The organism is Candidatus Stoquefichus sp. SB1 (assembly GCF_001244545.1).
In the GTDB taxonomy this organism is placed as follows: domain Bacteria; phylum Bacillota_I; class Bacilli_A; order Erysipelotrichales; family Coprobacillaceae; genus Stoquefichus.
This window is the reverse complement of record NZ_LN852694.1, coordinates 766,764-824,434: the sequence shown is the minus strand read 5'-3', so window position 1 is coordinate 824,434 and position 57,671 is coordinate 766,764. Positions and strand designations below refer to the sequence as shown.

Here is a 57,671-nt window from a genome sequence, read left to right as displayed (position 1 = left end):
GACTTCTTTTCTTTGTTCTTCTTTTAAAAGTTCCTGATTAGCTCCTTTAACATAAGTTCCTTTTCCATGAACTGTTGTTGTAAAACCATCACTTTCAAGATTATCGTACGCTTTCTTGACAGTGAGAGCACTGATCTTTAAGTCTTTTGCCAAAGAACGAACAGATGGTAAGATATCATTTTCGTTGAGTTCGCCATTGATAATCATATTTTTGATTTGTTCTATAAGTTGTTCATATATTGGCTGCATAGATGAATTATTAATAATAATTTTCATAATTCTCCTCCTCTGTTCACAAACAGTATATAACAGTATATAACTGTTGTCAACTGTTTTATACTGTTTATCGCTACTTTATATAATCTTAACATAATGTTAAGATGATTTTGATAGTGAGAAATATCCATTTTGTTATAATACAAGTGAAGAAGGTGAACATATGGAATATCATAAACCACTCAATGAATTTACGATTGCAGCATTCTCAATCGCTATCCTATCTCTCATAGGTTCTCTTTTAAGCCTTTTCAATGCTATTCCACTCATGATTGGATATCAGCTTCTTCAAGAAGCAAAAAATCGTGGTATTTCTAAGAAACAAGAACAAATTGTTTCGACACTATTAGAGGCAGCTATGTTACTTACATTATGTATCACTGTTCTCTATATCACATTACAAATATAATAAAAACTCGGTTAATCCGAGTTTTTATATTGCATGAAATAATAAATATTTAACGTTGAAAACGATATTTCCACTTACCTTTTAAAAATCTTTGTGATAATAACACACATCTGGCTATATTATCACAGACCATCATTAACCAGACAAATTCAAGACTGAAATGGAAAATATTAATCATAATCCATGTCCCTAAAACACGAATTCCCCACATTGTTGTTAATGAGTATACAAAAGGTGCTTTTGTATCCCCCATCCCATTAAACGTCCCTTCAAGAATAACCAAAACACCATATATAGGTTCAGAAACAGAAACAATTCTTAAAACCAAAGCACCTATGGCAACCACTTGTCTATCAGGTGTAAACAAGCTCATTAATTCCTCAGCAAAAATAAATAAAACTATACCTGCCACTAACATCAACATAAAAGTGATAAAACAAATCAAATATGTGACTTGTTTCACTTTTTTTTCATTTTGCTCGCCAACAGCATTACCTACCATTGTCGCTGCTGCTGATTGAAAACCATACCCTGGAATATAAAAAGCTTGTTCTGCTTGAATAGCAATTGTATGAGCAGCAAATTGAATAACTCCTAATCGGGCAATGAGTGATGAAAAGGCAACTTGACCTAAACATATTACGCTACGTTCTAAAACAACCGGTATTCCAACACGTAAACAATCACGGAAAACAGCAGCATGATAATGAAAGCCAGTATGTATAAAATCAAAAATAGGATTATGATAATATCGTACAAACATCATGATGCCTCCAGCAGTAAATGAAATTGCTGTTGCTGTTGCCGCACCTACAACCCCTAATCCTGCACCTGGAATCGTAATTCCAAATACTTCTCGGCTTGGATAAATTAACAAAAAATTAAAAACAATATTAATACAGTTCATATATAGATTAATCAGCATAGGTGTTTTCATATCACTTACCCCTCTTAAAGCAGATGATAAAATCAAAACTGATGTTCTCAATAAAAGTGGTATAGATATAATCATAAAATAAGCAGAAGCATTTTGACGAATAGCAGGATCACCATTCAACCAGATTGGTAAATATGGCGAAATAACCAAACATATTATTGTCAGAGCAATCCCAACAATAAGTGTCATAAAAAAAGCTTGTTGTCCAGCTAATTTTAATCTTTTATGATCATTGGCACCATCTGCTTGTGCACACACTGACAAAACACCAATACCAAATGCAACTGCAATGCTAGATACTAACCACCCTACTGTACTTGTTAAACCAACAGCAGCAGAAGCACTTGCTCCTAAAGCACCAACCATCGCTGTATCAACATATGTAACAACCACATTAAGTGCTTCTTGTACAACTGCGGGCCATGCCAAATGACAAATTGATTTCATTTGATTTTTCACTCTTTCACCTCCAACGAATCATTATGTAATGTTCCAACAATAACAGCCAATAAAATAAAAACAGTTCCTATTATTTCCTGATAAGCCAATCTTTCATGTAAGAAAAGAATGGCTAAAAAAATACTATAAACAGGTTCTAAAACAGATATGATACTTGCTGTTTGTGCCTTGATATCTTTTAATCCATGAATATACAAAGAATGCGCAAGGGCTGTAAAAATCACACCATAAATCACCAAAGCAAAAAAATCACCAAAACTTCCTTCACCTAAAGGTGGATTGATAATTGAAATAAGTATTGTCATCACACCAGCAGCAACTGCCTGTTCATATAAAGTAATGACAACACTATCATAAGATGATGCTAAACGTCTATTAATAATAGAAAGCATTGCAAAATGGAAACTACTTATTAATCCATAAATAATTCCTAAAGTTATTGCATTTGTCATTTGAAAAGCAGGAATTAAAAAAGCAATTCCAATAGCGATCATCAAAACACTCATTAAATTTTTATATTGAAATTTTTCTTTAAACACATAAGGTTCTATAAAAACAACAAATAATGGATAAGTAGCAAAAGTGATTGTTCCAATTGCAACAGTAGAAACTTGGATGGACATGATAAAGAAAAACCAGTGAATAGCCAAAACCAGACCCGCTAATAAATTCCAGAAATAATCTTGTATACGATGCAAACGTAAAGAATAATGACGAAAATGAACAAATAAATAAAGTGCTAATGCTGAAAATAACGCTCTTCCTAATGTCATTAACAAGGCTGACATCGGAATCATTTTAACAAATAAGCCAGATGCTCCAAACAATAAGACAGCAATATGAACACTTAACAAACTACGCTTTTTCATCAGCCGATCCTTTTAAAATATAAACACTCACACTTCCATCATTCACAACGAACTCTCCATATCCATTTTCATCAATCATAATTTCTTGCTGGCAATTTTCTAGATAATCATAAAAAATTTGACCCTGATATTGCTTTCCTACAAACATTCTCTTATGACCACCAACGCTATCAGTCATAAGACAAGCTAAAGCATTTTGATTTTCTTCGCTCCTTGTCCAACCAATGAGACTTGCATCATCAAAATAGTCATACTGTTGACCAACTGCATAATTTTTTCTTAAAAACAATAAACGATCTAACATTACTTTTTGACCTTGAATATGACTATATTCAATTCCATAATAATCACCATAAAAAAGACATGGATAACCATCTTTTCTAAGTAAAATAAGTGCATACGCTAATGGTTTAAACCAATCAGCTACCCATGACTGGAGTCCTTGACAAGGTTGAGTATCATGATTATCCACAAAAGTCACTGCTTTATTGCCTGCTAGTTGTACTAATGTTCCCTCAAAAATCTTGGACATATCATATTGCCCATTCCCATGTGATGCTTCATAAAAATGATAATGCAATGGAACATCAAATAGCGATATTTGTCCTTCCACCTCATTTAAATAATTCAATAATCTTGAAACATCACCATGCCAATATTCACCAACTGCAAAAAGTTCCTTTTGATAATGGATTCTCAGTTCTCGAATCCAATCTTTATAAAAATAAGAATCAATATGTTTCACAGCATCTAAGCGAAAACCATCTAAATGTGTCATTTCTAAATACCATTGTGCCCAATTTTCTAATTCTGCCACAACATGAGAATTAGAAAAATCTAAATCAGCTCCCATCAGATAATCAAAATTTCCATTTTCATTATCAACATGTGAATCCCATTTTTTATCCTTAAATAAAAAAGTAGCATGTCGTTTTGATAGAACATCATAATCAACCCCATTAAAACATTTCCAGTTCCATGTAAAATCACTATACATTCCCTGTCGTCCTGGAAAAGTAAAAACAGTCGGAACTTCTATTGTTTCTTCATCACTGATAATTTGATTTTTATTATTTTGACTAACTTCATACGCTTTTATCATTTCAGTCGCATCAGCACCCATTTTGTGATTCAAAACAATATCTCCATAAACTTGTATACCTAATTCATGAAGATGATGAATCGCCTCTAAGTACTCATCTTTTGTTCCGTATTTTGTACGCACAGTTCCTTTTTGATCAAATTCACCTAAATCATATATATCATAAACACCATAACCAACATCATTAACTCCACCAATTCCTTTAAAAGCTGGAGGCATCCAAACTGCTGTTATTCCAATTTCTTTGAGATGTAAAGCATCATTTTTTAACAAAGTCCATAAATGTGGTTTGGGACTTAAATACCATTCAAAATATTGCATCAATACACCATTTTCCATTTTTACACCCCCATTGCTTTTTATTATACACTTATTCTTAGCAAATTCAAAGCACTTATATATTGCTTAAAGCAACTTATTGTGTTATGATATTTGCGAGGTGAAAATAATGCTGACAATTACATTAGAGGGTATTCAAGAAGAAAAAATAAAAGCAATCTGTAAAGAAAAAAAACAAGATGTCTCACGATTTATTCATGAATTGATTTGGGATACAATAGAAGATGAAGAACTCATTAAAAAAGCTGATCGTGCTTATGCTGAATTTCTAAAAGATCCTGTCACATACTCACTTGAAGAAGTTATGAGAGAGTTGGATATTGATGAAAATATATGAAGTTGAATTGTCAAAAGATTCTAGAAAAGAACTAAAAAAGATTGATAAATATCAACAAAAAGTTATTAATCAATGGATATGTAGATATCTTAGAGATTGTCAAAACCCACGTAGTTATGGTAAAGCTTTATCTGGTTCTCTTCAAAAGTATTGGGTATATCGCATAGGACATTATAGAGTGATTTGTGAAATAGATGATAAACACCAAATTATTCAAATCATCACAATTGGACATCGCAGTGATATTTATGTAAAAATGGTACGTGAAGAAGAGAATTTATATGAAATAGAGGTTGAGTATTAAGCTCAGCCTCTATTTCATTAATTGATCGATAACACCAATCATTTCTTCAATTTTTTTATCTGCATCATTTGAGTCTATTGCATCATGAACACAATGTTTCATATGAGCCCCAATGATTTCTTTATTGGCACGTTTTAAGATAGCCTGAGTTGCCATAATCTGATTGGAAACATCAACACAATAACGATCATCCTCAATCATTTTTAAAATGCCATCAATTTGTCCTCTTGCGGTTTTTAACAAACGTGTGACTTGAGATTTATCTGCTTTCATTATTCAAATCCTACCACTTTATATCCTGCATCTTCAACAGCTTTTGTTAAAACTGTTTCATCTACATCATGATCCAATTCAATATTTGCACAATTGTTTTTTAAATCAACAGTTGCTTTGACACCTTCAATACTATTTAATGCTTTTTCAACATGAGCCTGACAATGTGCACACATCATTCCTTCAATATTCATTTTTTTCATCATCACTTTTTCCTCTTCTTTCTTTATTTGTTTTGGTTTAAAAAATCTTAATCTTAAGGCATTGCTGACAACAAAGACTGAACTTAAACTCATAGCAGCTGCTCCAAACATTGGATCAAGTAACCAGCCATTGAATGGATAAAATAATCCAGCAGCAATTGGTATTCCAATCACATTATAGAAAAATGCCCAGAAAAGATTTTCTTTAATATTTTTAATCACTGCATGACTCAATTCAATTGAACTAACAACATCCTGCAAATCGTTTTTCATCAAAACAAGATCTGCTGAATCTATTGCAATATCAGTCCCAGATGTCATGGCAATTCCAACATCTGCACGCATCAAAGCGGGTGCATCATTAATACCATCACCAACCATAATAACGCGATGTCCTTCTGCCTGTAAATCTCTGATATGTTTTTCTTTATCTTGTGGTAAAACTTCAGCAATGACTTCTACTCCTAATGTATCACCTATGGCTTTGGCTGTCAAAGCATTATCACCTGTTAACATATAGACAGATAAATTCATATCTTTCAATGATTGAATGGCTTGCTGACTGGTTTCTTTTAAAACATCACTGACAACAATCATCCCAATCAATTGTCCATCTAATGCATAATAGAGTGGTGTTTTTCCAAGACTTGCTAATGATTGAGAAGTTTCATAAACTTCAGATAAATCAATCTGATGCTCATTCATCATACGTTTATTCCCAGACAAGAGCATTTTACCATGAAGTTTCCCAATTAATCCCTGTCCTTGAATCATTTCAAATGATTCAACTGTTTCAAATGTTAAATTCTTTTGTTGAGTGTAGTCAACAATAGCTTTTGCAAGTGGATGTTGCGACGCACTTTCAATAGCGGCTGCTATTTTTAACAATTCTGATTCACTGATATGTTGTGGATAGATATCTGTAACTTGTGGTTTTCCTTTTGTAATTGTCCCAGTTTTATCCAAGACGATACTATCAGCTTTAGAAAGAATTTCTAATTTTTCAGCCGATTTCATTAAGATTCCTAACTGTGCGCCTTTCCCAGTTCCAACCATAATAGCCGTTGGTGTCGCAAGCCCTAAAGCACAAGGACAAGAAATAACCAATACAGCAATTGCACATGTTAATGCAAAATGGAATGTTTGAGCACCTAGAGTCATCCACCCTATAAATGTGAATAATGAAATCACCATAACAATAGGCACAAATACTCCACTTATTTGGTCAGCTAATTTGGCAATAGGTGCCTTTGATGAACTCGCATCTTCAACTAACTGGATAATTTGTGAAAGCGTTGTATCACCACTTGTATGTGTAACTTTGACTTGAATATAACCTTCTACATTCATCGTTGCGCCAATTACTTTATCATCAACAGATTTATCAACAGGTAAACTTTCACCTGTAATCATTGATTCATCAATTGAAGACTGCCCTTTGATAATGACACCATCAACTGGAATACTTTGACCTGATTTGACAATTACAATATCACCAACATCAACATCTTCGATAGCGACAACGACTTCCTGTCCATCGACCAAAACAGTCGCAGTTGAAGGCATTAAATTCATTAATTTTTCAATAGCTTCTGATGTTTTCTTTTTAGAACGTGATTCTAAATATTTTCCTAATGATATTAATGTTAAAATCATCCCAGCTGATTCAAAATAGAGTTGCATCATATATGTATGAGCCTCACTCATATTTCCATGACCTAAATGATATCCCATCATAAAAATTGCATAAATACTATAAATCGCTGCTGCAGCTGAACCCATAGCTATTAACGTGTCCATATTAGGACTCTTGTGCCATAATGACTTAAAGCCTCTTTGGAAGTAACCACGATTGATATACATAATAGGTAATGTCAAAAATAATTGTGTCAAAGCAAAAACCATCATATTCTCATGTCCAAGCAATATATCTGGAAGTGGTGCTCCCATCATATGTCCCATTGAAATATAAAACAAGGGGATAAGAAATACAAATGATAAAATCAATGATTTCTTTTTTTCATCAAGACTATCATTTTGTGAAGTTGTTGATTGGACTGCAGTTTTTTCTAGCATAGCCTTATAACCAGCATCTTCTACAGTTTTCATAATCAGTGCATCATTAACTTTCTTTTCATCAAATTCAACAACCATAGAATTGCTTAAAAGATTGACATTGACACTTTCAACGCCATCAATATGTTTAACTGCTTTATCAATATGAGCACTACATGCACTACAACTCATACCAATAATATCATATTTTTGTTTCATTATAACACCTCCCACCCCTAAGGGGTATACTATCATTATATTCTTTCTTTATGATTTGTCAAATCATATGAAAAAAGAAGTTACCTTTATGATAACCTCTTCATCCTTATTTATACGTAATCACTTTACGATATCCTGTTACAAAATCAACTTCATTTTCTAATTCCTCATGATTTTTGAAATGATGAAGATTACGAATGACAAGTTCAGTAAAATAATCTCTTGCACTTTTCCATACATACCCTCCTGATGCATGAGGTGTTATCAAAAGATTATCAATATCCCAAAGTTCATTATCTTGAGTTAACGGTTCTTCTTCTACAACATCGATTGCTGCACCATAAAGATGTCCACTCTTTAAAACATCTTTTAAATCGCTACTCACGATAGCACTTCCTCTACCAATATTGACAAGCATAGCATCTTTTTTCATAATCAGCATTCTTCTTTTATCAAACATATGAATTGTTTCTTTAGTTTGAGGCAATGCTAAAATCACAAAATCAGCACGTGACAAAACTTCATCAATATGACTTGTTGTATATATTTCATCAATATAAGGTGGTAACGGTGATATTGTTCTTTTGACAGCAATAATATGACATTCAAAAGCTTTCAGGCGTTTTGCTAATTCATATCCTAAATCTCCTAATCCCACAATCACAACAGTGCTCTGATAGAGTTCTTTCCCAGTGGAAACACCCTGCCATAAGTGCTGATCCATATGATGAACATAAGTTTTTATATTTTTATTCAATGTTAAAATCATGCCAATCGTATGTTCAGCGATTGCTTTTCCATAAGTTCCACTGGCATTTGTCAATCTTGTTTTTGGATATAAAATTCCATCTTTGACATAGCTATCACTACCTGCACTATGCAACATCATCAGTTGAATATTTTCTCTATTTATATTCACTTGAGTTCCTGTATTGCCAATAATAATATCACAGTTATCAATCATCTCCTGAGTCACACTATGGCCATCACTGTAAATAAATTCATCATCTAAAAATTGACTTTCAATCTTTTTAAAATTATCTTCTTGTAAAGGTGCTAGATTTAATATTCTCATCAAATAATCCTCCTTAAAAACATTATAACATCTTTTTTATTATCAGATTATAAATTTTAGAATATGAAAACAATCACTTCATTTGTGATTGTTCATTGCTTTTTCTAAAAGCATAGTCATACTATATTCTCGATACAAATCAAAACCAATTGATAGTGATACATAAACACTCATTCCTAAATACATTCCCCATCCAAGCCAGTAATAAATTCCGGCACATATCAAAATCATTGTGAAAACCATATAAGGCGAGTATTTAATTTTATATCTTAGTAAACTATATAATGATTCAATAAGTAATGACAGCATGATAGCATAAAACAGCAACATCATAAATGTATAAAAATCAACATAAACTTTAACAAAACTCATTTGTACAATATACCATAAAACAATGAAAGTCGTTACTATACGGATACTTAGTTTTTCTAACATCTTCACTCACCTCATTTTCAAATAATTTTTAAATGAACGAACATATGAACGTGAGAGTTCTACATATTCTCCATTTTTTAGATAAATGCGATATTTCATATTCATAAGAGGTTCTAAAGAATCAATCATATAACAATTAATAATTAATGATTTGCTAATACGAACAAAACCATATTCTGATAAAATATTTTCTAATTCATAAAGTTTTTCTTTAATTTCATATTGTTCTTCTCGGGTATGAATATAGGCTTCTTTTGAAAATCCTTCTATATAAACAATTGTATGAACATCAATTTTATAAATACGTTCATTTTTCTTACCAAAAAGAACTTGTGAGGACATCTCTAAAGAATAAAGATAATCTTGTAATTCTTGTAAATGTTGTAAATCAAATACATATGCCAATCCTTGAAAATCAATTCCTTTTTCAACCAAAATAACATCTAAATACTGATAATCTTTTAATTTGTCTTCTAATAACTGTCGATGTTGATCAAGGCAAATGAGTTTCATAATATGTTAATGGGTACTCCTTCTTAATAATGTTATTTTGGTCATGATATTGAATGACAATGTAGTAAGGAGCTTGACTGATTTTTGTTTTTTCATGAATAGGCATTTCATGATATAAAGTCACACCATCTCGGTACTTTCTTTTGTAATATTCTTGTGTATTATAAACGAGGGCATGACCATCTTTATCTAATATTTGAATATTGTCAATAACAAGATTTTGATGAAAGACTTCAATTCTTGGTAGCATAAATATAATTCCATTTTCAATGAGACAATGACTTATTCGGATATCTTTATCTGCATATCTATATTCATCTAAATGCATTTCTTTCACATTGGCAGGATATGATATGCCATCAATAATGATTTCACATTTTGGGGATGTTTCAACTTTATTTGCCCAACCAGATGAATATTGCTGATAATACTGATGTGAACCGTCATTGCCATACTCCATGTAACCTTTACTAATTATTTCTTCATTCAATTTGATTCCAATTTCATTAGGTCTATTTTCATTCTTTAATTCAATGTCTGTCACAAATCCTCCACTTGACATGGCACCATGAGGATATTCAACACAGAAGTCTGTAACATACTTGATATTTAATTGACTATTAGAAATTTGATATATTTTATATTGAATAGCCGAGTCATAAGCGTGTTCAACCATTGTATATTGTGTAAGAACAATTGCAGCAATCGTCATTAATATAATGAAAACATGGATATAAAATGGTTTTTTAACTGCAATTGGTTGTGGTCGCATTTCGACATGAATTAATTTTTTTATTGATAATAAATGAATAAGTGTAACAATAACACATATACAAACAATAAGAGATGCTATTTGATTAATATAAATATTATAAATTGTAGAGGTAGGTCCACCTGGAATTGTCAAAGTTTTGACAATAGCAGATATCACATAAATCAATATCCAAATATGATATGATTTTTGTTTTGAATATTGAGGAAATTCTTTTTGAACAAACACTAAAAAAGTGGAATATAAGATTGTCTGTAAAAGTAAATATTCAAAACGAGTATATTGAATAAAAGAAATACCAACCATTAAACAAGCCAATCCAATAAAATAGAAATATTCTTTTCGATGTCTTCTTTGATATTCATAGAGAAAACCAAGTATAAGAATGATCAAACTAATACTTACAGAAAAGACTTGAACATTATAAACATGAACATCAAGAAATTGAAAATGTAAACACATAAATCCAAAGATAATAATTCCTAATCCCATGATATCCACCTCCTATCTTTAGTATATCTTTTTTAGTAAAAAAAGAAAGTTTTTCTACTTCACTTACACTCTTTTCGTTTAACTTACATATCAAAAATAGTACCAAAAAGAAAAATCACCCTAAGAGTGATTAATCAATAAATTCATTATAAATAGCTTTAATAGCTGGTTCAAAATAACAATTTCTTACACCTATGATAATATTTAACTCACTTGAGCCCTGGTCTATCATCTTGATATTAATATTTTCTTTAGCAAGTGCATTGAAGACTCTTGCAGCTGTTCCTCGACTTGCTTTCATCCCACGACCAACAACTGCAATCAATGCTAAATCAGATTCAAGTTCAATTGAGTCTGGTTGCACAGCACGATGAATTCCAGCCAAAACATCTTGCTCTTTATCAATAAATTCATTAGTATTCACAATAATTGTCATTGTATCAATACCAGAAGGCATATGTTCAAAAGACAGATCATGTTCTTCAAAAACTTCTAGTACTTTACGCCCAAACCCTATTTCAGAGTTCATCATATCTTTTTCAATCATAACTGTTGCAAAACCTTTTGTTCCAGCAATACCAGTAATAACATGTGCGGGCTTATGACAAGTACTTTCAACAATTAATGTCCCTGGATCTTCAGGATGATTCGTATTTTTTATATTAATCGGAATTCCTTCACTACGTACTGGAAAGACAGAATTTTCATGTAGTACAGAAGCTCCCATATAAGATAACTCTCTTAATTCTTTATATGTAATGGTTTCAATAACATCCGGATCTTTCACAATACGCGGATCAGCAATTAGGAAACCTGAAACATCTGTCCAGTTTTCATATAAATCAACTTTACCATTTTTAGCAACAATTGAGCCAGTTACATCAGATCCACCTCGTGAAAAAGCCTTAATTGTTCCAGAACCATCATTTAACGAACCATAAAACCCAGGTATAACAGCATTATCTACATTTGCTAAAGTGGCAGATAAAATAGGATCTGTTTTTTCAATATCATAGTTTCCATGTTCATCGATAAAAATCACATCTTTAGCATCAATAAATTGAAACCCAAGATAATTGGCTAATAATTTTCCATTTAAAAATTCCCCACGACTTGCAGCATAATCTTCACCAATATGATTTTCAAAATCTTTTTGTATTTGTTTAAAATCATCTTCTAATGAAATATCTAATTTCAATCCATCAATAATATCTTGATATCTTTCTTTAATTTCTTCAAATGTTGCTGTAAACTCTACCGTTGTTTGGGCATTATATGCCTTATATAATAAATCAGTCACCTTCGTATCATCTTTAAAACGTTTTCCTGGTGCACTTGGAACCACAAAACGTCTTTGTTCATCGGCTTTAATAATATCATATACTTTTTGAAACTGTTTGGCATCTGCTAAAGATGAACCACCAAATTTAACAACTTTACTCATAAACTCTCCCCTTTTCACTCATATATGTATACATAAGAATACAATAATCTTATGATTTTATCAATATTTTTTACAGATCATTAAAAAGAAGTTATCACTTCTATTTCAACAATTGATCATCCCCATCTCTATAAATTGTTCCACTGAGCAGTAAAATACCTTCTACAAATCCCCATAAAGAAGCAACTAAACTTGTCAATCCAAATGTTAAAAATCCACCTAAAAATAAACATACCTGAATAAATCCTTTTGAAGAATAGCCAAGATAGAAATTATGAACTCCTAACCCACCTAGAAAAATCCCCAAAATTCCTGCTATCATTCTTGATTTTTGAATAATTGGTTTCTTTATGTTAATAGGTAATTGATAACCACAATGTGAACATATTTGATTTGGATATTCAACAAAAGCGCCACAATTCGGACAAATTTGTCCAGATTGCATTACCTTTTCTCCACAATGTCCACAAAACTGATCATTCTCATTTAATTTTCTTCCACAATTTGAACAATACATTTTATTCCTCTTTACTTTCTAAATGTGATTTCACAAGTTTGATCATTCATACTTTCAATAATTGCTAATGATTCAAGATGATAGCCAAGTTTTCTAATCTTTGATCCACCTTCCTGATAACCTTTTTCAATCACAATTCCAATTCCTTCAACCGTTGCACCAGCTTGTTGCACTAAATCAATCAATCCAATAATGGCACATCCATTGGCTAAAAAATCATCAACGATTAAAACATGATCATCTTGATTTAAATATTGTTTAGATACAACAACATCATTTGTCTTTTGATGTGTATAAGAATCTATACGAGTATGATAAAGTTCATCTGCTATATTAGATGTTTTGGCTTTTTTTGCAAAAACAACTGGAACATCATTAAAATGTTTTGATGTCATGACTGCAACACCTATGCCACTCGCTTCAATTGTTAAAATCTTAGTAATTTTCTTTTCGCTAAATAATCTTTTAAACTCTGCACCCATTTTATCTAAGAATGCAACATCAATTTGATGATTTAAGAAATTATCAACTTTTAAGACATTTCCTTCCTTGACAATTCCTTCTTTTAATATTTTTTCTTCTAACGCTTTCATAATACTCCTTATATTCCTTGATGATAAACAACTCTAAAGATTTGTTTTTTAATTTGATCAAAAGTATAAACATCTATCGCTGTTGGATAACTCATCAACATTAATTCTACTTTTGATACATTTTCTCTTAGTGCAGGTTGTATAAAATGATATGGATTTAATATATAATGATTTCTTTCATAAAAAGCAACGCGTCTTTTGGTAATTGAATTCATTGGCTCTTCAACTTCTAAAACAATTAATTTGTTTGAATAAAGTTTTTGAGCTTCTTCTAAGAAATAACTTCCAATTCCTTGACCTCTTAATGATTCATCAACTGCAAAATTTTCTAAATAAACAAAATCACTTAATTCCCAAACAATCAATGCACCTACAATTTGATTCTCACGTTGATATGAATAAATGACAAATTCGTTATTTTCAAACAATTCTTTCATAGATTCATATGGTCTTAATTCAGCCAAAGGAAATGCTTTTTCAAATAATGCATAAACTTCATCAAAATCTTTGATTGTTATTTTTTCCATATTTTCTCACCTACCTGTGTCTATTTTAACATATTAAAAAGAACATACAAGTGAAAGTATGTTCTAAATAATCTCTTTCCATAACCCATGTAAGTTACAATAACCATAAACTTCTAATGGTTCATCATCTTCAGTTAATTCAAAGGAAACAATAGGCGTCTCTGTATATGATAATAATTTATATTGACCACCTTGTTTTGTTTTTAAGAAAATCATAGAAATATGATGTTCTTCTGTCATAGGGTGCATAATATTCCCTATTTTCACTTTAATCACTTTGCCCTCTTGGGTAATAATAGGTTGATGTTTTGTTTCATCACCCTCATGTTTTTCAATTAATACTCGCATTAATTCTTGACTATCTTGGGCTTCATCATCTAATTGAACAAAGAAATTATCCTTTTCATTTTTATAAAAATGCATTTTATCATCTCCCATATAAGTATGGTTGATTTGTACTGATTTTATTCATTACTTTTCTATATCATATGGCCAATCAAGGATTCCACCAAAATCATATATATGTTCATAACCCAAATTCACTAATTTTTTAGCAGCTTTTGCACTTCTATTCCCACTACGACAATAAACTAATATTGTTTGCTGTTTACTAGGAAGATGAGTATTTCCTTCTTTGATTGTAGATAAAGGAATAAGAAGAGAGTCTTTAATATGGCCTTGCTGATACTCACTTTCTTCTCTAACATCTAAAATAGTCACTTCTTGTGTGTCCATCATTTCTTTAGCTTTTTTTGCCGATATTGTCTCATAGCTTCCTGAATTGGTTGTACAACCAACTAAAAACAAACCTGTTAATAATGTCTTTAAACTTTTCATTCACTCACTCCATTCTTTTTTATTATAACCATTCTTTGCTTTTATATGAAAAAAGGACAAATCTGTCCTTCTTTTTATCAATTAAGCCTCAATCTCTGCTTTCCATAATCCGTGTAAGTTACAATATTCATAAACTTCAATAGTTCCTTTGTAACCACCTATTGCAAAAGTTGCAACTGGTTCATCAGCAGCAGTTAAATCAACTCGCATTACTTTATTTCCTAAAACTGCAAAGATAGCAGTAATGAAGTGTTCCTCAGTCATTGGATGAGCCACTTCTCCAACTTTAGCTGTTAATACATCTCCTTCAATTGATAATACAGGAACATGTTTTTCAGTTGCTGCATCAGTTGTATTGGCAACTAATTCTACCATTGGTTCACCACAACAAACAACAGGTACTCCTTTATCTAATACTTTTTCTACTACATTTCCACAATGCATACATTTGTATAATTTCATATCTTTCATTCCTCCTATTTATTTTACGTCCTTATTTTAACATCTCTATGTTAATGATGCTAATCATATGCACCTTATTTTTTTATTTTATATTTTTTTATGATAACTGCTTCATATATAGCCATCACAACAGCAATTCCTGGCATTATAGTAAGGATACCAATGATCATACATGCCATTGGCTCTGATCCTAAAAAGAAACCTTCAAGTATAAAAATACAACCATAGACAAACATCAGTTTAGCAGTTGCCTGATTATATTTTTTTACATGAGTGAGTTCTGTGGGGAGTGGTGGTTTCCCCTGATTATAAATCGTTATTGGCTTTGTTGATAAACCATAATATAAACCAACACCAAACATCATAATACCAATACTATAAACAACGCCTACTTCTACTGACATCCTAAGTCACCTTTTCCTTTGATAAGCTCTTCATAAACCTGATATGTATAGTCATCGAAACAAACAATTTCTACACATTTAATATATGTATTTTGTTTTTTATAATTTTGAATTGTTTGAATTGCAATCTGTGCTGCTTTGGATATTGGGTAACGATATGCTCCTGTACTTATAGATGGAAAAGCAATATGTTGACATTGATATTCATCAGCTAATGCTAAACATCTCTCATAACAAGATTTTAGTAATTTTGCTTCATCATGCTGTCCATCATAATAAACCGGCCCAACAGTATGAATAATATACTTTGCTGGTAATTGATAGCCTTTGGTTATCTTTGCATCGCCAGTTGCACATCCTCCTAGCAATCGACATTCTTTTAAAAGTTCTGATCCTGCCGCTCTATGAATAGCACCATCAACACCGCCACCTCCTAACAAACTATTATTGGCTGCATTCACAATAGCATCACATCTGATTTGAGTAATGTCTCCTTTTATGATTTTAATATTTATCATGCCATCACCTACTTTACATTAATATTATATTTTTGACTGTATCACCTAATTATTATCATATCTACTTTCTATTTGATTTCATTTTACATACTTTTTAATTTATCATCATCTTATTTCTACAAGCAAATTATACTATAATATTATGTCCAAAACAATGAATTATGGATATAAATAGAACATTAAGAAACAAATAAAAAATATTCCATTAATGCTTCAATAATGTTAAATATTCTAATTTAAAACGGATTATGAAATCAAAAAAGAATAGAATCATCATAAATAATATAAAACGCAAAAAGATACAAAATAGCGAACATCGTATCCGCTTTTTGTATCTAGAAAACTTATAATCAGTTTACTTGTTATGAAAATTTTTCTATATCATAAACACTATTTTAGCAACCTTATATTTTCTCGTGTTAATATAAGTATTGCATTCATTGAATATTCACTTAAAGAAACATACTGAAGGCTAGATTGATTTTGTGTTAAATGATAAAGATATGTATACCAGTCAAAAGCTTCATCATCCATGTAACCATCAATATGTTGATGAGGGGTTGCACATAGTGCAATCACAAATGGAATCTTCTTTTCCATGCATGCTCTTACAATATGTTCAGTTGCATCACACGGTTCTTGTGCAATCACACAATCAAATGAATTCAAATCAAATGTATGATAGTCAAAAACATCTTTTATGCCTTTCCATTTACAAATTTCTAAATTGAGTTTTGGATCAATAGATGTGACATTGTATCCCTCTTCATTCAACAAAGCAGAAAGTCGTGCCTGAGTTCCACAACCTACTTCCAGAATATGATCATTCTTTTGTAGAAATGATATATTCTTAAGATAGTTTAGAAATCCAGCTTGCCTCGAGAAGGCATATTCTCACACCAAAGTATAAAATCAAAATATTCATCTGACTTAGTAGCTTTTGTTGATTCCAAATCTCTTCTAATCAAGTCAAACTGTTGTGGTGAGAGTTGATTAGGATTTTTTTCTTCATACAATTTTAGTTTTTCGTCCATAGTTATCTCCTTTTTATGCCATCGTTATTATTTTATATTTATTATTCTCAATATTTCTTGGGATTGCTAAGTCAATTATAATGATATGAGTATCAATATAAAGAAAAACTAATAATTGCTTGGGAGATTCTTTATAGAGAATACACCTATTTCATTTCTGTAAGCAAATTATACTATATAAAATTGCTTAATGCAATATGGTACATGATTAAATTTTAATGATTTATCTCTATATTAGAATATGTTTCTATCTCATTATCATAAGAGAGGAAGGATTACACAATAAATAGGTAGATTACATAGATATATGATGATTAAAAATTGTTAAAGTTTATGATTGTGTTGATATGAATGTTAAAGTTTTTAAAAACATGTTTAATAAAAGATATAAAACAAAAAAATCAAAACACTGTCCAGATTGATCAATATAATTATATTGAATTTCTACACTTTTCAATGTATTTTGTACTAATTGCATTGTTATTTTCACTCAAGAATGTCTTGTAAATAGAGTAAAAAACTATTTTTATTTGTAACATCATTGTAATTATCTGGTATTCAAATTTATGTTTATCCTCATAATAAAAACACCTATAATCAAGATGTATATTACTACCTTGAAAAACTAGGTGCCCATATTAAACAATTGGATTTATCAGTAAATGTAATAATAATTAACAAAAAATTATGTGGATAAATTCTTCTAGTTACCTAGGTGTACAAAATAATGATTTATTCTATATAAAAACAGAAAATATAAATGTTATAGAATAACTTAAATTCATAGTCATTTAAATTCTCTAGAGCTCTCCTTTTCAAACAATTTTATATGTTATTTAAAAGTTCATGTTTTTTATCAATATTTTTATAAAAAATAATGTATTAAACACTTATTTATACATTTGATTTAATTCTTCTAAAGTAATATCAATTCCAACTGATTTCAGTAATTTTGCACGCATTTCATACAAATCTTTTATTAATCTAAATCTGTCTCGCCCATAATGTATTTCATTATGACAATGACTACATAGTGATATTATATTTTCTTCAATATCCAACGACACATCAAATTGATCAGAATATTCCATTGGAACTAAATGATGTGGTTCAGTATAAAAAATATTTGCATTTTTTCTAATAAATAGTTTATGATTTTTATCAACTTCGCACTTGTATTCTGCATGAGCTAATGCATTTAAAGCTACTTTTTTATCTCGATAATAGATAGTATAGGTATTTTGCTTTACTGCTTCCTTTTTTGCTTTTGGTGTTCCTTGATAACCAGAAAAAGGTTGAATATCAAACGAACCTTCATTTAACTCTTTGTCAATTAAAAGATTGTCTAATTCGATATTAATTTCATTTCTTTTACTATCATTTAATACACATACTCTCTTCTTTTCTAACTCTAAAGGAAAAATCCAAACACTTCTCATTTCTCCTTCAAAATTTTTTTGATTCTCCATAAATGGTTCTGCTGCTAAATGAGCAATACCTCTATAAGTATATTCTTTCTTTTTCAACACTTCAAATAAATGTATTTCAACCCCATTTTTATTTGATTCATAGAGAGTCAAATTCTGATTTCCCTTTAAAACTTGATCACCTTTTTTCCCCATTCCTGTGTAATATAAAATATTATCTTTCCAATTATCTTTATAGAACTTTTTCGTTTGATCAGAAATTAATACTAAAACACCATTTGCCTTAGACCTTCTCATACCACCCATATTTCCACATTTAAAAATTCTCATAATTTCATCATTAGATATAATTTTACCTATTTCAATATTTGGATTAAATATCATACATTCAGTTCTCCTTTAAATAATTTACATCAAAAAAATCAGATATAGAAACATTTAAAGCAATACATATCTTTCTAACATTCTCTATAGATATATTTCTTTTCCCATTTTCTACTTGAGTCATATAAGTCCTATCCACTCCAGCAATATTAGCAAGTTTCTCCTGACTTATTCCTTTTTGTAACCTTAATTCTTTGACTCTTTTTCCAAAAGCTATTTTTATATCTTCCATTTTTATCACCTATTATAAAGATACTTCTTTGTTGACTATAGAACAACGGACTATAAGTCACATACATATATTATTTGTCTTTTATAAATAATTATGTTATCCTAAAAAAGCGTGTTTAAAGGAGGAAATGTTATGTTAAAAGTATGGTTAAATGGATATAGTGGTCAAATCGGTAGTGCAATTGCTAAATTATTAGATCCACTACAATATGAAATATTTGAAACTGATAAAGATGAATTAGACATTACAGATATTGAAAATGTAATGAGCTTTGGTGAAATGAATAGACCAGATATTATTATTAATTGTGCTGGAATGACAGATGTAGAAAAATGTGAAAACAATAAAGAGGAAGCTTTTAGAGTTAATGCAATTGGTGCTAGAAATTTAAGTATTATTGCTGGAAAGATATCTGCAAAACTGGTTCATATTTCTACTGATGATGTTTTTAATGGAACAAAGGAAAAACCATTTGATGAATTTGATGAACCTAATCCAATAAGTGTTTATGGTAAATCAAAACTAGCAGGTGAAAGATATGTTAAAGAATTTACAAAAAAGCATTTTATTATTCGTAGTTCTTGGGTTTATGGTCATGGTGATAATTTTGTTAGCAAAATTATTCAAGCTGCTCAAAACGAAGACATTCTCAAAATAGCAAATGATCAATTTGGGACACCAACAAGTGCAGATGAACTCGCAAAATTTATCATTTATATTATGAATACAAATGAATATGGAACTTATCATATGACTTGTAATGGTGTATGCAGCCGTGAAGAATTTGCTAGAGAAATTCTTCAACAACTTAAAATCAATGCTCAAATTATTCCAGTTACAACAAATCAAGCTGATTTTACAAGTCGTCATCCATCATATACAGTCCTAGATCATTTAATTTTAAGCATATTAAATGATTATCAATTAATAACTTGGCAAGATGCCCTTTCTCATTATCTTAAAAAGGAGGGTCAGTAGTGAAAAAAAGTAAACTTGGTTTAACAACAAAAATATTTATTGGTCTTATTGCTGGTGCTATTTTTGGTATCCTATTAAATTACTTTGTGCCAAATGGATATATTAAAGATGATATTTTGATTAATGGTATTTTATATGTTATTGGACAAGGTTTTATTAGACTTATGCAAATGCTTGTTGTTCCTCTTGTTTTTTGTTCATTAGTATGTGGCAGTATGTCTATTGGTGATACAAAAAAGTTAGGGACAATTGGTGTCAAAACCTTGCTTTTCTATCTTGCAACAACAGCTATTGCAATTAGTGTAGCTTTAGTTATTGCCAATTTCATTAATCCTGGTATGGGATTAGATATGTCATCACTCACAACAACAGTTCAAAATGTAACAACTACAGAATCCACAAGTTTTGCAGATACATTATTAAACATTATTCCTACAAATATTTTTAATGGTTTAGCAAGTGGAACAATGTTACAAATAATATTCTTTGCTTTACTATTAGGTATTATTATTGCAAAATTAGGTGATCGTGTAGAGGTAGTGGGTAATTTCTTTAGTCAGTTTAATGATATTATGATGGAAATGACAATGATCGTTATGAAGGTTGCGCCTATTGGTGTTTTTTGTCTGATTGGAAAAACATTTGCAGGAATAGGTTTTGAAGCATTTATTCCAATGCTTAAATACATGATAGGTGTTTTCTTAGCTCTTGGTGTTCAATGCTTTATTGTTTATTTAGGACTTTTAAAATTATTTACAGGATTGAATCCAATTATCTTTATTAAAAATTTCTTTCCTGTTATGGCATTTGCTTTTTCTACAGCAACATCTAATGCAACTATCCCTCTTTCTATTGACACTCTTGCAAAAAAGATGGGCGTTTCAAAAAGAGTTTCTTCTTTTACAATCCCACTAGGTGCAACTATCAATATGGATGGTACTGCCATTATGCAAGGTGTTGCCGTTGTTTTCGCAGCACAAGCTTATGGTATTCTTTTAACACCAATGGACTATATTACAGTTATTGGAACAGCAACTTTAGCCTCTGTAGGAACAGCTGGTGTTCCAGGTGTTGGTTTGATTACTTTGACTATGGTTTTTAATTCAGTTGGCTTACCAGTTGAAGCAATTGCTCTCATTATGGGAATTGATCGTATCTTGGATATGACAAGAACAGCCGTTAATATCACTGGAGATGCAGTATGTACAACAATTGTTGCAAAACAAAATAATGCAATAAATAAAGATATTTATTATCAGATGACAGAATAGTTTCTCTCTATTATATTTCAAATAAAAAAGCAGCACAAATTAAGTGCTGTTTTCATATACAAATCATTAAATTTGAGGCCATTTTTTTATTTTTGTTTCTTTAGATTTTAGAAAATCAAAAAATTCTTCTGGTTTTATTTTTAAACAATCTTTTCTAATAACTGCAAACTGATTTTTCTTACCAAATAAAGTATATGTATTATTTGTTTCGATAATTCTTTTCATATGTTCATATGGCATTTTATTATCAGTTGCCATATCACAATTACGAATTGTTAAGGCATCATTTCCAAATACTAACGTGTAGACATTTTCATCTTTATTTGTCTCTTTTTGCATTGTTTCCAAAATATTTTTATATTTCTTTTTCGTTAACCAAAAGATTTCACCAAAACAAACAATACATAATGCTGCCAATATGATTCCCATTGGATAATCTTGATTAACAAGATTAAAAATTGATACAACAAGTGCAATGAAGCCTGTTATCATTAACATGTACTGTTGCCATGGAGCAACCATATATTTTTTAATTTCATTTAAAATATCCTGATCAACAATATTATGAGTAACTTGAATACGTTTCATTTCCCTTTTCCCCTTCCATTTCTAACAAAGAAACATTATCCTCTTTATTTATGACATTTATATTAACTTTTTTAAATAAAAGCTAAAACTTCGTTCATAATATAATAAAATGAGAGAATTAAAGGAGAAAAAATGAATATACAAATAAATAAAGTTGTTATTATTGGTGCTGGAAATGTTGGTGTAAGTACAGCATTTTGCTTAATTAATCAAGGAATTTGTGATGAAATCGCCTTAATTGATTTAAATCAAGATAAAGTTTTTGGAGAAGTTTTAGATTTATCTCAAAGTATGGAATATATGAATCGTAACACAACAGTTAAAGTTGGTACTTATGATGATTGTCACGATGCAAGTATTGTCATTATTACAGCAAGTGTTCCAGTGCATAACTCTGGAAATGATCGTTTAAAAATGCTAGAACCAACAAAAAAAGTCATGAAAACAATTGTTACTGAAATCATGAAAAATGGTTTTGATGGACATTTAATTATTGTTTCTAACCCTGTAGATGTAATGACATACTATGCATATAAAATTTCAGGTTTACCAGCCAGACAAGTGATTGGGTCTGGAACCACATTAGACACTGCTCGTTTAAAATATTTTATTGCTCAAAAAATTAATGTTGATCCTCGTAGTGTACATGCTCTTGTGATTGGTGAACATGGAGATAGTGAAATGATTCCTTGGTCAAGTGTTCGTATTGGTGGTAAAGATATTTACAGTGTTGTTAGAGATAATGAAGCACGTATTGGAAAAAATCCTTATGATGAAATGAAGACAGATACTATCAAAGCTGGTTGGGAAATATTCAATCGCAAGGGTAATACATGTTATGGCATAGCTTCAAGTACAGTTGGTATTGTTAAAACAATCTTGCATAATGAAAATAGAATTCTTCCTGTTTCAACTTTGTTACAAGGTGAATATGGTCATGAAGATCTTTATATCAGTGTTCCAACAATTATAGATAGAACTGGTGCTAGAGAAATTGTAGAATTAGATATGACTGATGAAGAACTCAATGAATTTCATCAATCTTGTGAGCATTTAAAATCATTTTATGAGTGTTTAGAGGTTTTTTAATAGCATTTACTTCAACATTTTTACAAACAACCTATACTGATATAAATATGACGGCAACTTGCCGTCTTTTATCATAATTGAAAATATCAAGTATTGATATTAACTTTCTATTCTTGATTTAAAAGTATTTTTAAATTATAAATCTCAAAACAACTCTGTTACTATTAAACTTTTTCACTAGAGTCTATGAAACTCATTGAAATTTAATTTCAAAACAACTCTATTACTATTAAACTCTTTTACTTTCTGTGGATTGTTAGTACATGGCAAAATTTCAAAACATTATATGTTGATATTAAACCATATATACGCCAGTGATTATTGGCTGTGTTGATAAATTTCAAAACATTATATGTTGATATTAAACAAATTAAACGATGGTAGAATTAGTATAATTAGTTGATTTCAAAACATTATATGTTGATATTAAACACAGCATTTTTTGTAATACCATTTTCATTAAAAATATTTCAAAACATTATATGTTGATATTAAACAATTACACGCTGCTTTAAGATCCTCTATCATATTTTATTTCAAAACATTATATGTTGATATTAAAAACCTTGAACAGATGCTACAGTTCCCGATGGGATCCCAATTTCAAAACATTATATGTTGATATTAAACTGGATACTTAGGATTTATTAGGGTTGTTCGTTACCGATTTCAAAACATTATATGTTGATATTAAACATGGGTATCAAGACTTATGGAAATCGAAGATACGGATTTCAAAACATTATATGTTGATATTAAACAAATGGCTCAGTGGTTAAAGTATATTGATCCTGATAAATTTCAAAACATTATATGTTGATATTAAACGGCTAAAGGTACAGGTCAGAGTAAGATGAACCATAATTTCAAAACATTATATGTTGATATTAAACGCCTTGATAAATTAGAACTTTTATATACATGTATTGATTTCAAAACATTATATGTTGATATTAAACACGTAGGACTTATGGCAGTATTTTTAAAAAGGGGAGATTTCAAAACATTATATGTTGATATTAAACACTTATTATCAGTCAATTTTAGAAAATTATGAAAATATTTCAAAACATTATATGTTGATATTAAACAAAAAAGATATTAAAAAGTAATAACTTAGTTAAGCCATTTCAAAACATTATATGTTGATATTAAACCGACGTTCCTTTAGACTATCCTTATGATAATGTTTAATTTCAAAACATTATATGTTGATATTAAACCTAGATAAAATGCGCATTTCCAAAACAATGAATTTGTAATTTAGTTGATGGATTCAATGTTTTTCCAATATTTTACCAGGTGATATTGCTATTTGTAAACAATTATAAAAAACGGAAATTATATTGATATAATCAATACTTTTTAGATTATATTTATTTTTTAGCTGGTAAAAATAATATATCTATAGGATAATTATATTATTTTTTATCATGTATGTAAACGTATTTAAAATAGTTCAAAATCAATTAAATATTAAAATAAAAGACTATAAGCTATAAAGAACATCCCATAATAATACATTATTAAATTCAATATCGTGAGCTTATCTTTAAAACGACAATCATAAAATTTTCCAAACAATAATATAATATCTGAAATAAAATAAAGAATAAATCCTATCATTGCTAGTAAAAACATAGGAGTTGATAATGCGAAATAGACAACAACACTTCTTACCATTGCTAAAGTAATCATAAATGAATAAGCCAAAATTGCTTTCTCATAAGTTTCATAATTCATATTTTGTAAATATGAAAAAGCAATGACAATTACAATAGAAACAACAGGTAAAATAAATTCAATAATAGATAAAGGATAAAAATTCATAAAATAAATAACATAGCAAAAATTTGCAATAAAGAAACATACTAACCCATATATAAAACTTTTTTTATATTGTGTCGCAAGCATAAAATCGCCAGCCAAACATCCCATCAACCCTGGGAAAATTCCTAACAACAAATGAACACGTTGAGTCGTCATTGCACAATAAACTGCAACACCAATAAAAGCCAAACTATTCAGTGTTTTAAAAACAATATAAGATTTCTTTTTGAGTGAAAACAATAACATGATAACAAATACACTGTAGATAACAAAAACCATGATCATCACCCTTTCTTTATCACTATTATATGCTATTTAAAACAAACTTGCTATAAGAGGGGCTAAAATCACTGTAAAAACACCTGCAATAACAATTGATAAACTACTCATTGCCCCTTCAATTTCACCAAATTCAATAGCTTTCGCTGTTCCAATCGCATGAGCACTATTCCCTAATGCTAAACCAATAGCAACTGGATGTTGAATATGAAATATACGAAGAACTGTTTTAGCTATCATCGCTCCAAAAATACCTGTAATAATAACAACTCCTACAGTGATTGTAGAATTACCACCAATTAATTCAGAAACTCCTATTGCAATTGCAGTTGTAATTGATTTTGGTAAAAGTGAAAATAATAATGTATGACTCGCATTTAACAAAAGACACAGAATTGTCACACTTAATATCCCAGCTAAACAGCCACTTAACAAACTCAATAAAATTGCATCTAAATGTTTCATCAAGATTTGACTCTGTTTATATAAAGGAACAGCCAAACAGACAGTTGATGGTGTTAATAAAAATGTAATCATTTGTGCACCTTTATTATATGTATCAAAATCAATATGAAATAAAGACAGTACTGCAATAGATATAATAGCGCTGATTAATAAAGGATTAAAAAGTGGATATGGAAATTTCTTACGAATTTGAACAGCAACCCAATACGATAATAAACTTAAAACAATTCCAAAATACATTGTTTCTATAAAAATCCTATCCATTCTTTTGCTCCTTTCTTTCAATTATCATTTGAGCAACTTTTCCAGTTGTCACCATGACAACAATTGTACTCACGATAAGAACAACACCTATTACAATAATATCCCCCAATAATTCATTGCCTACATTCATTAAACTGACAGCAGAAGGAACAAATAAAACTGGCATAATTAAAATAAGCCAATCAGCAACATCTTCAATATCCTTAAGCTTAATTATTCCAGTAAATAAACAGACTAATAAAATAAGTAAACCATATACACTTGCTGGAACTGGTAAAGGTAATAAACTTAACAATTCACCAAGAAATGATATGATCATAATAATTAAAAATTGATGTATATATTTCATCTTAATCCCCCTCATTACAATTTCAATATTATAGCATTATTCTGAACATATCTATAATGTTTTTATACATTTCTTTTATGTAATAGTTTACATTTTATCATATACAAATATTTGTATAATCCAATAATTAAAAAAGGACTATTTGTCCTTATTATCAACTACTTCGATTTTCATTTTATTTGATTCAAGACCTGTCTCACTTTCTTTAGCTTCTCCTACAAGTACGATATCTTCCGCACACTGTTTGATAAACCAGTCATCAAAAATATAACCAGATGAATAAGCAAAATAATCAATATTATATATTGTAGTATCTTCTTTAAACTGAAAAGTATAAATCTTATCAACCTTTAACTGACTTGCAATCGTTTTATGAACCCGCAACAAGAAAGGCGCACTTTGGAATAACGAAACAGTGAGCGTTCTATAATCATCATCACCTAATTCATAATCTTTACTAATATTATAAAGTTGTAAAGTCAAACGACCACTTATCTTTAAATCAATTTTCCCTGTTTGAATAGTCATTTTTTCAAGTTGTGTTTTCAGTGCATCATTTTGTTTTTTCAAATATTCAATCTCTTTGTTTTCTGAAGAACAGCCACTTAAACCTAAAGATAAGAAAAATATCAGACTTATAAAAATCATTTTTTTCATAAGATAACCCTCCTTATCTTCATTGTAACAAAAAAGCATATAAAATCTAATAAAAAATTGGAAATAAGTTGATTTTCATAACAATATTCGTTTTAATAGAATAAGAAGGAAGTTGATATTATGCAATCAAATGATAGAAGACCTAAAAATCGAGGAAAATATGTAAAAAAGATTGTTGATGATTATTGTGTTCTAGATTTAGAAACAACAGGTTTATCTTGGCAAAGAGATCAAATCATTGAAATAGGAATTATTAAAGTTAGAAATCAAAAAGTCATTGATAAATATGAACAACTTTTAGATCCTCAACGAGAAATTAGTCATTTTATCACACAATTAACCGGTATTGATAATAATATGGTTTTTGGTATGCCTACTTTATATGACATTATGGATGAAGTTATTAATTTTATAAGTGATGATATTATTATTGGTCATAATACAGCCTTTGATTTAAGTTTTATTGCTAATCACTTTGGCATGGATATTGAAAATGAATACATGGACACTTTACAGTTTTCTAGAAAAGTCTATCCCCAGCTCAAGCATCATCGCTTAACTGATATGGTTGAACTTTTAAACCTAACAAATAATGAACATAGATCCTTAGCAGATTGTACAGCGACTTATGAATTGTATGAACATTTAAAAAATATAATTATTCAAAATCACATAAAACTTTAAAACCTATGATTACAAAAAATCATAGGTCTTTTTTATGATGCACGCTTTTTTATAAAAAGAATAATGACTCCTAGAGAAAACAAACCACTTAAAAAAGTTAGCCAAACATTTTGCGTCAAGCCTGCAACAATATAACCAACAACACAGGCACTCCCAACAATCATAGCATAAGGAAGTTGAGTAGAGACATGACCAACATGATGACATTGGGCACCTGCTGATGCCATAATTGTCGTATCTGATATTGGAGAAATATGATCACCACAAACAGCCCCTGCTAAAATAGAAGATATACAAATCACTAGCATCGGATTTCCTTCTGTAAAAATAGCAGTTACAATGGGAATAAGAATCCCAAAAGTTCCCCAAGATGTTCCTGTTGCAAAAGCTAGCCCTGCTCCAATAACAAATAAACATGCTGGTAAAATAGCAACACTTATCTGATACTGTTCTAACATTGTCGAAACAAACAAGCCAGCCTGTAAATGAGTCGAAACAATATCACCTAATGTCCATGCCAATGCTAAGATTGTCATAGCAGGTACCATCATTTTAAATCCTGTTGGTAAACATTCGGCAAATTCATTATAAGAAAGAACATGACGTGGGAGATATAACAAGAAGGTAAAAACCAATGTCAAAAATGAGCCTAATACCAATCCTAAAGAAGCATTGCAATTGGTAAAAGCTTCAATAAAAGAAACGCCTTCAAAGAATCCACCTGTATAAATCATACATGTAATACAACTTACAATTAAGAATAGAACAGGTAAAATCAAATCTAAAACTCTACCCTTATCAGATGTCTCAATATAATTAACATCTTTATATTCTTCATGACCATGATGAACATCACCATTTTGGGCAGACAATTCATATTCTTTCATAGTTCCAATATTCAAATCAAAATGAATAACACATAAGACCATAACAATTGTCAAAAGTGCATAGAGATTAAAAGGAATTGTTTCTAAAAAAAGCGTAAATCCATCACCGCTCGTATAACCACTCACTGCGGCTGCCCAACTTGAAATTGGTGCAATAATACAAATTGGTGCAGCTGTTGAATCAATAATATAAGCCAGTTTTGCACGTGATATTTTCAATTCATCGCATATATTTCGCATGACGCTTCCAACAGTTAAACAATTAAAATAATCATCAACAAAGATCAAAACACCTAATCCAAAAGTTGAAAGCAATGCACCTTTTTTACTTTTGATTCTACGTGTTGCCCATTGACCATAAGCACGACTGCCACCTGCCCTTGTCATTAACGCAACAATTGTTCCCAAGAATACCAAAAATATCAATATTCCAATATTCCATGTATCAGATAAACTTGTAATCATTGTTTCAAAAACGGTTTCAATAGCTGCAAGAGGCTGAAATCCAGTCAATAATAATCCACCTACAAAAATACCAATAAACAATGATATATAGACTTCTTTTGTCTTTAATGCAATCACAATTGCGATAATCGCTGGGATCAAAGCCCAAAATGTTCCAATAAAATTCATATGTCCTCCTTCTTGTGATATAAACGGCAAAAGAAAAAAGCTTTGACTGGCAATCAATCAAAGCATTATAAAATACATTTGCATGAGATAGCCCTCCACATATTGTGACAGTTGATGATATATTCTATCATCCCCCAGCATTTTCACTATTGGTGTCATGAAAACACTTCGGCAAATCACCCTTTTCATAATCACTGTACCAAACATTATGATTATGGACTCTTGATCATTGCACCTCTACCATTTATTCAACTTGTTTTAGTGTACATACAATTTCTAATGATGTCAACATTTATGTTTATATTTTTCTCATTTTAATGTTTTGTGATTGGATTATCTTTTTCTCATCATCAATAAATATAAAATCTTTAAAATTTTCAAACACTAAAATGAAATAAGAACATATACATTCCCAATTTTCAAAATCATTAATAAAATTTTGAATATCTCCATACGGATATAATTCAAAGAGTTCTAAGGAACCACATAAAAAACATATCCAAACATGAAAATGAGTATCTATATCATCAAAAGATTTAACTTCATATTGAATGAGTTGAGAAAAATCTATATACGTACTTGTAAGTGCAGGTAAGTTCTTTAAAAATGTTTTTAATTTTATTATTTCTTCTTTATCAGCAAATTGATAATGTTGATCAAAACATGGTATTTCTCTTAAAATACGTTGCTTTTCATCATTTATTCTTGTTTCAAATAATTTTTGTTTTTGTTGTTCTTGTAATTGTTTCAATCTTTCTTTTCTATCTTCATTCATAACTTTTCTCCCTGCATACCATCATATAATTTCTATTATCTATACCTAAAATAAATAGAATGATCTTCTTCATAAAGAGCAGGAATTTCAATTCCAATAACCTTTCCATCATCACACAAAAACCAATTTTCTGCATTCAATAAATCATCATCAAATTGAGATTCATCAAATCCATCTTCACAAACAATAGCATCAAAAAAATCTCTATATTCACTTGCTATTGGATATTCTATATAGTCTCCACATACTTCAAACATTTCACTATGACAAATATGAATTTGTGCTAATTTATGAGTTTTATACATCAATTCTACCATACCTATCTTTCAATCTCCTATCATTCTTATTTCAAAAATTTTATTTCTCTTCCCAATTTATTGATTATCTTTTTTCACTTTTTCTAAAAATGAAAGACTTTCACTATATTTATGAACACGTTCACCTGTCTCTCCATCAATCCAAGTAAAAGAAGCCGGATAATAATATCTACACATTATTTCATTCAGTCCCATATCTATAAGCAACTGGTTTTCTTTCACAAGTTCAATACTTGCTTTGCCATGATCATTAGTAATGATATATCCGCATACTCCTTTATCTGAGCGAACTGCCCAAATCACATTATACATAGTCGGAACATAATCGATGATATATTCAAATAAATCTATCATTGTCATATCTTGGTTGACAGTTATACTTTTTTCATGAGACATACAATCATCTCCCATACATATACTATCACGATTGATAATCAATTTCTTCGTTTTCATAATTCAATTCCTCTTACAGCCTTTCTATAACAATATCCATTTTATTATTTCATTTTTCAAATGTTCTATAAAACCACATTTTTATAAAAATCACTTTGAAACTTTATGAACTTCTTCAGTTTCAGCAATAACATATACAATATTTAGTTGTTTTTTCAATTCCTATACCCATTATCTATCCCTATTATTTATAAATCAATATTTGATATAGAAATATTGATCAATCACTATCCCTAATAGTCACGAATTCTCATTTCTTATTTTAAATTTTATGATATGATTGTCTATATTTTATCATATTACAAAGAGAAACCAAAATTATTTTAGTATATTAAAGTATTATGACTAAAATAGAAATGACTCTAAAATTCATTAATGATATAATATATTTATCAATTCAAAATTTAAGGAGATTAATAGTATGTCAGATTTTAGTATCAATCAAATGCAGGAAATGCAAAGAAATCTTCAAAATAAGTATAAGGATAAATGGGAACCCATTAATCAAGAAACAGGAAAAAATAAGATGCTTTGGATGATTGGTGAAATAGGTGAAGTTATTGATATTGTCAAAAAACATGGAGATATAAATGCTTCTACTGATATTGAATTAAGAAAAGATCTTGTTGAAGAATTGGCTGATGTTCTTATGTATGATAATGATATATTGTTATGTTATAACATAACTGAAGATGAGTTAAAACAAGCTTATTGTGAGAAATTTCAAAAAAACATGAAATGTTGGTAAATGAGAAGTATAAACAAAAATAATGATAATGCAAAATGGAGCGTTGTCGTATATCCATTTACACAAGGAAAATATAAACTTATGATTGTAAGAAAATATTTATAGACAAAGATGTCTCATTCATAAATACGACATTTTCTCACTTTGTGTCGTGTCAATGAGAATACATAGAGTGTATGATATTAACGAAAGGAGGTATAACACTTGGAACAGAAAAAAATAGGTTTATTCTTGAAAAAACTACGTAAAGAAAATAACCTAACCCAAGAAGTTCTAGCTGAGAAACTCAGTGTATCTAGTAGAACAGTATCGAGATGGGAAACAGGCAATAATATGCCAGATATCAGTATGTTGGTTGAACTATCTGAATTCTATCAGGTGAGCATACCTGAAATTATTGATGGTGAAAGGAAAAGTGAGAAAATGAATCAAGAGACAAGAGATACAGCAGTAAAAATAGCAGAATATAGTGACCATAAGACAAAAATTGAGAAACGACGACTTATAACCTATCTACTAGGAATATTTGGAATCTTTATAATGATTTCTGCTTTTGCAATATTTCCAAATGACAGCAGCTGGGGAAGTATTTATGCAATCATTGGTGGATTGATTTTAGTTATTAGCGTTTATTTTGGAACTCAACATCTATTGATGAAAAGAAGATTACGTATTTTGACTATTATTGGATGTATAATTATACTATTTGGTCTATTTACTATTACAGATTATATTGCAGTTTCACAATTTCATCAGGTTCCTAGATTTAGTTATTGTAAATCTTATGGCGAAAATATCATTGAACACAAAACATTATTTTATACAGTCATTCAAAAAAATCCAGGCACTAAGAATGAACAAATTGAGATAGTAAAATAAATTTCATGTTTCATTCTCATATAATGGACACCTAGGAAGGTGTCTTTTTTATCATGTACGTATATGTTTTATATCATAAAAATAGATATTTAAAATCATAAATCATTTTGATAATGAGGATCATTTTCAAGCAACTGAGTTAGCTTTTCTATTTCTAAGATTGTTTTCTTATCCATAAAATGTTCTATCTTTTCAACTTGTTCCAATTCATCATCTGAATGATTAAGAACACATAAAAAACGATGAAGAATTTCATGACGATACAACAAATACTCCCCTTCTAATATACCTTTATCAGTTAAAGCAATATCCCCATATTTTTCAAAATCAACATATCCAAACTGTTTGAGTCTTTGAACAATCTTTGTAGTTGAAGAAGGTTGAACGTTTAAATGACGAGATAAATCGCCTATTCTAATTTTTTGTTGTTGATGATAAAGTCTGTAAATCATTTCTAAATAATCTTCCATTGCAGGAGTGAGTTCCTGTCTAGAAGTCATACGATAGCCCGTAAAAGTATGAAAATCACTAGGTTCTTTGCTCATTTTTTCAGTCCTTTCTCTATTTCAATCACCAATTGAAAGAAATAGTCATACATTGAATTAGGATAAAAAGTTTCCTTATCCTAAAATATGTTAAAAAGGATGATTTTATGAATTTAAATAATTTGCCTATAGGTGCAAAAGCAAAGGTTAAAACGCTAACTGCAACAGACAATATGCGTCGTCGCCTTCTTGATATTGGTCTCATTAATGGAACTGTTGTTGAATGTTTAGGACGTAGTCCACAAGGTGATCCCTCAGCGTACTTTATACGTGGAGCAGTTATTGCGATTAGAAGTGAAGATTGCCAAGATATCGTTATAGAAAATATAATGGAGGCTGATAAGGTTGAAGGAAGATATCCAATCAAATCAACTCAAAAATGTTGAATTAGAAATTATAAAACAATCTCCTGATGCAAAAGTGATTGCTTTAGCAGGAAATCCTAATGTTGGAAAAAGTACAGTTTTTAATAATTTAACAGGTATGAATCAGCATACTGGTAACTGGCCAGGAAAAACTGTTAGTAATGCTCAAGGATATTGCTCAACTGAAAAACATGCTTATGTTATGGTCGATATCCCTGGCACGTATTCTTTAATGGCACATTCTGCGGAAGAAGAAGTTGCTCGTAATTTCATTTGTTTTGGACATCCAGATTTAACGGTTGTTGTTTGTGATGCCACATGTTTAGAAAGAAATTTAAATCTTGTTTTACAGACGATTGAAATTTCTCCCCAAACTATTGTTTGCGTGAATTTAATGGATGAAGCCATTCGTAAAAATATTCATATCAATTTACCTTTGCTGTCTCAAAAATTAGGTGTCCCTGTGATAAGTACAGTAGCACGTCAGAAAAAATCTTTAGACCGTTTCTTGAAATGTCTTGATGATACTGTTGATTCAAAAGAGCATCATGAACACATTTCTATCACATACCCAAACCTTTTAGAAAAAGCTATTGCATTGATTCAACCACTTCTAGAAGAAAAATTACAGGGGCAATTAAACAGTCGTTGGTTAAGTTTAAAATTATTAGAACAAGACCCTTCTTTATTAATTGAAATAGATAAACATTTAGGCAGTGACTTCTTAAAACAAGATGATCTTGCTTTAGCAATAGAAAAAGCGCAGCTTCTCTTACAAAAACATCATATTGATACTACAGAAATTAAAGATCAAATTGTCTCATCACTTGTCCACGTCGCTGAAGATATATGTCAAGATGTTGTCACATATGAAGATGCCTCTTACAATCAAAAAGATCGCAAAATCGACCATATTCTAACCAGTCGCTTTACAGGTTATCCAATTATGCTTGCCTTACTTGCTATTATATTCTGGATTACCATGACTGGTGCCAATTATCCATCTCAATTCTTATCTGATATTCTCTTTTATATCCAAGATAGACTCACTGATTTCTTTATGTATATTCATGCACCTGCATGGTTACATGGTGTATTGGTGCTTGGAATTTATAGAGTACTTGCCTGGGTAGTTTCTGTCATGTTACCTCCAATGGCAATCTTCTTTCCACTCTTTACCCTTCTTGAAGATGTTGGTTATCTTCCACGTATTGCATATAATCTTGATAAACCATTTAAATGCTGTCATGCGTGTGGAAAACAAGCTCTCACAATGTGTATGGGATTTGGCTGTAATGCTGCGGGTGTCATAGGTTGTCGTATTATTGACTCACCTCGTGAACGATTACTTGCGATTATTACTAACAACTTTGTTCCATGTAATGGTCGTTTTCCAACTTTAATTGCAATTATTACTATGTTTTTTGTAAGTTCAGCAGGACTTTTCTCTTCTGTTTTATCAGCTATCTTTTTGACTGGAATTATTCTGCTTGGTATTGTCATGACTTTTATTGTTACAAAGTATCTTTCTAAAACATTACTCAAAGGGATTCCTTCTTCATTCACTTTAGAATTACCACCTTATCGTAAACCTCAAATTGGGAAAATCATTGTCAGATCAATCTTTGATCGTACGCTATTTGTTTTAGGAAGAGCAGTTGTCGTTGCAATTCCAGCTGGTCTTATTATCTGGCTGATGGCGAATATCATGATTGGTGATATGAGCTTACTGAATCACTGTGCGGAGTTCCTAGATCCTTTTGCTAAGTTATTAGGATTAGATGGGGTTATTTTGATTGCTTTCATTTTAGGTTTACCAGCTAATGAAATTGTACTCCCTATCATTATTATGGCTTATCTTTCTCAAGGAACAATTCTTGATATGAGTAATCTTTTTGAACTGAAATCTTTGCTTGTTCAAAATGGCTGGACATGGATTACTGCTATTAGTACGATGTTATTCTCATTAATACACTGGCCTTGTTCAACGACTTTAATAACTATCAAAAAAGAAACTGGTAGTTGGAAATGGTCAATCATTTCATTTCTTGTTCCGACAGTCATTGGTATAGTTGTTTGTTTCTTATTTGCTCAAATTGCTTATTTATTTGTATAAATAAGCACAATAAAAAAGATATATCTTTCAATATATCTTCATCAATTGCATTATAACAATTGTTATGATGCTTTTTATTTTATAAATCATCTTCTAATGCACTTGATTTTGCATATGCACTAGAACGTGCTTCAAAGAAATCTGTTTTGATATCATTCGCATTGCTGTAAATACTTACCCATTTCATAGATTCAGGTTCTTCCATATAACCTTCAAACAATGGCTCAAAGTGAATCGATTGTGCACGGAAATTACCTAGATAATGAATATAATCACTCACCATGTTCATTGTCAATCCCTCAATACGATCACCAATCACATACTTAGCCCAGGCAATTTCTTCTTCTACACCACGTTTCATCATACTTCTATACACTTCTATTTTATCAGGTGTAAAAAGATCGGGTTCTTCTTTTTGAAGTTCTAAAATCATATTTCTAAATAACCAAAGATGTGTATTTTCATCTCTATTAATATAGCGGATTTCTTGTGCAGATCCTGGCATCTTTCCCATTCTTCCTAAATTATAAAAGAACATAAATCCTGAATAAAAGTATATTCCTTCTAATATATAATTAGCAATAATTGTCTTCATAAAATGAAAACTGTCTCTATGTTCTAAAAAGGCATTATATTGTTCACCAATGAATTCATTTCTTTTTAATAAATGTTCATCATATTTCCATTGATATAAGATTTCATCTCTTTGAACTGGTGAACAAATCGAATCTAACATATAGCTATAACTTTGTGAATGAACAGCTTCTTGAAAGGCTTGAATCGTTAAACATAAATTAATTTCATTGGCAGTAATATATTCACCAACATTAGGGAGATTCGCTGTTTGCAGTGAATCTAAAAAGACAAGGAAAGAAAGAATCTTATCATAAGCTGTTTTTTCAGATTCATTCAATAAACGATAATCTTTAATATCCTGAGTCAGATTAATTTCTTCTGGAATCCAAAAGTTATTCATTGCCTGACGATACCAGTCACTTACCCAACTGTATTTCATATTATTAAAATCATTAAGATTTGTTGTATTTCCATTAATCATACGACGTTTTCTCACATCTGTATCACCAGATGCATTAAACAATGCTTTACGCTTTAATTCCATTTTCATTCCTCCTAAGCACTACAAGATTCACATTCTTCTACTTCTAAAGATTGACTACGCACATAATAAAGTGTTTTGACACCTTTTTCCCATGCTAAAATATACAAATCCAGAAGTTTTCTAAATGTAAATTCATTTGTTATATAAAGATTAACTGATTGTGATTGATCAATATGTCTTTGTCTGATTCCTGCTGCTTTGATAACCCACTTTTGATCAATATGATGAGCATTCTTATATAACCAAAATGTCTTCATATTTAAGTCAGGAGCAACTCTTGTAATCATGCTTCCCTTTTTTTCTTCCATAAAAAACTTCTTCATAATTGGATCAACAGCAGCAGTTGTTCCCGCAATAATAGATGTTGAACTGGTTGGAGCAATGGCTAATAAATAACCATTTCTTAAACCATGTTCATGAATATCCTTTTGTAATGATTGCCAAACATCACTTTGATAGTTTCTTTTTTGGAAATATGCTCCTGTATCAAAATCACTCTCTTGAAAGAATTCATAACTTCCTTTTTCTTTTGCTAACTCACATGAAGCTTCTAAAGCATAATAATTGATTTTTTCATATAATTGATCAACAAATTGTAAATGTTCATCACTTTCAAAAGTCATTCCTAACTTCACTAACATATGGTGATATCCACTTGTCCCTAGTCCTACTGGACGATATTTTTGATTGGTGATTTTTGCATAAGGAACAGGATAATAATTCAAATCAATAACATTATCCAATGCTCTCATCACAACATGAATAATATGTCTTAATTCTTCATCATTTGTCACATCAATATGTCCTAAAGTCAGTGATGCTAAATTACATACAACAAAATCTCCAGGTTTGGTTTTCTCAACAACAATTGTTTCACCATTCACTTTTAATTCTTCATGAGGCAAAATTTCCATAGCACTCATATTTTGAGCAATTTCACTACACAAATTACTACAATAAATCATTCCTTTATGCGCATTAGGATTCATACGATTGACATGATCACGATTAAATGCAAAAGGTGTTCCTGTTTCTACCAAAGATTTAATAATCAATCGCACAATATCTTTAACAGACATCACACGTTTAGAAATACGTTCATCTTCTACGCATTCATAATATTTTCTTTCCCATTCCTCACCATAACTGTCTTCAAGATAATAGCCTTTGATTTCATGAATTTCATGAGGACACATCATATACCATGATGCATCTAAATCACACTTTGCCAGTTTCCAAAATAAATCAGGGTAACAAACAGCTGGAAAGATGTCATGTGCTTTCATACGATCATCACCATTATTTGTACGAATCTGTAAAAATTCAGGTAAATCTCTATGCCACGCATCTAAATAAACAGCTGCAGCACCTTGACGGACACCTAACTGATCAACCGCTGTTGCTGTATCATTGACTAACCTTAACCAACGAATCACACCTCCAGCTGCCCCTTTAAATCCTCTAATACTGCTGCCATTTGCACGAACCTTTCCAAAATAAAGTCCCATTCCTCCACCATGTTTAGAAACTTGTGCAAAATTATCTAGGCTCTTATAAATACCAGCTAACGAATCGTCAACAGTATCAATAAAACATGAACTCATTTGATGGAATGGTTTTCTGGCATTAGACATTGTAGGGGTTGCCATAGTCACTTTTAATGTACTTAAAATATCATAAATCTCTTTTGCCCATTTCACATTATCTTCTTCCTGCATTGCTAAATGCATTGCTATCCCCATAAACATTTCTTGAGGTTTTTCTAAGATATCTCTATTTCTATCTTGAATTAAATAACGTTTCATAATTAACTCTAAACCACTGTATGTAAAGATTTCATTACGTTCATCTTTCATATATGCTTCTAATTCTTGAACTTGTGCAAATGAATAATGCTCTAAAATATAATCACCATAATAATTCTCTCTTGTTAAATAAACCAACTTCTCATAAAAAGAATGAATATCCATCATTATCATTTTTTCATCAATTCTTTGATGAATATCATAAGTTAAAAATCTTGCTGATATCTTTTCCCATTCAGGGGCATCTTTACTGATTAATTCAACACTTGCTTTCATTAACATCTTTAAAGCATCATGCTGATTCATACCCTCTTTATAAAATGTTTTTAACTTTACCAATAATAACTGTAAAGAATACTCTTCCTGCGGATAATCATGTTGAATCTTTGTCAAAATAGGTTCGATATTTTCATCATTTAACATCATAACAAGATTTTCAATAATAACTCTATGTTCATGATGTCTTTGTCGATAAAGAATATAAGCCTTAGCAACCTGTAAATAACCATGAACCATTAAAGCTTCTTCAACTTTATCTTGAATATATTCAACACTGGTTTTTTCCTGAATCTGACTTTCAACATCATTTAAAATATCCTCTAAATGAGATTGATCAATTGTTTCATCTAAATTCTTAAATGCCTTTAAGATAGCATTTTTGATTTTATGTCTATCATAGTCTTGATAAAGACCATTTCTTTTTTGTATTAACATTTCTTCCACATCCTTTATTGCATTCTAACATATCTTAAAAAGAGTCTTCCACTCATATGCTTGAAATAAACACAGATGTCTTAAAATGCACAAGCAATGGCTTTTTCAAGAAAATGGAATTGATGTTATAAAGAACAAGTTCCTAACTGTGATACTCTAAGTTATAAACTTCAAAAAATTAAGACATCATTATATATTTTATAAAAAATTATGAACAAAATAAAAACAACTCCCATTACAAGAGTTGTTTATCTATATCATCTTTCCAATCATAATCAAGAATTTCCTTTGCATCTGTAACAACAAATTCAAAACAAATATCTTGATGTTTTTTTATTATCTTACGTCCTCCCTCATCACCTCTTAACATCATCAATTCATCATAAAAACAACTATGAAACATTGTTGGATTCGCAAATTGTTGATGATATTTTAAAGTTGCTAGAGGAGCTTGAAGCTGCAGAACTTTATCAATCATAGATTCGATTGTTTTCGATTGAATATAAGGTTGATCAGCCACTAGAAATAGAAAATAACTATTCTCTTCATTTTTATATTTTTCTATTCCTGAATGAATTGTATAAGACAATCCTAACTGACTCTCTTTACTTCTTATAACGGACAAGCGAGGAAATGATAATGTTTGAATATCATTCACGATTTCATCATACTGTGTTACAACATCCAACGTATAATTATCATATTTTTTTAATAATTCCAATAACTGATTAAAACCATATTGATATAATGGCATACCATGAAAATCATAAAGCAATTTATTAGAACCAAAGCGACGGCTATTTCCTGCCGCTAAATAAATCATATGTATCTTCATTCGTCTTCTGGTAAGCTCATTAAGATTTTTTCAGCTGTCATTGGTAGATCTCTTTGCCAAACTCCAGTTGCATTATAAATGGCATGAGCAATAGCAGGTGATGGTGTATTAATCACAATTTCACCAATAGACTTTGCACCAAAAGGACCCGTTTCTTCATAACTGCTTTCAAATTCAACACGCAGTTTTCCGATATCTAAACGGCTAGGAATCTTATATTGCATCAATGAATTTTCAGCAATGACACCCTTATCACTATATTGAACATTTTCATAAAGAGCCATTCCAATCCCCTGAACAAGCCCACCTTCAGTTTGAACACGTGCTAAATTCGTATTGATAACTGTACCACAGTCAACCACAGCAACATAATCTAAAATCTCAACCTGTCCTGTTTCTTTATCAAGTTCAATTTCAACCATACCAACCATAAATGGTGGTGGTGATACAGGCGATGAATGAGAAACTGTGACTTGTGTAGATATATTGTTACCACACATAGATTTTGTTGCAATATCAGTCAAAGAAACAGATTTTTGATTATCCAATGTTTGAATTGCCTGACCAGTAAAATAAACATCATCTTGAGAACATTCTAATATCTCTGCCCCTATCTCACATAAATGCCCCTTTAATTCTAGGCACGCCTTTTCGACAGCTTTTCCAGTGACATAAGTGGTACTTGAAGCATATGAACCTGAATCATATGGTGAAGCATCAGAATCTGCCCCAAAGACAACAATATGATCAACATCACATTCTAAACATTCTGCTGCCATTTGCGCAAGAATTGTATCACAACCAGTTCCCATATCGGCTGCCCCAATTGTCAAAGCATAAAAACCATCATCATTTAATTTAATCGTAGCTGAACCAACATCTACGCCTGAAATACCTGAACCTTGCATCGCCATAGCAACGCCAGCACTCCTAATCTTCCCATCTGCCATAACTCTAGGCTTGGCTTTTTCCTGCCAGTGAAATAATTCCTGAGCACGATCCATACAACGATTTAAAGCACAACTTTTTGTCACTTCATGATAATAGGCAGACATTTCCTGTCCTTCTTTAACCATATTTTTTTCACGTATCACAACTGCATCTATTCCTAAACGTGCAGCCATTTCATTCACTGCTGATTCAACTGCAAAGATTCCTTGAGTCGCACCATAACCACGATAAGCTCCAGCAGCTTGACAATTTGTATAAACAACATCGTAAGCAAAACGAAATGCTTCTAAATGATTATTATATAATGGAATTGATTTATGACCTGATAATCCAACCGTTGTTGGACCATGTTCACCAAAAGCCCCTGTATTAGATAATGTATAAACATCAATAGCGCGAATTGTGCCATCTTTCATAGCACCAATTTTAACTGTGACTTCCATTTCATGACGTGGTGAGGCTGCTATTTGTGATTCTGTTCGTGAATAGATCATCTTAGATGGTTTCTTTGTCATCCAAGTCACAAAAGCTGGATAAACTTCTGCAACAACTGTTTGTTTTGCTCCAAAACCACCACCAATTCTTGGCTTTTCTACATGAATTTGTGATTTAGGGATATCTAATGCATGAGCAAGAATACGACGAACATGGAAAACAATTTGCGTAGAACTCATCACATGAAGACGACCAAAAGGATCAATTTCACAATACGTTCTAAATGTTTCCATCATTGCCTGCTGATTGGCACGTGTATGATAAGTTCTTTCTATGACCTCATCACATGATGCAAAAACCGCTTCTAACTCACCTTCCGTATGACAGTCACTCGCACAAAGGTTTCGTTGATTGTCAGCCCCTACTGGACATAATGCCTTCCAATTTTCTTCTGGATGAACCAAAACTTCATTATCTTTTGCAGTATGTATATCTAAAACAGCTTCTAAGACTTGGTATTTGACTTTAATCAGTTTCATAGCCTGATCAACAACTTTTTCGTTTACCCCCGCAATAATTGCCACCGCATCACCTACAAAACGAACCCTTTGATCTAAAATCAAACGATCATAAGGACTTGGTTCAGGATAAGTTTGTCCTGCCATCGTAAAACGTTTTTGTGGAACATCATGATAAGTGTAAATAGCCTCAATTCCATTAACATGTTTAGCATTTTCTACATCAATATCTTCAATCAAAGCATGCGCATGTGGTGAACGCAAAACTTTCACAACTAAACAATCAGTGGGTGTCACATCATCAACATAAGCAGGCTTCCCTAATAATAAATTCATTGCATCTTTTTTACGTACAGGTTTATTCACCTGCTGGAAAGTTTTCTTCATTATGATGTCTCCTTTCCTTGTTTTTCTAAATAAGCAATATACGCTTTCATACCACGCAACTGTCCTTCATATCCTGAACAGCGACATAAGTTTCCAGCCAAATAATTTAATATCTCTTCATCAGTAGGATGAGGATTTTCTCTTAATAATGCAATAGCATTCATCATCATTCCAGGATTACAGAAGCCACATTGTTCAGCTCCCTGGTCAGCAATAAACTCAGCTAAGCCTTTGGCTTCTTCTTGCAGTCCTTCTAATGTCACAATCTCATGTCCTGCGACTCTCGCAGTTAAAACACTACATGACAAAATAGGTTTGCCATCTTCTAAAACTGTACATAGCCCACAATTACTCGTATCACATCCACGTTTCACACTCAAACATCCTTGTGAGCGTAAGAAATCAATCAATAACATATCTGGCTCAATCATTGCTTCAATATCTTTTCCATTTAAATTCATTTTAATAAGCATTTTGATTCTCCTCTCTCAACGCTACAAAAGCACGTTTGATTAAGACTTTTGCAATACGGCGACGATAATCAGCACTCCCTCGAATATTTGAACCCAATACAACCTTTTTAGCTATATCATTCGCAAACGCTTTTATACTTTCATCACTTAAAGAGGAGTCTAATAAATGATTTTCATCTTCAAATGTCATCGCCTTTAAAGGGCGTGCACCAATTGTACAAGTGTAACGAGAATTGATTTGACTGATTGCGCATGTTAAAACTGGAAAATCTGTTTTGGTTTGACGTTGAGACATATAAACCACACGTAGTGGTGATTTTTTAACAATGACTTTTACCAAGATATCTGGGATAGGTCGCATAGACGCAAATTCCTGGATAGAAACAATACCTCCATGATAAAGTTCAACATAAGCATCTAGTGCCATAAACATTGTCAAAACATCTGAAAAACCATAACGTCCAAATAAGCTTCCTCCAACAGTTGCTAAATTTCTAAATTGCACACCAACAATATGTCGAACACTTTCTTTGATTGCATTATTGGTATATTGATTCAATAAAGGATGAAGTTCTAACTGACGTAATGTTACCATTGCCCCTATATGAATTTCATCACCTTTATCTTCTATACAATCAAGTCCTAAATCACAAAGATCTATAGCAGTATCAATACTTCTATTTTGCATTTTTAACCAAAGCATTCCACCAATAATCACATTGTTGCGATTTTGACATAACACATAGGCTTCTGCTAAACTTTGTGGTCTCACATAGTTTTTAATTTCTAACAAAACAACCCCTCCTCACTTAGACTTCTGAAACATCCTTTTCTTCTGGTAAACAAATATTTAAGATGATTGCGACCAAAGCAGCAGGAACAATTCCTGAACCACCAAAAATCATTTGAACTGCTTCTGGTAAGCCAGCTAAAACAGCACTATTCGCACCTAATCCATAACCTAATCCTAATGCCACAGATACAATTGTCATACGACGTGCATTTAATGGCTCTTTAGTAATTAACTGAATCCCACTCATCACAATAGATGAGAACATAATAACAGCGGCCCCACCTAAAACACTTTGTGGCATAATTGAAATAAGGGCTGCTAATTTAGGGAACAATCCACATAAAATCAAGAAGATAGCACCACATGCTAAAGCAAAACGATTGACAATCTTTGTCATAGTTACTAAACCAACATTTTGACTAAATGAAGTATTTGGTAAAACACCAAACACAGCAGCTAAACTTGAGCCAAGTCCATCACAAATCACTCCACCTGACAATTCCTCATCTGTTGCTTCACGACCCATACCACCTTCAATCACACCTGAAATATCACCAACTGTTTCTACTGCAGTCACAATAAACATAATGATAACAGGTAAAATAGCTCTTAAATCAAAGACTGGTGTCACTGGCATAAATTCAGGAATCGCAAACCATTTTGCATTCGCTACAGCATCCCAGTTAATCACCCATGATTTGACAAACTCTACACCTTCGCCATTGACTCCTGTAGTCGATAAGAACATAGCCATAACACTACAAATGACATAACCACAAATAATTCCAATTAAGATACATGAAGAACTCATCATCCCTTTTGTTGCATGTTTTAACACCAAAATAATCACCAACACTGTCAATGCAACACATAAATTTTCAATAGAACCATAATCTTGTGCATTACTTCCACCACCAAAAGAACCAACACCAACACTTATTAATGATAATCCGATTGATAAAACAACAGTTCCTGTCACAACAGCTGGAAAGAAACGACGAAGTGGTTTTAATAAGAAACCTAGAACACCTTCAAATAAACCACCAATAATAGAAGCTCCCATAATAGCGGCATATCCTAAAATTCCGCCACCCATGACTTTCGCAACACTTTGAAAAACGCCAATAAAACCAGAACTTGTTCCCATAATAATTGGAACCTTTCCACCTACTGGTCCAATCGCAAATAATTGAATAAGCGTAACGACACCAGCAATCAGCATTGCATTTTGCAATAATGAAACTTGAATGGCTGCAAACTGCTCAGCATCGCTCATCGCAGCACAAGCACTGGTAATAATTAAAATCGGTGTTAAATTCCCTACAAACATTGCAAGGACATGTTGTAAACCTAATGGTATTGCCTGTTTTAAAGGAAGTTTTCCTTCAAAATCATAAGGCGTTGAATTGTTTTGATTTGTATTCATTTTCATATGTATAATTCCCTTCTTATTTTGTTAAACAATAAAATTGTTGATACTCTTGATCTTTTTGAATGATCATATGAGGATAAAGTTTTTGCATCTTTTGTGTCATGATTTGACATGTTTCATGTTGTGGTATGATTTCATCAATGATTCTCCCATCTTTCATTAATAAAATCCGATCACAATACATAAAAGCATAAAGTGGATCATGTAAAACCAAAAGCCCTGTTTTGTCTTGCGTTTTTATCATCTTTTGAATCAATTGGAAGATCCGATGACGATTCTCAAAATCTAATGCACTATCTGGTTCATCTAATAAGAGAACAGGTGTATTTTGTCTTGTTAATCTTGCAAGTTGAACCAGTTGTTTTTGACCTTCACTTAACTTTGTATAATCTTTTTCTAATAAATCAACAATTTGAAACTCTTCTGCAATTTGTAAAATACGTTCATAATCCATATGATAATCAAAGAAATGAGAAGTCGCATAACCCCCTAATTCAATCATTTCACTCACTGTTAAGCCTTCCATAACATCATATCTTTGACTCATCATCGCAATATATTGAGCACGTTCTTTAATTTTCATCGTAAAATAATCTTGTGCTCTAACAAAGACTTGTCCGACAGTTGAAACTGGACCACCAATAATTCCCTTCAGCAAGGTTGATTTACCACAACCATTTTGTCCAATCAGTCCAACAATTTCTTGTGAATGCAAAGTCATTGAGACTTGCTCAACAACTTTTTGTTCATAAGAAACAGACAAGTTTTTAACTTCTAATAATATCTTCATAAAATCTGACCTCGTTGTTTCCACATCCAAAAAATGAGAACAGGTGCCGAGAAAATAATCGTTAAAATACTAAGTGGCAATTCAGCCCCTGTGACAAGACTCCTTGCGAGCATATCTCCAACCATAATAATCAATGCACCTATACAGCCACTCAGTAATAAAAAATGATCTGTACGTTTTTTTAAAATGAGATATGCAATATGTGGTGCAATCAATCCTACAAAAGAAATCACTCCTGTAATAGAAACAATTGAAGCAACCATCCATGTTGTTAATATAAGGATAATCATTCTTAAAAGACTCGCATTCAATCCTAAATACTTAGCATTTTCATCACCTAATGACAACATTACAATTTGGCGTCGACATAACAGAACAAGTAACAGTGGCACGATGACACTGCTTAGTGAAATCAGCATCTTATGAAAAGTTATAGATGCTAAACTTCCCATTGTCCAAAATTCTATAGCTGCTAATTCACTGACTGGATCAGCCATATATTTAAAAATCATGATCCCAGCATCTGCTAACGCCGAGATAACAATACCTGCTAAAATATAAGTTGTTGCCCGCTGAACACCCGTTATCTTCACTAGAAATATGACTAACAGAAGAGATGCGATGCCCATCACAAAGGCACCAAACATCATTTCAATAGCACTGGTTGCTCCTATGACAATCATCAATGCAGCACCAAAACTTGCACCAGATGCAACCCCAGTCAAATCCGGTGATGCTAATGGATTTCTAAAAATTAACTGATAGACTCCCCCAGCAATTCCTAAAACACTTCCTGCTAATAATCCCATAACAACACGAGGAACACGCAGCTGAAAGAAAACCTGTTGAGCCATCTCATCACTCATGCCACCACATAACAAATGTCCAATTTCAGATAATGATAAAGAATAACTGCCAACTGTTAAAGATATCCCAAACACAATGACTAATAAGACAATCATCACAAATAATAAAGATCTTTTTTTCATTATTTCTTTAATAAACTTTCATCAATATCAAAGCCATAAAATGTTTTATAAAAATCTTTAACATCTTTAACAAATGCATCATGAGAATAAATATCATTATGCAATAAACTATATAACCACATTGTCCCTAGAATTCCTGAAGGAATTGGGGAATCCCATTCTTCAATTCCTTTTGGCATTTGATAAATGGTTTGATGTTGAACAGCCTTTAAAGATTTTAATTGTTGATCATTCCTTATATCTTCAACTGAATAACTTGCGCCTGAAGGAATAATGATCATATCTGGATTCATTTTTAATAATGTTTCATATGAGACTTTTGTCCAATAGTTTCCCTCTAGTTTTGCTGCTACATTTTCACCACCAGCAGTTTCAATCAATGTACTTTGATACATTGTTTGTGGAGCTGTTTCTAAATAAGAAGAATTACTTCCTATATAAACACTTTGTTTCTCTTGATGAGATGTCTTTGCCATTTTATCCATTTGCATTTGATAATAACTTGTTAATTCTTTGGCTTTATCTTCCACTCCACATGCTTTTCCAATTAACGTTAACATCTCTACCAATTGTTCATGAGTTTCAGGATTGACAACCAAGACTTGAATTCCTAAATCGGTTAATAGCTGCGCTTTATCTTTGAGTTTCATTGGCATCAAAACAAGATCAGGTTTCAATTCTGCAATTGCCTCAATATTTAACTCTTTTAAGCTTCCTACTTGTTTTAACTCCAATAACTTTTTATTTGCCATTTGATAAATAGGTCTTGTTTCGGCCTTCTTTTCAATCCCTATTAGACGATCACTTATTCCTAAAGCCAAAGTTGCATAAGTTGTAATATAATAACAACTCACAATCTTGCAAGCAGGCTCTTTGAGCGTGACTGTTCTCCCTGCCTGATCAGTTAATTCAATCTGTGTTTGTGGTGGTGTTTGCTGAGATGTACATCCCAACAAAGAGAAAACCATTGCCAAACACGCTATGACACTTACGATTTTTTTGCATACGCCCTTATTCATCATAGTCTCCCTTCATATGTATTTTTGAAATAATCATTTGTTTTGCCTCTTTGAAAGAAAGAATATTTAAATCATATAACTGGCAATCTTTTCGCTGTTTGATTTGTTCAAGATAAGCTATGGGTTCATTTTTAATAATCGCAAACACCCATTTTTCACTATCTAATAAATCATGAACTGCTTGAATAAAGGCTTGATTGTTTTGTTCAAAACGTCCCAATTCATCAAGAACAACAATCTCACTTGAACACACTAAAGCATGTTTTAAACATCTGACACCCAAGTCAGAAAACGTATCATCAATCCCAATCATTTTCTTTCCATCATAAAAAGAGATAGGCATTGTTTCTTGTGTTGTTATATCTTGCATCACATATGTATAGCCAATGGATACAGCAATATGAGGAAAGGTGCGATATCCAACATACTCTTTTTGACACTCAGTTAAAATGTGATTTAATAATGTTGATTTGCCAACTTGACGATTTCCAGTTATCAAAATATTTCTTATCATTTCCATACATAAAAAATTTTTTCAATAATGATTCAATTGAAAAAACATCCTTTCTTTGCATAAAAAAACAAATTCCCTTTTATTTCCATTGTGCTTAAAAGCGACATTATTATATCATAAGCAACATTATTCTACAATGTTATTGTATCAACACCTAAACACTTGAGAAAACAAAAAACCTAGCTATAAGACTAGGTTATTGAGAAATATATGGAATTTCCTGTAAAGCTTTGTCATTTTTATAAATATAGAAATAAAATAATCTTTCGATAATCAATCCTATCAGACTTACACCAGCAGCATAAACACCTATACGTAGTGTTATTTGCACCAAATGAAGCCATGTCGTTGCGAATAGAATAGCACTGCCAAAGCCTAAAATCATAAAAGTACAAACAATCACTCTTAAATTTGTAAAAGGAACGCAAGTACGCATCACTGCAACCATACTGATGACGCCTAAAACAATATACATGATTGTCATGGCTTCTTGATAATCAAATGAAAATTTTGGATAAAAGATCATAATCAGCATAAAACAAATAATAATACTCATTCCATTTGGAATTGCTTTTGAAAAGACTTGTGGTAAAAATGAACCTTTGATTTTGCTTGTATCTGATTCAAACATTGTTAAAAAGGATGGCATTGCTTCAATGAATAAATCAATAAGGGTGATTTGTAATGGGATAAAAGGGAATGGTGTATTTGTTAAAACACAAATTATTGATAATAAAATAGTATAAATGGTTTTGATAAAGAAAACACCTGCAACACGTGTGACATTATTAACAACCTTTCGACCTTCTAAAAGGACATCTGGTAAACATGTAAAATCATTATTCAATAAAACCACTTGAGAGATTTGTTTAGATGCATCACTTCCATCAGCAAGCGCAATAGAGCAATCTGCTTTCTTTAATGCCAGTAAATCATTGACTCCATCACCTGTCATCGCAACATGATGTCCAGCTTTTTGGAGTTCTTCAACAATTCGTTTCTTTTGATCAGGTGTGACTCTTCCAAACACTGTATTCTCTTGAACTGACACAGCAATCTGTTCATCTGGAACCATTGACATATCAATCCATTTGTCATAATTTTTGACACCAGCTTTTTTAGCAATGGCAGCGACTGTTTCAACATGATCTCCAGAAATAATCTTTGTTTCAATCCCCTCTTTATAAAAGTAATCCAATGTTTCCTTTGTATTTTTTCTTAAATTATCTGATAAAATCAAAATCATTAAAATATCAAGTTCTGGTAAAAGCTGATTATCATCAACATTTTCCTTTGTAAAGCCAACTGCAATTGCACGCATTCCTTGATGAATATAATCTTTGACTTCACTCGGTAAATCTTCTTTCATCAGTTTTTCAGCTGCTCCCACAACAACAGTTCCAAAACTTTCAAATTCAATAGCGCTCCATTTTCGCAATGAGGAAAAAGGAATTTTCTGGATAGGATTTAAAATGTTATTGGGTTTAAAATAAGCATTCATAGCTTGAAATGTGACATTGTTGTCATCACAGGCATGTAAGTATGAACCCATTATCTCTTTATTAGGCAAATGGCAAACAATCCCATATGTGAGCATATGTTCAACTTTCATCTGTCCATCCGTTATCGTTCCTGTTTTATCTAAGCACAAAACATCAATATGGGATAGTGTTTCTAATGAATACAAGTCTTGAACAAGAACTTCTCGTTTGGCTAAACGGATAACTCCATTTGCTAAAGAAACACTCATTAATAAAACCAAACCTTTAGGTAACATCCCTAATAATCCAGCCGATGTACTGACAACTGATAAAAACATTGTATCATGACGCATCCATAATGCTTCTATAAAAAGCAAAATTCCTAAAGGAATGATCATAAAAGTTGTCACACGTGTCACCTTATTCATAGACTCTAACAGTTCTGATTTTTGTTTCTTGGCCACTTGAGCCTGCTGAATCAGGGCCGTTGCATAATTCTCTTTTCCAACTTTTACAACTCTTGCATAACATTTCCCGGCGATAATACTACTGCCAGATAAAAGTGATGCATCTCGTTGTTTATAGACAGGATCTGATTCACCAGTAAGTAAAGATTCATTGGCTTCAATACTTCCTGTCACAACAATCGCATCATTACAGACTTGATCACCACTCTCCAATATCAATAAGTCGTCCAAAACAATGTCTTGAATATCAACAATTTGTGGTTTTCCATCACGCATGACATGTAAAGTTGGTTTGGTTAAAATTGAAAGTTTGTCAACCAAACGTTTAGCATTGATTTCCTGCAGAATCCCAATCCCTGCATTAACAAGAATAATAGCCATAAAAATAAGATTTGACCATGCTTTAACAAAAACCAAAGCAAGAAATATCAAAAAGTTCAAGAGATTAAAAAGTGTCAAGATATTCTTTTTGATAATCTGTGAATAACTTTGACTGGCTGGCTGACTCAAACCATTTTGTTGACCAGCTGCTTTTCGTTCTTGAACTTCTTGTGATGTTAAACCATATTCATTATATTTAGGTGTATCTTTCATGATCTCGAGTCCTCCAAATTTTCCATATTATAGTACACTCTGATTTTGAAGTATATACACTTAACATATTCTTAACATCGTTTTTACATAAACTTTATATTTAATCATTTTTAAAATTTTTGATATCTTCTAAAAGATAGTTGCGACTGGTTGCTTGTTGATGATTGTGATGCTCCTTATTCAATCTCTCTAAATCTAATTTCAGTTCTCGAGATGACATACGATAAGCACCTGCACCAGTGACAATCAATTGTTCTAACGCATCAGATGTCACAACTGTTATATGATACTGATTAGCCATTTCATGCGTTACTCTTTCTATGTACATATCGGCTGTTTGTGATTCTTTGGTATAAACAACATGGATATTATGATATTGTTCACTTGATCCTAAATTCTGTTTGACTTGATAAGCATCAAAAACAACAATTAATAAACACTTTTTATACCCCTGATAATTACACATCATATCGAGTAAGCGAAATCTTGCGCCATCTAAGTTATCTTTTGCGAGATCTTTTAATTCAGGCCATGCATGAATAACATTATATCCATCGACTAATATACACTCTGCTTTTGGTTGTGAGGTCATTGAAGGAACGTGTTCTTTTAAAGCAGGTTGAAAATCATGAAAAGTCCGACGTTTGATTTCACCATACGTGCGTTTGAAAATCTCCTCCAATTCTTCATCTCCATGCAGTGAGGAAGCATAAGATTCTTTCTGATATTCTTGAGTAAGTTTTGGTGAATATTGAAAATCAATATGCATATAATCTTTGACTTCATCCCATTTGACATAAAAGCCTGCACCATGTGAACAAAAGACAGACCCAGTAGGATTATTGATATCTTTTTCACTATCATATTGGATACTTTGAATAACATCATCTTGATGAAGACATGGTTCATACCCTTTCAAAGAACAATACATTCGCCCTTTGCCTTTGGTATAATGTGTCACCTCTAATTGATAATGACGCATTTTCGCAACTGGGGCTTTTCCTTCAATCACAACATTTTGATCCATTGTTTCTGGCAAAATAAATTCACCATCCATTGATTCTATATCATAGATTGCTTTACTTAAATATTCAGCAGGAATATCAAGATAAAATTGATAATAAGGTTCTAAGAGTTGACATTGAGTTGATTTTAATCCCTGTCTTAAAGCACGATAAGTGGCCTGTCTAAAATCTCCACCTTCGGTATGTTTTTGATGAGCCTTCCCAGCCAATATTGTGATTTTCATATCGGTAATCGGAAAACCAGCTAAAACACCAATATGTTCTTTCTCTTCAAGATGTGTCAAAATTAATCTTTGCCAATGTTTATCTAGCATATTTTCAGAGCAATTGGTTGAAAATTGTAATCCACTTCCTAAAGGTGCAGGTTCTAATAAAAGATGGACTTCAGCATAATGACGCAATGGTTCAAAATGCCCAACACCTTCAACTGTTTCTAATATTGTTTCTTTATAAATAATCTGTCCTTGATCAAAATCAACATCAAGATGAAAACGTTCTGCAATCATTTTCTTTAAAACATCTATTTGAATTTCCCCCATCAATTGAACAGTCATATCTTGCGTTTCTTCATGATATGTCATATGCAATTCTGGATCTTCTTCAGATAATTGACGTAACTGAGACATGGCTTGAAAACGATCACAATCTGATGGCAAAACAATCCGATAATTCATATAAGGTGTAAGATGTGGCTGAAAAGCATGTTCTTCAAATCCCAACCCACTTCCAGCCTGAATTGCTTTTAAACCTTTGACTGCACATATGTCACCAGCATAAACTTCATTCACAACAGTATATTTATGACCAGAATATTTTCTAATTTGATCAACTTTCTCATCACCAAACTGTGTCTTGACATGCAATGACCCACCCATTATTTTCAAATGGGTTAAACGTTGTCCTTGTTCATCTCTTGTAATTTTATAAACTTTTGCACCAAAATCAGCAGGATAATTTTTTTCTTTTGTATAAAGTGATAAAGATTCTAAAAAAGAATCTACTTCTTGCATTTTTAATGCTGAACCAAAGAAACAAGGAAAAACTTGTCTTTGTATAATAGCATCTTGAATCATTATCTCTGTAAGACTTTGATGTTCTAAATAATAATCTAATAATGTTTCATCACATAAGGCTATTTCCTCATAAAAGTCATTTTGTGAAGTCAAATCAACACATCGCTCATCTAATTTCTCTTTTAATTCTTTCATTAAATCACTTTTCTGATAATGAGAAATATCCATTTTATTAATAAATAAGAAAGTAGGAATATGATATGTCTTTAAAAGATTCCAAATTGTTTGAGTATGTGCCTGTACTCCATCTAATCCACTAATAACCAGAATTGCATAATCTAAAACCTGTAATGTTCTTTCCATTTCAGCTGAAAAATCAACATGACCTGGTGTATCTATTAAAGTGATCTCAACATCCTGATATTGTAAAAGAGACTGTTTAGAAAAAATTGTAATTCCTCTTTCTCTTTCCTGATGATCATAATCTAAAAATGCATCTCCATGATCAACTCTCCCTAACTTACGAATACTTCCTGTAAGATACAAAAGGCTCTCTGTTAAAGTTGTTTTCCCAGCATCAACATGAGCTAATGTTCCAATGACACACTTTTTCATATGCCACCTCCTTTTTTATCAATTTATGAATGCATTTCAACACATTCATTTTTTTGATTCATCATTAATTTTAATTCTTTACGTTTATATAGCCAGCCACCAATAAAGACAACGTCTGCAAAAACCCAAGCCATTGGATTTGCAAAACAGATAGCGCTAAAACCAAACATTCCCACAAAACAGAATGCAACAATACAACGTGCAATCATTTCAGCAACGCCACCAAACATAGCCAAGAAACTATAACCTAAACCTTGTAATAGATTTCTTAAAATAAATAAAATACTTAAAATATAATAACAAGATGAATTATATAAAAGATATTGTTTAATATCTGCTATAATGGCAGTTTCACTCGCATCTATAAATAATAAGGACAAATAATCAGATGTCAAATACACAAAGATAAACGCAAATGCACAGTAAATAGCACCAATAATGCAACTGACTTTCAACCCCTGGAAAATACGTTCAACCTGATTGGCACCAAGATTTTGTCCCCCATATGTTGCCATGGTTAAACCTAATGTTTCAAGTGGTTGTGTTAACATCACAGAAATCTTGATGGCTGCTGTCACTGCTGCAACAACATCTGAACCTAAAGTATTCACAGCAGATTGAATAACCACACTTCCAATCGCAGTAATTGAAAACTGCAGAGCCATTGGTAATCCTAATTGTAATAATTTGAAGCAATGTGCCTTTTGAAATCTTTTTTCATCATGTTCAAATGTTAAGATATCTGTTTTCTTTTTCATATATACAAAGCAGGCAATACCTGAAATAAATTGAGCAATAACAGTTGCATAAGCAGCCCCAGCTGCTCCCATATTCAACTGAGTAATAAAAAACAAATCTAGTGCAATATTAATCACAGATGATAAAATCAAAAAATAAAGTGGAGTTCTCGAGTCACCAATAGCCCGTAAAATACTTGCTAACATATTATAAATCATCGTTGCAAATAAACCTATAAAAATCACAACAATATAACTATAAGCCTGATCATAAATATTTGCTGGTGTTTGCATCCAGGTTAATATTGTTGGTAATGCAATAACTGTGATCACTGTCATAATAATCGTAATTATCGTACAGAGATAAAAAGAATTGATAATATACTCTTTCATTTGCTTGATTTTCTTACCACCAAAGCTTTGCGCTATTGGAATCCCAAATCCACTACAGATTCCAATCCCAAAACCAATAATCATAAAATTCAATGATCCAGTTGACCCAACTGCTGCCAATGCGACCTTTCCAACATATTTTCCAACAATAATACTATCTACCATGTTATAAAACTGTTGAAAAATATTTCCAATCACTAACGGAATTCCAAATGCAATAATAAGTTTCCATGGACTTCCACTTGTCATATCCTTCTTCATCCATTTCCCTCCCCTATAAATACTTGAATATTATACAGAACTTCATCTTTATTATAAATACATTTATTTTATTTTTTCACAAATTTCAATAAGTGAAAATAAATATGATAAAAAGATAAAATCAATTTCTTACTCAATCAGTAAAATCATAATTTATGAAATAACATATGATATAATGGTTATACTAAATTGTGAGGTGAGGAGAATGTTAAATATTACATTATGTTGCAGTGCTGCCATGTCAACAAGTTTACTTGTGAATAAGATGATGGAAGAAGCTCAAAGGCAAGGTATTCAAATGAATGTTTGGGCGAAGGCAGTTCGTGAAATCGAAGAGGAAACAAAAGATGTTGATGTGATTTTAATTGCTCCTCAAGTCAAATATGCAAAGAAACAAATAGAAAAAATGGTTTCACCTATTCCAGTTATTGAAATATCTATTAAGGATTATGGCTTAATGAATGGTAAAAATATTTTTAATAATATTTTAAATATTCTGCATCAATAAAGAAGAAAACGCATCTTAGAAATGATTTCAAAGATGCGTTTTTATATAATGAGTGACTGACTTATATCTTATTTTGATAATATTCTTCTTTAAGTGTTTTATGAAATCTTTTTTTCTTATGTTGACGACAAGCATCCAAATCACAATGTTCACAGGTTAAATTCGCATTACTCATTTTATAGAATCTTTCTGGATGTTTAGCATATGTCATTTCCCACTCAATAAGAGAAAGAAGTCCTAAGAGAAAAAGTATAACTGTCATGACATTAGGAATAAAGATAAGAAAACTATATTGAAAAAATGAATCCCAATTATAGATACGACATTCCATGCAACACTCTGGTTTGATAAAAATTGAATGAAATGGACACCATCCAAATATAGCAAAGAAAACTGAAAAATTTGACAATGCAAAAAATACAAATATCCATATTTTATCAATATATCCTAATAAATATAAACTACCTGGCACTGCCATAAATATCATCCAGAAAACAAAAGCCGAAATAGCTCGATAATCATAGCGACGTTTCATTTCTATAAACTCCTGCTGTTGAAGTTCATGATTAGGGATATAATGCTTTTTAAATTGCCTACCTTTATATAATGATGGATTGGCTATCGAAAGCATATCTTTCATTGGAAAAAAAGCAAAATAAATAAACGCAATGATATCAATTTCAATTGGTAATGAAAACGGTAATGTGGGATTGAAAAACAAACAATATAAAGCAAATAGAAATAACGTTCCAGAAGTCAAAACACGTATCCTATTCATATAATTTCCATGGACGTTTATGGTTTAACCATCCTTGTTCTTTCCAATAATCATAATCTTTCTGACAAGCTGACCATTTTTTAATTTGCATAAATCGCATCATCATAAACATTATTTTGATTTTGATTGTTATATGTGGTTGTTTTAAAGAATGGGCAATATGAATCAATTTCTTTTGAATATTTTGTTTATTCTTTTCATTCACTTCGTTCCAATGAATGGCTTGAGAACGAAAACCACATGTTTTTATATTTGAAATTCCCCAATGTGATAAACTCGTTTTGATATCTTTTATAGTGCTTTTCATCCCTGCTCCTGCACCAGATGAAATAATAATAGCTTGTTTCTTATACATGATTGCTTTAGGACGATGAGTATACCACCAAGTAAAGTAATGATCTAATAAAGCTTTCATAGATGCTGAAACATGGAGACAATAAACAGGTGTTGTAAAAATTAATAAATCTGATGATTCAATTGCTTTGGTTATTGGTTTTAAATATTGATAGTGTGGACAATGGTCTTCACCTTCATGCATACAACGATAACATCCCATGCAAAAGGCAGGTAAATCTTTTGGTAAGAAAAATTCATGAATATCTTCAACATCATTTAATTGTTCTATAAAAAATCGTCCAGCATGGTAAGAAGATTCCTTATGATTTTGTCCATGAATGATTGTCACTTTCATACTAGCACTTGCTTTCTAATCGATAAAGTTGATTAAACTGGCGAATATGACGTTCTAACATCACAAGTGCTTCTGCTTCTTTGGTTGGTTCGACATCACATAACTCTATCAAAAGACGTAATGGGGCATAAAAATGGAGTGCTGTAATTTGTGAATCTAAGGATTTAAAAAATTGGGTATGAACTAATTGTCCAAAGATAACTTCTTGATAAAGTAAAGGTTCAATCATATATTGTTGTTTAAGCATCTCTCCTAATTCAGGATTATGAAATTGTTCAATCGTTAAAAGTTTACGAAATTGCTTCGTATATTCATCATGTAAAAAGAAAAGAAACATGCCCTTCCCCATCTCAATTAAACGCTCTTCATCAATATTTAAAAAGAGAGGAACATCTTTTGAAGCATGGCTCCCATCCATTTGCATTGAAGATACATATTGATGATAACGATTATTCATCTCTTCAACAATGGCTTCCAAAATTTTTTGTTTACTTGCATAATGTTTGTATAATGATGGAGCTTTTATGCCAACAGCACTTGCAATTTCAGCTACACTGACACTTTCAAATCCCTTAGTTGAAAATAAATTCAAAGCTTGATCTCTAATTTTTTGTTTTGTTGTTAATTCTTCATTCATTTAACACCCCTCCTTAGGCTAATACTTGTTAGCTTTATTATAAGCTAATATTCATTAGCCGTCAATTATAATTAGC

The 57,671-nt window shown here is 31.3% G+C and carries 63 protein-coding genes, 1 CRISPR repeat array and 1 riboswitch (1 of these 65 only partly in view); of the genes, 12 read left to right on the top strand and 51 right to left on the bottom strand.

The annotated features are described in order from the left end of the window. Window positions 1-276, bottom strand: the 5' portion of a protein-coding gene (locus tag BN1865_RS07720) for a GntR family transcriptional regulator (protein ID WP_050636667.1). Its footprint begins 96 nt before the window's first position; only the first 276 of its 372 coding nucleotides appear in the window; the start codon lies at window positions 274-276; its stop codon lies beyond the left edge, outside the window. 163 nt (window positions 277-439) lie between these two features. On the opposite strand from BN1865_RS07720, the gene BN1865_RS07715 reads away from it, so the two are divergent. Further along, complete coding sequence (locus BN1865_RS07715; protein WP_050636666.1) at window positions 440-685, top strand: hypothetical protein; 246 nt, start codon at window positions 440-442, stop codon at window positions 683-685. A gap of 49 nt (window positions 686-734) precedes the next feature. Here the strand turns inward: BN1865_RS07715 and BN1865_RS07710 are convergent, their stop codons facing one another. Genes BN1865_RS07710 through BN1865_RS07700 form a run of 3 tightly spaced genes read right to left on the bottom strand, consistent with a single transcriptional unit; the run spans window position 735 to window position 4,391 of the window. Then, window positions 735-2,081 (bottom strand): MATE family efflux transporter, encoded by a 1,347-nt coding sequence (locus BN1865_RS07710; protein WP_232780352.1) that lies wholly within the window; start codon window positions 2,079-2,081, stop codon window positions 735-737. Further along, window positions 2,078-2,950 (bottom strand): DMT family transporter, encoded by an 873-nt coding sequence (locus BN1865_RS07705; RefSeq protein ID WP_050636665.1) that lies wholly within the window; start codon window positions 2,948-2,950, stop codon window positions 2,078-2,080. Before BN1865_RS07705 ends, BN1865_RS07710 begins: the two co-directional genes overlap by 4 nt. Further along, entirely contained in the window at window positions 2,937-4,391 is a 1,455-nt protein-coding gene (locus BN1865_RS07700) for an alpha-amylase (protein ID WP_050636664.1), read from the bottom strand. The genes BN1865_RS07705 and BN1865_RS07700 overlap by 14 nt, the downstream gene beginning before the upstream one ends. A 109-nt stretch (window positions 4,392-4,500) precedes the next feature. On the opposite strand from BN1865_RS07700, the gene BN1865_RS07695 reads away from it, so the two are divergent. Then, window positions 4,501-4,728, top strand: a complete 228-nt coding sequence (locus tag BN1865_RS07695; RefSeq protein ID WP_050636663.1) for a DUF6290 family protein — start codon at window positions 4,501-4,503, stop codon at window positions 4,726-4,728. After that, window positions 4,715-5,032 (top strand): type II toxin-antitoxin system RelE family toxin, encoded by a 318-nt coding sequence (locus tag BN1865_RS07690; protein WP_050636662.1) that lies wholly within the window; start codon window positions 4,715-4,717, stop codon window positions 5,030-5,032. The genes BN1865_RS07695 and BN1865_RS07690 overlap by 14 nt, the downstream gene beginning before the upstream one ends. Window positions 5,033-5,041: 9 nt before the next feature. Here the strand turns inward: BN1865_RS07690 and BN1865_RS07685 are convergent, their stop codons facing one another. The 20 genes from BN1865_RS07685 to BN1865_RS07600 form a co-directional block, all read right to left on the bottom strand. Next, complete coding sequence (locus tag BN1865_RS07685) at window positions 5,042-5,305, bottom strand: metal-sensing transcriptional repressor (RefSeq protein ID WP_050636661.1); 264 nt, start codon at window positions 5,303-5,305, stop codon at window positions 5,042-5,044. Further along, on the bottom strand, window positions 5,305-7,782 hold the full coding sequence (locus BN1865_RS07680) for a heavy metal translocating P-type ATPase (RefSeq protein ID WP_050636660.1): 2,478 nt from the start codon (window positions 7,780-7,782) through the stop codon (window positions 5,305-5,307). Before BN1865_RS07680 ends, BN1865_RS07685 begins: the two co-directional genes overlap by 1 nt. A 106-nt stretch (window positions 7,783-7,888) precedes the next feature. Beyond that, a complete protein-coding gene (locus BN1865_RS07675) occupies window positions 7,889-8,857 on the bottom strand; it encodes a D-2-hydroxyacid dehydrogenase (RefSeq protein WP_050636659.1) in 969 nt (322 codons plus the stop codon). 78 nt (window positions 8,858-8,935) lie between these two features. Further along, entirely contained in the window at window positions 8,936-9,292 is a 357-nt protein-coding gene (locus BN1865_RS07670; protein ID WP_050636658.1) for a hypothetical protein, read from the bottom strand. A gap of 6 nt (window positions 9,293-9,298) precedes the next feature. After that, the gene (locus BN1865_RS07665) at window positions 9,299-9,805 is read right to left on the bottom strand and encodes a LytTR family DNA-binding domain-containing protein (RefSeq protein WP_050636657.1); all 507 of its coding nucleotides are present in this window, start codon (window positions 9,803-9,805) and stop codon (window positions 9,299-9,301) included. After that, complete coding sequence (locus tag BN1865_RS07660) at window positions 9,786-11,069, bottom strand: hypothetical protein (protein ID WP_050636656.1); 1,284 nt, start codon at window positions 11,067-11,069, stop codon at window positions 9,786-9,788. Before BN1865_RS07660 ends, BN1865_RS07665 begins: the two co-directional genes overlap by 20 nt. Before the next feature lie 130 nt (window positions 11,070-11,199). Next, window positions 11,200-12,513 (bottom strand): aspartate kinase, encoded by a 1,314-nt coding sequence (locus BN1865_RS07655; protein ID WP_050636655.1) that lies wholly within the window; start codon window positions 12,511-12,513, stop codon window positions 11,200-11,202. A 100-nt stretch (window positions 12,514-12,613) separates the two neighbouring features. Next, window positions 12,614-13,030, bottom strand: a complete 417-nt coding sequence (locus BN1865_RS07650; protein ID WP_050636654.1) for a TM2 domain-containing protein — start codon at window positions 13,028-13,030, stop codon at window positions 12,614-12,616. 11 nt (window positions 13,031-13,041) lie between these two features. Beyond that, window positions 13,042-13,623 carry a xanthine phosphoribosyltransferase gene (locus BN1865_RS07645; protein WP_050636653.1) on the bottom strand — a complete coding sequence of 194 codons (582 nt, stop codon included), beginning with the start codon at window positions 13,621-13,623 and terminating at the stop codon, window positions 13,042-13,044. Window positions 13,624-13,631: 8 nt separating this feature from the next. Continuing rightward, entirely contained in the window at window positions 13,632-14,150 is a 519-nt protein-coding gene (locus BN1865_RS07640) for a GNAT family N-acetyltransferase (protein WP_050636652.1), read from the bottom strand. Window positions 14,151-14,213: 63 nt separating this feature from the next. After that, window positions 14,214-14,573 (bottom strand): desulfoferrodoxin family protein, encoded by a 360-nt coding sequence (locus BN1865_RS07635; protein ID WP_050636651.1) that lies wholly within the window; start codon window positions 14,571-14,573, stop codon window positions 14,214-14,216. 48 nt (window positions 14,574-14,621) lie between these two features. Beyond that, window positions 14,622-14,987 (bottom strand): rhodanese-like domain-containing protein, encoded by a 366-nt coding sequence (locus BN1865_RS07630; RefSeq protein ID WP_050636650.1) that lies wholly within the window; start codon window positions 14,985-14,987, stop codon window positions 14,622-14,624. 81 nt (window positions 14,988-15,068) lie between these two features. Beyond that, window positions 15,069-15,449: a desulfoferrodoxin family protein gene (locus BN1865_RS07625; protein ID WP_050636649.1), complete on the bottom strand. Its 381-nt coding sequence runs from the start codon at window positions 15,447-15,449 to the stop codon at window positions 15,069-15,071. A 74-nt stretch (window positions 15,450-15,523) separates the two neighbouring features. Next, window positions 15,524-15,853 carry a hypothetical protein gene (locus tag BN1865_RS07620; RefSeq protein WP_050636648.1) on the bottom strand — a complete coding sequence of 110 codons (330 nt, stop codon included), beginning with the start codon at window positions 15,851-15,853 and terminating at the stop codon, window positions 15,524-15,526. Further along, window positions 15,844-16,371, bottom strand: a complete 528-nt coding sequence (locus tag BN1865_RS07615) for an O-acetyl-ADP-ribose deacetylase (protein ID WP_050636647.1) — start codon at window positions 16,369-16,371, stop codon at window positions 15,844-15,846. The genes BN1865_RS07620 and BN1865_RS07615 overlap by 10 nt, the downstream gene beginning before the upstream one ends. Before the next feature lie 390 nt (window positions 16,372-16,761). After that, complete coding sequence (locus BN1865_RS07610; protein ID WP_050636646.1) at window positions 16,762-17,148, bottom strand: hypothetical protein; 387 nt, start codon at window positions 17,146-17,148, stop codon at window positions 16,762-16,764. A gap of 83 nt (window positions 17,149-17,231) precedes the next feature. Then, a complete protein-coding gene (locus BN1865_RS18375; protein WP_157844106.1) occupies window positions 17,232-17,405 on the bottom strand; it encodes a hypothetical protein in 174 nt (57 codons plus the stop codon). 331 nt (window positions 17,406-17,736) lie between these two features. Beyond that, the gene (locus BN1865_RS18370; protein WP_157844105.1) at window positions 17,737-17,883 is read right to left on the bottom strand and encodes a hypothetical protein; all 147 of its coding nucleotides are present in this window, start codon (window positions 17,881-17,883) and stop codon (window positions 17,737-17,739) included. A gap of 412 nt (window positions 17,884-18,295) precedes the next feature. Beyond that, entirely contained in the window at window positions 18,296-19,216 is a 921-nt protein-coding gene (locus tag BN1865_RS07605; RefSeq protein WP_050636645.1) for an HNH endonuclease, read from the bottom strand. Window positions 19,217-19,220: 4 nt separating this feature from the next. After that, complete coding sequence (locus tag BN1865_RS07600; protein WP_050636644.1) at window positions 19,221-19,448, bottom strand: helix-turn-helix domain-containing protein; 228 nt, start codon at window positions 19,446-19,448, stop codon at window positions 19,221-19,223. 132 nt (window positions 19,449-19,580) lie between these two features. Here BN1865_RS07600 and rfbD point away from each other — a divergent pair, with 132 nt between their 5' ends. Together rfbD and BN1865_RS07590 are read left to right on the top strand one after the other, a co-directional pair. Further along, the gene (gene rfbD / locus BN1865_RS07595) at window positions 19,581-20,426 is read left to right on the top strand and encodes a dTDP-4-dehydrorhamnose reductase (RefSeq protein WP_050636643.1); all 846 of its coding nucleotides are present in this window, start codon (window positions 19,581-19,583) and stop codon (window positions 20,424-20,426) included. Beyond that, window positions 20,426-21,697 (top strand): dicarboxylate/amino acid:cation symporter, encoded by a 1,272-nt coding sequence (locus BN1865_RS07590; protein WP_050636642.1) that lies wholly within the window; start codon window positions 20,426-20,428, stop codon window positions 21,695-21,697. The genes rfbD and BN1865_RS07590 overlap by 1 nt, the downstream gene beginning before the upstream one ends. 66 nt (window positions 21,698-21,763) lie before the next feature. Here the strand turns inward: BN1865_RS07590 and BN1865_RS07585 are convergent, their stop codons facing one another. Then, on the bottom strand, window positions 21,764-22,285 hold the full coding sequence (locus BN1865_RS07585; RefSeq protein ID WP_050636641.1) for a YcxB family protein: 522 nt from the start codon (window positions 22,283-22,285) through the stop codon (window positions 21,764-21,766). Window positions 22,286-22,417: 132 nt separating this feature from the next. Between BN1865_RS07585 and BN1865_RS07580 the strand changes: the two genes are divergently transcribed. Then, entirely contained in the window at window positions 22,418-23,374 is a 957-nt protein-coding gene (locus BN1865_RS07580; protein WP_050636640.1) for an L-lactate dehydrogenase, read from the top strand. Between the two features lie 271 nt (window positions 23,375-23,645). Then, window positions 23,646-24,597: a CRISPR direct-repeat array (repeat unit 30 nt; unit sequence ATTTCAAAACATTATATGTTGATATTAAAC). A gap of 253 nt (window positions 24,598-24,850) precedes the next feature. Here BN1865_RS07580 and BN1865_RS07575 read toward each other — a convergent pair. From BN1865_RS07575 to BN1865_RS07560, 4 genes are all read right to left on the bottom strand, one after another. After that, window positions 24,851-25,483 carry a lysoplasmalogenase family protein gene (locus BN1865_RS07575; RefSeq protein ID WP_050636639.1) on the bottom strand — a complete coding sequence of 211 codons (633 nt, stop codon included), beginning with the start codon at window positions 25,481-25,483 and terminating at the stop codon, window positions 24,851-24,853. A gap of 36 nt (window positions 25,484-25,519) precedes the next feature. Next, on the bottom strand, window positions 25,520-26,212 hold the full coding sequence (locus BN1865_RS07570; protein WP_050636638.1) for an LrgB family protein: 693 nt from the start codon (window positions 26,210-26,212) through the stop codon (window positions 25,520-25,522). After that, window positions 26,205-26,561 (bottom strand): CidA/LrgA family protein, encoded by a 357-nt coding sequence (locus BN1865_RS07565; RefSeq protein WP_050636637.1) that lies wholly within the window; start codon window positions 26,559-26,561, stop codon window positions 26,205-26,207. Before BN1865_RS07565 ends, BN1865_RS07570 begins: the two co-directional genes overlap by 8 nt. Window positions 26,562-26,699: 138 nt before the next feature. Then, window positions 26,700-27,218: an EexN family lipoprotein gene (locus BN1865_RS07560; protein WP_050636636.1), complete on the bottom strand. Its 519-nt coding sequence runs from the start codon at window positions 27,216-27,218 to the stop codon at window positions 26,700-26,702. 120 nt (window positions 27,219-27,338) lie between these two features. Here BN1865_RS07560 and BN1865_RS07555 point away from each other — a divergent pair, with 120 nt between their 5' ends. Continuing rightward, window positions 27,339-27,902, top strand: a complete 564-nt coding sequence (locus BN1865_RS07555; protein WP_050636635.1) for a 3'-5' exonuclease — start codon at window positions 27,339-27,341, stop codon at window positions 27,900-27,902. Window positions 27,903-27,934: 32 nt separating this feature from the next. Here BN1865_RS07555 and BN1865_RS07550 read toward each other — a convergent pair whose 3' ends face one another. The 4 genes from BN1865_RS07550 to BN1865_RS07535 form a co-directional block, all read right to left on the bottom strand. After that, window positions 27,935-29,422, bottom strand: coding sequence for a Na+/H+ antiporter NhaC family protein (locus tag BN1865_RS07550; RefSeq protein ID WP_050636634.1), 1,488 nt, complete (start codon window positions 29,420-29,422; stop codon window positions 27,935-27,937). Window positions 29,423-29,502: 80 nt separating this feature from the next. Continuing rightward, window positions 29,503-29,670: riboswitch (Lysine riboswitch) on the bottom strand. Window positions 29,671-29,720: 50 nt separating this feature from the next. Next, entirely contained in the window at window positions 29,721-30,197 is a 477-nt protein-coding gene (locus tag BN1865_RS07545) for a hypothetical protein (protein WP_050636633.1), read from the bottom strand. Between the two features lie 35 nt (window positions 30,198-30,232). Next, on the bottom strand, window positions 30,233-30,502 hold the full coding sequence (locus BN1865_RS07540; protein WP_198527253.1) for a hypothetical protein: 270 nt from the start codon (window positions 30,500-30,502) through the stop codon (window positions 30,233-30,235). A 69-nt stretch (window positions 30,503-30,571) separates the two neighbouring features. Beyond that, a complete protein-coding gene (locus BN1865_RS07535; RefSeq protein WP_050636631.1) occupies window positions 30,572-30,967 on the bottom strand; it encodes a hypothetical protein in 396 nt (131 codons plus the stop codon). Window positions 30,968-31,388: 421 nt separating this feature from the next. Here BN1865_RS07535 and BN1865_RS07530 point away from each other — a divergent pair, with 421 nt between their 5' ends. Both BN1865_RS07530 and BN1865_RS07525 read left to right on the top strand, forming a co-directional pair. After that, a complete protein-coding gene (locus tag BN1865_RS07530; RefSeq protein WP_050636630.1) occupies window positions 31,389-31,715 on the top strand; it encodes a MazG nucleotide pyrophosphohydrolase domain-containing protein in 327 nt (108 codons plus the stop codon). 204 nt (window positions 31,716-31,919) lie between these two features. After that, window positions 31,920-32,594, top strand: coding sequence for a helix-turn-helix domain-containing protein (locus BN1865_RS07525; protein WP_050636629.1), 675 nt, complete (start codon window positions 31,920-31,922; stop codon window positions 32,592-32,594). A gap of 95 nt (window positions 32,595-32,689) precedes the next feature. Here BN1865_RS07525 and BN1865_RS07520 read toward each other — a convergent pair whose 3' ends face one another. Continuing rightward, the gene (locus tag BN1865_RS07520) at window positions 32,690-33,139 is read right to left on the bottom strand and encodes a metal-dependent transcriptional regulator (protein ID WP_050636628.1); all 450 of its coding nucleotides are present in this window, start codon (window positions 33,137-33,139) and stop codon (window positions 32,690-32,692) included. A 107-nt stretch (window positions 33,140-33,246) separates the two neighbouring features. Here BN1865_RS07520 and BN1865_RS07515 point away from each other — a divergent pair, with 107 nt between their 5' ends. After that, window positions 33,247-33,525: a FeoA family protein gene (locus BN1865_RS07515; RefSeq protein ID WP_050636627.1), complete on the top strand. Its 279-nt coding sequence runs from the start codon at window positions 33,247-33,249 to the stop codon at window positions 33,523-33,525. After that, entirely contained in the window at window positions 33,485-35,620 is a 2,136-nt protein-coding gene (feoB, locus tag BN1865_RS07510) for a ferrous iron transport protein B (RefSeq protein WP_050636626.1), read from the top strand. The genes BN1865_RS07515 and feoB overlap by 41 nt, the downstream gene beginning before the upstream one ends. 79 nt (window positions 35,621-35,699) lie before the next feature. Here feoB and BN1865_RS07505 read toward each other — a convergent pair whose 3' ends face one another. The 14 genes from BN1865_RS07505 to BN1865_RS07440 all read right to left on the bottom strand — a co-directional run bounded on the left by BN1865_RS07505 (window position 35,700) and on the right by BN1865_RS07440 (window position 54,981). Further along, complete coding sequence (locus BN1865_RS07505) at window positions 35,700-36,740, bottom strand: ribonucleotide-diphosphate reductase subunit beta (protein ID WP_050636625.1); 1,041 nt, start codon at window positions 36,738-36,740, stop codon at window positions 35,700-35,702. A gap of 11 nt (window positions 36,741-36,751) precedes the next feature. Beyond that, window positions 36,752-39,259 (bottom strand): ribonucleoside-diphosphate reductase subunit alpha, encoded by a 2,508-nt coding sequence (locus BN1865_RS07500; protein WP_050636624.1) that lies wholly within the window; start codon window positions 39,257-39,259, stop codon window positions 36,752-36,754. Window positions 39,260-39,494: 235 nt separating this feature from the next. Then, window positions 39,495-40,082: a nucleotidyltransferase family protein gene (locus BN1865_RS07495; protein WP_232780351.1), complete on the bottom strand. Its 588-nt coding sequence runs from the start codon at window positions 40,080-40,082 to the stop codon at window positions 39,495-39,497. A gap of 8 nt (window positions 40,083-40,090) precedes the next feature. Then, window positions 40,091-42,385, bottom strand: coding sequence for a xanthine dehydrogenase family protein molybdopterin-binding subunit (locus BN1865_RS07490; protein WP_050636622.1), 2,295 nt, complete (start codon window positions 42,383-42,385; stop codon window positions 40,091-40,093). Beyond that, window positions 42,385-42,858: a (2Fe-2S)-binding protein gene (locus BN1865_RS07485; protein WP_050636621.1), complete on the bottom strand. Its 474-nt coding sequence runs from the start codon at window positions 42,856-42,858 to the stop codon at window positions 42,385-42,387. Before BN1865_RS07485 ends, BN1865_RS07490 begins: the two co-directional genes overlap by 1 nt. After that, on the bottom strand, window positions 42,848-43,651 hold the full coding sequence (locus tag BN1865_RS07480) for an FAD binding domain-containing protein (protein ID WP_050636620.1): 804 nt from the start codon (window positions 43,649-43,651) through the stop codon (window positions 42,848-42,850). Before BN1865_RS07480 ends, BN1865_RS07485 begins: the two co-directional genes overlap by 11 nt. Window positions 43,652-43,667: 16 nt before the next feature. Next, window positions 43,668-45,083: a uracil-xanthine permease family protein gene (locus BN1865_RS07475; RefSeq protein ID WP_050636619.1), complete on the bottom strand. Its 1,416-nt coding sequence runs from the start codon at window positions 45,081-45,083 to the stop codon at window positions 43,668-43,670. A gap of 16 nt (window positions 45,084-45,099) precedes the next feature. After that, window positions 45,100-45,873 (bottom strand): ABC transporter ATP-binding protein, encoded by a 774-nt coding sequence (locus BN1865_RS07470; protein ID WP_050636618.1) that lies wholly within the window; start codon window positions 45,871-45,873, stop codon window positions 45,100-45,102. Continuing rightward, window positions 45,870-46,862, bottom strand: a complete 993-nt coding sequence (locus BN1865_RS07465; protein ID WP_050636617.1) for a FecCD family ABC transporter permease — start codon at window positions 46,860-46,862, stop codon at window positions 45,870-45,872. Before BN1865_RS07465 ends, BN1865_RS07470 begins: the two co-directional genes overlap by 4 nt. Further along, window positions 46,862-47,881, bottom strand: coding sequence for an ABC transporter substrate-binding protein (locus BN1865_RS07460; RefSeq protein WP_050636616.1), 1,020 nt, complete (start codon window positions 47,879-47,881; stop codon window positions 46,862-46,864). The genes BN1865_RS07465 and BN1865_RS07460 overlap by 1 nt, the downstream gene beginning before the upstream one ends. After that, window positions 47,874-48,401, bottom strand: coding sequence for a nucleoside-triphosphatase (locus tag BN1865_RS07455; RefSeq protein ID WP_050636615.1), 528 nt, complete (start codon window positions 48,399-48,401; stop codon window positions 47,874-47,876). Before BN1865_RS07455 ends, BN1865_RS07460 begins: the two co-directional genes overlap by 8 nt. 190 nt (window positions 48,402-48,591) lie before the next feature. Beyond that, window positions 48,592-50,937 (bottom strand): HAD-IC family P-type ATPase, encoded by a 2,346-nt coding sequence (locus BN1865_RS07450; RefSeq protein WP_050636614.1) that lies wholly within the window; start codon window positions 50,935-50,937, stop codon window positions 48,592-48,594. 100 nt (window positions 50,938-51,037) lie between these two features. Then, window positions 51,038-53,590, bottom strand: a complete 2,553-nt coding sequence (locus BN1865_RS07445) for a translation factor GTPase family protein (protein WP_050636613.1) — start codon at window positions 53,588-53,590, stop codon at window positions 51,038-51,040. Between the two features lie 23 nt (window positions 53,591-53,613). Beyond that, complete coding sequence (locus BN1865_RS07440) at window positions 53,614-54,981, bottom strand: MATE family efflux transporter (protein ID WP_050636612.1); 1,368 nt, start codon at window positions 54,979-54,981, stop codon at window positions 53,614-53,616. Between the two features lie 205 nt (window positions 54,982-55,186). Here BN1865_RS07440 and BN1865_RS07435 point away from each other — a divergent pair, with 205 nt between their 5' ends. Continuing rightward, entirely contained in the window at window positions 55,187-55,489 is a 303-nt protein-coding gene (locus BN1865_RS07435; RefSeq protein ID WP_050636611.1) for a PTS sugar transporter subunit IIB, read from the top strand. Between the two features lie 61 nt (window positions 55,490-55,550). Here BN1865_RS07435 and BN1865_RS07430 read toward each other — a convergent pair whose 3' ends face one another. From BN1865_RS07430 to BN1865_RS07420, 3 genes are read right to left on the bottom strand one after another with little or no spacing between them, the layout of a single operon-like run. Beyond that, window positions 55,551-56,267 carry a hypothetical protein gene (locus tag BN1865_RS07430; protein ID WP_050636610.1) on the bottom strand — a complete coding sequence of 239 codons (717 nt, stop codon included), beginning with the start codon at window positions 56,265-56,267 and terminating at the stop codon, window positions 55,551-55,553. Beyond that, a complete protein-coding gene (locus BN1865_RS07425) occupies window positions 56,260-56,958 on the bottom strand; it encodes a flavodoxin family protein (RefSeq protein WP_050636609.1) in 699 nt (232 codons plus the stop codon). The genes BN1865_RS07430 and BN1865_RS07425 overlap by 8 nt, the downstream gene beginning before the upstream one ends. Window position 56,959: 1 nt before the next feature. After that, on the bottom strand, window positions 56,960-57,595 hold the full coding sequence (locus tag BN1865_RS07420) for a TetR/AcrR family transcriptional regulator (RefSeq protein WP_050636608.1): 636 nt from the start codon (window positions 57,593-57,595) through the stop codon (window positions 56,960-56,962). Between the last annotated feature and the right edge of the window lie 76 nt (window positions 57,596-57,671).

What these genes read in the sequence shown, in the direction of transcription:
- BN1865_RS07505 (WP_050636625.1), bottom strand. Translation starts at nt 36,740, where the DNA reads ATGGAATTAAAGCGTAAAGCATTGTTTAATGCATCTGGTGATACAGAT.
- BN1865_RS07605 (WP_050636645.1), bottom strand. Translation starts at nt 19,216, where the DNA reads ATGATATTTAATCCAAATATTGAAATAGGTAAAATTATATCTAATGAT.
- BN1865_RS07600 (WP_050636644.1), bottom strand. Translation starts at nt 19,448, where the DNA reads ATGGAAGATATAAAAATAGCTTTTGGAAAAAGAGTCAAAGAATTAAGG.
- BN1865_RS07585 (WP_050636641.1), bottom strand. Translation starts at nt 22,285, where the DNA reads ATGAAACGTATTCAAGTTACTCATAATATTGTTGATCAGGATATTTTA.
- BN1865_RS07555 (WP_050636635.1), top strand. Translation starts at nt 27,339, where the DNA reads ATGCAATCAAATGATAGAAGACCTAAAAATCGAGGAAAATATGTAAAA.
- BN1865_RS07485 (WP_050636621.1), bottom strand. Translation starts at nt 42,858, where the DNA reads ATGCTTATTAAAATGAATTTAAATGGAAAAGATATTGAAGCAATGATT.
- BN1865_RS07700 (WP_050636664.1), bottom strand. Translation starts at nt 4,391, where the DNA reads ATGGAAAATGGTGTATTGATGCAATATTTTGAATGGTATTTAAGTCCC.
- BN1865_RS07450 (WP_050636614.1), bottom strand. Translation starts at nt 50,937, where the DNA reads ATGAAAGATACACCTAAATATAATGAATATGGTTTAACATCACAAGAA.
- BN1865_RS07580 (WP_050636640.1), top strand. Translation starts at nt 22,418, where the DNA reads ATGAATATACAAATAAATAAAGTTGTTATTATTGGTGCTGGAAATGTT.
- BN1865_RS07670 (WP_050636658.1), bottom strand. Translation starts at nt 9,292, where the DNA reads ATGTTAGAAAAACTAAGTATCCGTATAGTAACGACTTTCATTGTTTTA.
- BN1865_RS07495 (WP_232780351.1), bottom strand. Translation starts at nt 40,082, where the DNA reads ATGATTTATTTAGCGGCAGGAAATAGCCGTCGCTTTGGTTCTAATAAA.
- BN1865_RS07680 (WP_050636660.1), bottom strand. Translation starts at nt 7,782, where the DNA reads ATGAAACAAAAATATGATATTATTGGTATGAGTTGTAGTGCATGTAGT.
- BN1865_RS07675 (WP_050636659.1), bottom strand. Translation starts at nt 8,857, where the DNA reads ATGAGAATATTAAATCTAGCACCTTTACAAGAAGATAATTTTAAAAAG.
- BN1865_RS07715 (WP_050636666.1), top strand. Translation starts at nt 440, where the DNA reads ATGGAATATCATAAACCACTCAATGAATTTACGATTGCAGCATTCTCA.
- BN1865_RS07575 (WP_050636639.1), bottom strand. Translation starts at nt 25,483, where the DNA reads ATGGTTTTTGTTATCTACAGTGTATTTGTTATCATGTTATTGTTTTCA.
- BN1865_RS07565 (WP_050636637.1), bottom strand. Translation starts at nt 26,561, where the DNA reads ATGAAATATATACATCAATTTTTAATTATTATGATCATATCATTTCTT.
- BN1865_RS07460 (WP_050636616.1), bottom strand. Translation starts at nt 47,881, where the DNA reads ATGAATAAGGGCGTATGCAAAAAAATCGTAAGTGTCATAGCGTGTTTG.
- BN1865_RS07520 (WP_050636628.1), bottom strand. Translation starts at nt 33,139, where the DNA reads ATGAGCAAAGAACCTAGTGATTTTCATACTTTTACGGGCTATCGTATG.
- BN1865_RS07530 (WP_050636630.1), top strand. Translation starts at nt 31,389, where the DNA reads ATGTCAGATTTTAGTATCAATCAAATGCAGGAAATGCAAAGAAATCTT.
- BN1865_RS07655 (WP_050636655.1), bottom strand. Translation starts at nt 12,513, where the DNA reads ATGAGTAAAGTTGTTAAATTTGGTGGTTCATCTTTAGCAGATGCCAAA.
- BN1865_RS07640 (WP_050636652.1), bottom strand. Translation starts at nt 14,150, where the DNA reads ATGGAAAAAATAACAATCAAAGATTTTGATGAAGTTTATGCATTATTT.
- BN1865_RS07560 (WP_050636636.1), bottom strand. Translation starts at nt 27,218, where the DNA reads ATGAAAAAAATGATTTTTATAAGTCTGATATTTTTCTTATCTTTAGGT.
- BN1865_RS07465 (WP_050636617.1), bottom strand. Translation starts at nt 46,862, where the DNA reads ATGAAAAAAAGATCTTTATTATTTGTGATGATTGTCTTATTAGTCATT.
- BN1865_RS18370 (WP_157844105.1), bottom strand. Translation starts at nt 17,883, where the DNA reads ATGCAATTAGTACAAAATACATTGAAAAGTGTAGAAATTCAATATAAT.
- BN1865_RS07440 (WP_050636612.1), bottom strand. Translation starts at nt 54,981, where the DNA reads ATGAAGAAGGATATGACAAGTGGAAGTCCATGGAAACTTATTATTGCA.
- BN1865_RS07550 (WP_050636634.1), bottom strand. Translation starts at nt 29,422, where the DNA reads ATGAATTTTATTGGAACATTTTGGGCTTTGATCCCAGCGATTATCGCA.
- BN1865_RS07430 (WP_050636610.1), bottom strand. Translation starts at nt 56,267, where the DNA reads ATGAATAGGATACGTGTTTTGACTTCTGGAACGTTATTTCTATTTGCT.
- BN1865_RS07645 (WP_050636653.1), bottom strand. Translation starts at nt 13,623, where the DNA reads ATGAAAGCGTTAGAAGAAAAAATATTAAAAGAAGGAATTGTCAAGGAA.
- BN1865_RS07650 (WP_050636654.1), bottom strand. Translation starts at nt 13,030, where the DNA reads ATGTATTGTTCAAATTGTGGAAGAAAATTAAATGAGAATGATCAGTTT.
- BN1865_RS07615 (WP_050636647.1), bottom strand. Translation starts at nt 16,371, where the DNA reads ATGATAAATATTAAAATCATAAAAGGAGACATTACTCAAATCAGATGT.
- BN1865_RS07665 (WP_050636657.1), bottom strand. Translation starts at nt 9,805, where the DNA reads ATGAAACTCATTTGCCTTGATCAACATCGACAGTTATTAGAAGACAAA.
- BN1865_RS07630 (WP_050636650.1), bottom strand. Translation starts at nt 14,987, where the DNA reads ATGAAAAGTTTAAAGACATTATTAACAGGTTTGTTTTTAGTTGGTTGT.
- BN1865_RS07490 (WP_050636622.1), bottom strand. Translation starts at nt 42,385, where the DNA reads ATGAAGAAAACTTTCCAGCAGGTGAATAAACCTGTACGTAAAAAAGAT.
- BN1865_RS07515 (WP_050636627.1), top strand. Translation starts at nt 33,247, where the DNA reads ATGAATTTAAATAATTTGCCTATAGGTGCAAAAGCAAAGGTTAAAACG.
- BN1865_RS07420 (WP_050636608.1), bottom strand. Translation starts at nt 57,595, where the DNA reads ATGAATGAAGAATTAACAACAAAACAAAAAATTAGAGATCAAGCTTTG.
- BN1865_RS07435 (WP_050636611.1), top strand. Translation starts at nt 55,187, where the DNA reads ATGTTAAATATTACATTATGTTGCAGTGCTGCCATGTCAACAAGTTTA.
- BN1865_RS07635 (WP_050636651.1), bottom strand. Translation starts at nt 14,573, where the DNA reads ATGCATTTTTATAAAAATGAAAAGGATAATTTCTTTGTTCAATTAGAT.
- BN1865_RS07685 (WP_050636661.1), bottom strand. Translation starts at nt 5,305, where the DNA reads ATGAAAGCAGATAAATCTCAAGTCACACGTTTGTTAAAAACCGCAAGA.
- BN1865_RS07660 (WP_050636656.1), bottom strand. Translation starts at nt 11,069, where the DNA reads ATGGGATTAGGAATTATTATCTTTGGATTTATGTGTTTACATTTTCAA.
- BN1865_RS07540 (WP_198527253.1), bottom strand. Translation starts at nt 30,502, where the DNA reads ATGTATAAAACTCATAAATTAGCACAAATTCATATTTGTCATAGTGAA.
- BN1865_RS07570 (WP_050636638.1), bottom strand. Translation starts at nt 26,212, where the DNA reads ATGGATAGGATTTTTATAGAAACAATGTATTTTGGAATTGTTTTAAGT.
- BN1865_RS07705 (WP_050636665.1), bottom strand. Translation starts at nt 2,950, where the DNA reads ATGAAAAAGCGTAGTTTGTTAAGTGTTCATATTGCTGTCTTATTGTTT.
- BN1865_RS07690 (WP_050636662.1), top strand. Translation starts at nt 4,715, where the DNA reads ATGAAAATATATGAAGTTGAATTGTCAAAAGATTCTAGAAAAGAACTA.
- BN1865_RS07545 (WP_050636633.1), bottom strand. Translation starts at nt 30,197, where the DNA reads ATGAATGAAGATAGAAAAGAAAGATTGAAACAATTACAAGAACAACAA.
- rfbD (WP_050636643.1), top strand. Translation starts at nt 19,581, where the DNA reads ATGTTAAAAGTATGGTTAAATGGATATAGTGGTCAAATCGGTAGTGCA.
- BN1865_RS07445 (WP_050636613.1), bottom strand. Translation starts at nt 53,590, where the DNA reads ATGAAAAAGTGTGTCATTGGAACATTAGCTCATGTTGATGCTGGGAAA.
- BN1865_RS07455 (WP_050636615.1), bottom strand. Translation starts at nt 48,401, where the DNA reads ATGGAAATGATAAGAAATATTTTGATAACTGGAAATCGTCAAGTTGGC.
- BN1865_RS07470 (WP_050636618.1), bottom strand. Translation starts at nt 45,873, where the DNA reads ATGAAGATATTATTAGAAGTTAAAAACTTGTCTGTTTCTTATGAACAA.
- BN1865_RS18375 (WP_157844106.1), bottom strand. Translation starts at nt 17,405, where the DNA reads ATGGACGAAAAACTAAAATTGTATGAAGAAAAAAATCCTAATCAACTC.
- BN1865_RS07625 (WP_050636649.1), bottom strand. Translation starts at nt 15,449, where the DNA reads ATGAAATTATACAAATGTATGCATTGTGGAAATGTAGTAGAAAAAGTA.
- BN1865_RS07535 (WP_050636631.1), bottom strand. Translation starts at nt 30,967, where the DNA reads ATGAAAACGAAGAAATTGATTATCAATCGTGATAGTATATGTATGGGA.
- BN1865_RS07500 (WP_050636624.1), bottom strand. Translation starts at nt 39,259, where the DNA reads ATGTTAATACAAAAAAGAAATGGTCTTTATCAAGACTATGATAGACAT.
- BN1865_RS07425 (WP_050636609.1), bottom strand. Translation starts at nt 56,958, where the DNA reads ATGAAAGTGACAATCATTCATGGACAAAATCATAAGGAATCTTCTTAC.
- BN1865_RS07475 (WP_050636619.1), bottom strand. Translation starts at nt 45,083, where the DNA reads ATGAAAATGAATACAAATCAAAACAATTCAACGCCTTATGATTTTGAA.
- BN1865_RS07620 (WP_050636648.1), bottom strand. Translation starts at nt 15,853, where the DNA reads ATGTCAGTAGAAGTAGGCGTTGTTTATAGTATTGGTATTATGATGTTT.
- BN1865_RS07695 (WP_050636663.1), top strand. Translation starts at nt 4,501, where the DNA reads ATGCTGACAATTACATTAGAGGGTATTCAAGAAGAAAAAATAAAAGCA.